This window comes from Candidatus Paceibacterota bacterium (genome assembly GCA_026195275.1).
In the GTDB taxonomy this organism is placed as follows: Bacteria; Patescibacteriota; Minisyncoccia; order Phycocordibacterales; family JABMNX01; genus JABMNX01.
The window spans coordinates 1-57671 of record JAPHQU010000004.1 but is presented as its reverse complement, the minus strand read 5'-3'; the positions used below and the strand labels follow the sequence as shown (position 1 = coordinate 57671).

Genomic DNA, 57671 nt, shown 5'->3' with positions numbered 1-57671 from the left:
CCGGGTTCCCCCATTCGGAAATCTCCGGGTCAAAGGTTGCTAGTCACCTTACCGAAGCTTATCGCAGACATGCCACGTCCTTCATCGCCTTTTTCAGTCTAGGTATCCACCACACGCTCTTAGATCTCCTATCAGGAAATCTAAAAACCGCTACACGAGTATAACCATAGCCACACTCGTGTGTGCCGCTTGCTTACAGCGGCACGTAAACATTTAGTTTTAGTCTTGGTTTGTTTTTACCTGCGGATCCGCCTAGTCTCTCCGACCAGATGGATCCTATGACGTTGTCAAAGTTCTCGTGATGTCAGTTATGAGTGAAGGCAAGAAAAAAACCGCGAGATCGCGGCTGCGTTAGTCATGAGTCGATGCCCCGGCTAGCGCCCCCGCTTGTTGGTGTTCTTCAAATCAATACTCATAATCACGTAGACAGCAGTATACACGAGGCGGGTTTTTGAGTCAACAACCCAGCTGACACCGTGCTATTCCTGAGTATTCGGACCCTTAGAATATACCGTGCACCAGCTTCATGGCATTCAAGGGAGGCGCAGTCTACATAACACTCTCTAAAGAAAGACACTTCCGTCTTGTGAGATGGTGGGGTTCTTTCAGGAGGACTCACAACACTAAAGCAAGCGAAAGAAATTCTTAGAGAATCACAAGAAGCCACCTGAAGCGAAGCAAACTGGTGCCGCGTCCTACAAACAGGGTGCGGTTCCCTCTTTATGGACCCTATGCAAAACACCCCGTGCCGAAGGCACGGGGTGTTTCAAAAAATCATCGTGATGCGCGCGAATTACTCGCGAACCTCTCCGCGAAGTCGCTCGAGGTATGACGCAGCTGCCTGCTGTCCACCAAGACCGAACGCAAGTCCGAATCCAAGTGAGAGTGCAACAATCACTCCAGTAAAGAGTGTCTGTACGAAAGCAGTTGCCACGCCGAGCTGGTTGAGCGCGGCAAGGACAGCAAAGACCCAAATAGACCACTTCGCAACACTTCCAAGAAGGTTTGCTGAGATCATGTTTGCGGCCTTCGCAGCTCCAGCAACAACATTACGTGCGAGTTCTGCAATAACTGCAGCAACCAAGAGAATGAGTACCGCCACAATCACTTGTGGAAGGTAGAGGAGAACAACCTCCTGCAAGAACACATTCACCTGGCTAAGTCCGAGCACGTCGAGTGCTGCCACCAAGAAGACAATGATAACGAACCACTTGACCAATCCTCCGAGGAAACCTCCAGAGTTCATGGTAAAGCCAGCGCGGTTGAAGACCTCTTCAAATCCTGCACTGCGAAGCGCGTTATCTACTTTAAGGGATCCAACGATCTGTGCAACAACTCGTCCAAGTACTGCGCCGACGATCCATCCAATAACAAAGATGATCAATGCGACAACAAGACTCGGTACGAAAGCAACAACGCCAAGCCAGAGATCCTGGAATGACTGCTGGAGTACCTCAGTCCATGTTTGTAATAACATATGGTATATATCCATGTCGATATTCTAAATATCTCGACACAGATGCCTAGGCTAATCCGAACCTTAGAAAAGTACGGATATTCTATCAATGAATCATCCCATTTCGGGACAATCGACCGTTATGCACACAGGGTGTGTGCATCTATATAATATCATTTGTTTTAGCGGGTATTTCTACCCTCCTGTGGAAAAGACGTCCCCACCCACAACAGAGCCATGTAATTAAGATCAGAAAGAGAACCAGTCACCCTCGTACCGCCCTCCAAGCCTGTTTAGGACGGTCTGGTGCGGATAGTCAAATATATCCCGAATGGTCTTATCGTAGATATTCGTGCGATACATAAAATCGTCAGTCGCAAAGGCTGTGTACCTAAGCTCACGACTCATCTTGGTCTCGATATCACGAACCGCGCGCTCAAGCTTTGTCTCGTCAAGACGATCACCAACAACTAATAGATCAATCTCTCCATCAGGATTCTGGATAAAGGCCCCGGCAACAACAACCAGCTTACACCTACCGGCCGTTGAGAGCTTTTGTATCAACTCGTTCTCCTTTATCGGCGCAACGATAAGAAGAAAATTACGCAACGCTGAGAGATATTCAAACTTCGGGTTAAGCGTCCATCCATGAACCTTCTTCTTGGTGGTCTTCTTGTTCTTTCCACTTCCCCGTATAACCTCAGTCGAAAATGTACAGCGCTTGATCAAATCAATCTTCTCCATCATCGCCACCTCCTTACGCGCTGTCGCCGCCGCTACCCGAGTACGTTTTGTAATATCAGCATTCTCAAAACTATCCCCCTCATTAAAGAGAAAGAGTCGCAGGATCCGAACTCGCGCGGTGCTGCCAAATAATTTATCAAGTACGTCCATATGCGAACCATTGTACGCTTCCCGAAGCGGAACGCAACCACCAAAAATAAACGCCCCACATACGCGGGGCGTTTATTTTGGCTTAGATAAGCCACCAATCAAAGGCTCAACGTAGTCAGACTACGTTGTGGAAAATTGAAACTTACTTCAATTCTACCTTTCCACCAGCTTCTTCCACCTTTGTTTTAATCTCCTCTGCCTCTTCCTTCTTTACACCCTCCTTAAGTACGGCTGGGGCGCTCTCAACGAGATCTTTTGCCTCCTTGAGTCCGAGTCCGAGAATTTCTTTAACTGCCTTAATGACCGCAATCTTCTGGTCTCCAATTGCCGAAAGCTCAACAGTAAACTCGCTCTGCTCCTCACCAGCTCCTTCGCCACCTGCTGCCGGTCCGGCTACCGCGACTGCTGCCGCTGAAACACCAAACTTCTTTTCAAGTGTCTTTACGAGCTCGTGAAGCTCAAGAACGGTCATGTTCTCAACCTCTTCGATAAGCTTCTTGAATTTCTCAGGAACTTCTACCTCCTCCCCTGCGTCTTCTGCAGGAGCCTCAACAGATACCTCCTCCTTTTTTTCTTCCGTAGCAGGAGCTTCTTCTTTCTGCTCCTCAGCAGGTGCTTCCGCTTCCTGCTCGTCTACCTTCTTTTCTTCGTCTGACATGATTTCTATGAATTACGAATGATGAATAATGGGTTATGCTTCCTTCTTCTCCGCGATCGCGTTAAGCGCAAATACAAATCCCTGGATTGGGGAATTGATGACATTTGCAAACTGTCCGTAAAGCGTCTGAAGGGACGGGATTGAAGCGATAGTGATCATCTCCTCTTTCCCTACAAGTCGGTGTTCAAAGATACCACCGAGGATCGAGAGGCTGTCCTTATGCTTCTTGGCAAATTCTTGCACACCACGCGCCGGTGCGATCTGATCGTCACCCCACGCAAGTGCGAGCTCGCCCTCAAGCTCCGGCACCTCACCCTCAACCCCAGCATCCGCGATTGCACGCTTCGTGAGTGTCTTCTTTGCCACAAGATACGTCACACCCTCGTCTTTGAGTGCGCTACGCATCTCGTTGGTTTCTGAGACACCAAGTCCGTGAAAGTTCACGAATACTACTGAACCGGCGTTCTTTGCCGCGTCAGTGAGCTGCTCAAGTGTTTCTGTTTTCTGTTGTTTTGTTTTTGCCATTCTTAGATTTCGTTACGAGTGTAACGAATTACGAAATCTTAGACCCCGTGAAATGCGACGCCTTGGCGACGCACCCGCGCCCTACGGCGCAGGATTTCACTGGGGTTTGGATTTAAATTCACTACCCTGATGAAATCTTCCGCCTTGGTGCGGAAGCGTGTCGCTGTGCGACACATTTCATAGGGTTAAGAACCAGTAACGCTCGCTATCGCTCGCGAACAGGTTCTCTATCGACCAAAATGGTCTGAAGGGAGCACCCCAAGTTGGGGCACCTTGCCTCGGCAGGATATTGAGCCGTTTTCTCCCGGCACCTGCTGTCTTCAGTCCAGTGCATAGCATAGTACCCGAGCCGGTTCTGAGAGTCAACCCGCGCGCCTGCGGGCGCGCAAAGAAAAAACCGAGCATGATTGCTCGGTGTAAGGGGTGCCCCGCACCCAGGAGTCCTCCCGGGTGCGTGAGCGGTTGGAGGATGCTTTCAGCGTCAGATGTTAGACGCCCTTCTCGGTGTGAGTGACTGCGGCGCGCGCAGACACGTGCGGCGAGAAATTCTGCATGGCCTTCATAGCGAAAACCTCCTCTTCCTTTCGGAGTGTGATGCCTCCCTCGCGGACGCATCTCCACCCTCTATACTACCAAAAGCACTTCGTCACACAACACCAGCTCGTGGATATAATTCCGCGTATACAAGACCCAGTACAAAGACCGCTCTTGTACTTACAAGGGAGGTCTTTGTACGACAGTTTGCACATCTAGAAAGGGCCACCAGGTCCTCCCGGCCCGCCAGGTGGGCCACTCGGCGGTCCTCCTGGTCCTCCCGGTGGCGTAGAAGAATCTCCACCTGATGATTCTGGATCAGATTCATCATCAGAGTCCGTGTCGTCATCATTTGATTCACCACCCGACGATTCCTCTGCTGGTACCAAATATACCCACGGAACAATTCCATACCAGAGATGCGGCGGCGGATTAGAACCCATCTGGAAGAAACTCCTGAAGTTCGCGACGTCGCTATTATCATGAATCTCATACATTGCCGCAAACATATTCTCGCCGTCGACCGGGTCAGCAACACTGTCATTATTCTGGGTACTCGAAGGGTTTGTTCCAAGCGAGTGTCCGTTCACGATTGTCGCGCTCCCAACCACTCCGCGGTACAAATCGCCATACCGGTTCCCCGAAAGATTCTCCGAGAGATATGTGCACGTGCCACTCACCGGCGTATACGCTTGCCCAGCAACATAACTCTCAGTCTCATTCGGACAATAGTAACCAACTGTGAGAATGGAGATACTATTCTGTGACTTTGGTGTGCAGTACATCACTCCACCGGCTTCATCGGTATCATTCACCGTATACGTATTATTTGAATTCCAGTTCGACGGATCGTCTCCCGCAACATCGACATCCTTGCGCTCCATCGACGTCTTGCTGCTCGCATCGCCGCCACACCACCCACCGCCGCACGAAGCAAGGTCGGGCGTCCGGTCAAGTGTCGTTGTTGCAATACTGCCAAAAGCCTGCGCGAGATAGAGCACCTCGCCGCTGTTTGAGAGCCCACTACCGCTTCCCTGTCCACTAAATGCCAGCACAATATCCTCAGCGGCACTCGTTGTATTCGAGTCGCCACGCTCAATGAGATAGTAGCTCTTTGATGCAACTGGTCCCGCAAGTTCCAAGTACGGCACTAGGTCTTCTGCATAAAGTACCACATGCGAGAGGTCGAGTGTGTAGTTGGTGCGGTTGTAGAGCTCAATCCACTCATCGGCGGCACTCGCTTGAGTTCCCGCCCACGCTATCTCATTAATTACAATTGGCATTTCAAACACCTCAATGTCCTGCGTGCTCGAGGTTGCAATACTTCCTTCCACATCAAGCGCGGAAACCTCAACCGTATGTTCACCAACCCCAAGTGTAACTGAAGACGATGTCGCGCTTGTCTCCTCAACACTCGCTCCGTTAAGCGTCACGCGGTACAACTCTCCCTCATCAAAATCCCACGAAAACGACACGCTCCCCGCCCCTCCCAGAAGACATGCGTCTGTGCGCAGCGAGTGCGCACATTCCGCAACACTGAGCCCCTTCAGCGGTGTCTCAACACTCACTGATATACTCACCGTATCAACCACCTCTTCATTGTCATTTAATTCGCTAAAGATAATAGTGGTCTCCCCGTCCGGAAGATCAGTCACGGTGAGTTCCCACAATCCATTCTCATCCACCGTCGTTACCTCATCAGAAAAATCTTGTGCGATGGTATCACCCGGAGCGCCAGTACCTGAGAACGTAATCGTACTCGTTGCAGATTGTGTCGTGTCCTCTGAATACGCAACAGTAAATCCTTCTTGATTCTCTTCGTTGTCGTCTTCTTCAGTGTTCTCGTCATCACCCTCTTCTTCATCTTCATTATTGCCGTTGTCTTCATTGTCACTTTCATCGTCAGATTCTGAATCGTTATCCTCGGAACCCTCGTCAGAACCCTCTTCTTCCTCCTCATCGCCCTCGGAAGAATCACCACCATCATCTCCTTCTGAAGAATCATCATTCGAACCATCATCTTCTCCTTCGTCTGCCGCATCACCCTCACTGTCTTCATCGCCCTCATCATCACCGACCTCGTCTTCGCTTCCGACAACATTTTGCTCATCGCCTGTGTTGCTACTGTAGTCTATCTTCGGTGTGCCACCACCGTAGTCAATTCGTGGTTCGGACGGAGCTTCTACACTCTCTTCACCCTGTGTCCTCGATGTATCCGAGCTACCTGACTCACCCTCAGAAACAGACAAAGTATCAGAATCATAGAGAGCGTCGTCATCAGAATTTTGCTGTGTTGTGTCTTCGCCGGTATCATCGGTACTTGCCGCAGCAAGTTTTATTAAGACCTCATTAGGCACAGGCGGGAGAACGAGCTCAAAAATTGTTTTTGATGAATCATTGTCTGTGCCCAGGCTATCTTGTTGTGAAGCGTCGTCCCCCGCGCTAATGCCCGTTCCACCAATGATCTGAGTGATAGCAACACCAACTGCCGCAAGTGCCCTTCCCGCCGCGGCCGCAACCTCTTGTGTTATCTGTGCGGCAGGGTCTACCATGGCAAAAACTGTGTGTTGCATCTGATATGAGAAATCCTCTGCAGGCGCGTCAAAACACCCTTCACTTTCGACAGTTTCATCCTCTAAACCAAGGGAGTTGAGTGACTCAGTAATGTCGGCGATGATGGTCTTCGCCGCGCCTGCCAGATACTCCTCACTGAACGAATGTCCGCGTAAGAGCTCATCGAGCTCCGGACGCGCAAGTGGGATGAGGATATTTGCCGGAAGTGGATTTTGTATACCCACAGCAGCTGTCCACTCGCGCACGTTATTTACTAAACCATCATTTGCTGAAGTGAGATAAGACCCTTCCCCTGCAACAAACCCCGCTGGCGAGGCGAGGTTATAAACAGCTATTGATTCTTCTGGAACGCCGTGCTCAGTGAGATAACCGTAAAGTTCATTTGTATAAAAGGCACCTTGCGAGTGCCCAACCAGAAGTATCTTTCGCGTTTTCACCTCAGAGTGAATCTGCATCAAGATCGTCTTGAGGTCATAACTATTAACCGACGACCCCATCGCTTGCGAGACAACCTGTACCGCATCCCCAAGACCGGCTAAATGAGATGGGTTGTAGCCGTTTATGAAAGAAACCTTATCTTTGGGATTTCTTATACTATACAGATTACCAAAAAGACCGAGGTCATCTTTTGCTTTTCCCAATCCTGTAAAAATCCCATTAACATAAACAACCGTGGACCCGTCCTCACTACAATTTGCAAGCGATACGCCAGGATTGAGTAAGAGAAGAAGTATAAAAACTATCCAAAGGTTACGCATTTACCTTCATTAATTATCAAAAATAAGGTCACAGTTCTCTCCCTGGAGTAAACCAAATGTTGTTTGATACCTCTCTATAGAATTTTCAACCTCATTTCGCTGTTCGGTGTTAAAGATTAATCCCCTTACCTCAGACCGAGCTGAAAAATAATCCTCTAAACCAGTGTATTCGTTCACATCAACCGAATAGACACTCAGGAGACAACCTGACGCTCTTTCTTCGCTTTGTGTAACAGCAACCCACGTCTCTGAATTAAAAACCTGGGTTAATTCAAGCTGCAATCCAAGCGCGTACTGAAGCATCGCCGCGCGGATCTCGATATTCTGATCACCAGGATATCGCTCAAAAATAGCAAGCTCAACATCGTCACGGATACCGTTCTCATTCGCATCAACCCCTTCAACAGTCGCGTTGTTGAGCGCTACGTCAGGCGAAGGTGGGAGCCGCTCCCCCGTTACGTCTGCCAGGTTGAGTTTTTGCGCGTTGATGAACGCGATTGCTTCCTGTGTCTGCTCATCTTCTGCGACAAACGGAACGCGATAGATGACCAGTGCGATGTAGAGGACAAAAATGATGAGCAACGCCCACCGCCCCACTCCCCATGCCCGAAGGAGAAATTCTTTCATATTTTTCATACTACCAAAATTTTCCTCTCTCTATTCATCATTCACACGCCAGATGTTCATAACTCACAAAAAATCTTGACGTCGGACGTCAAGATTTTATTTCGTTTTATTTCGTATTAGGCATTATACCCATCACATCAAGCATCTGTGTTAATAGATAGCTCAATTATGCTGTGTATATCATGCTAGAGTTATTTATATGACGCGTTTCTTTCATGTATATAACCGCGGCGTTGATAAACGAAAGGTTTTCCTTAACGACAAGGATCGCGTGCGGTTCTTGCACGATTTATATGAATTCAACAATAAGCAAAGTTCGAACGGACTGACCAAACACCACCTTGCATCATCAGAGAATCTTGACGTCCGACGTCAAGATTCTTGGAAAAAAAGACGCGAGCCAGTGGTGCAGATTCATTGTTTCTGTTTAATGCCGAATCACTACCATCTTCTTGTCTCCCCTATTGATGATGATATGGAAAATTTGTCGCTATTCATGAAAAAACTCGGTGGCGGATACACCAAAGCATTTAATGAAAAATACGAACGTAACGGCGCACTGTGGCAAGGAAAATATAAAAAGGTCGAAATTGCCACTGATGCACACTTTCTCTATCTTCCTTTTTACATACACTTCAACCCACTTGATCTAAATATGCCAAAGTGGCGTAAAGGAAGTCTTTCAAACTGTAGAGAAGCAGAGGAGTATCTACAATCATATCGTTGGTCGAGTCATTCCGACTACTTAGGAAAAAAGAATTTTCCCTCTATCACAGATCGAAAGTTCTTTCTTGATCTCCTCGGGGGCGAGGAGGGCTATGAAAAACAAATGCGCGCATTGCTCAAGTCCAGGTCCATAATGAGCGAGTTGGAAGGAATTACTCTGGAATAAGATTAGACATATCCTACAGTTAATACCTAGCTGATATCTTCATAATAGAAAGGGAAGAAAAAATCTTGACGTCGGACGTCAAGATTTTGTGTGAAATAAGGTAATGAAGCAGAGCGGATCAACAGTCGCTGCCTTGGTCGCAGGCAGATTGAGTGGCCGGGTCGACACTGTCCCCTGCGAAGTGGGCGACAGCGCCGGTTATGATGAAGCTCAAGAAAAGCAGCGCAAGAAAGCCGAAGAGGAATTTGAAGAAGGTTGTGTTTGTAAGCGGTTTCATCTTCCTAGTAGAGACCCTCTAGCTCAGCATCAACCGATTGCACCAAGTTCTCATTGCCAGCGGCCTCTGCTTTACTCCGCACTTCGAGGTACGTCTGCTTAGCCTCCTCAGTTCGTCCGGTCTCTTTGTAGAAACGCCCAAGTGAGATGAGAAGGTCGATGCTATTCCCTACCGCACTAATCCCCTCTTTAAGAGTCTCTTCTGCAAGGTTAGTGTCGGTCTTGTACGAGTATCGGTAGAGTTCAAAGAGTGCCTGGTAGTGAATCGATTGACCGGGATTTCGCTCGATTGCCTGCTTGAAGTATGACTCTGCGGTCACGAAATCTTCCACTTCGTGGTGGTAGTAGTTGCCGAGGTTGTGGTACGAGACTGATTCTCCGGGGACCACTTGCGCGATGTACTCCCAGATCTCAACGGCACCTTCGTAGTCACCTGACGTCTTGTACATAAGTGCAAGGTCGAGCCATGCACCATAGTTCTCCGAGTCATCCTCGAGCTGACCCACAAGCTTCGCAATATTGGTCTCAAGAGCAGTACGCGCATCCTGGGGGAGAGTTGATGAAAAGGCAACGGTGCGATCGAGCGGTGGATGTGCGACCTTTTCGATAAGCGTGTCATCAAACTCAATGCGATTCTCCCCTCCTTCGATGACGGTAGTGCCGTCTTCTGGTGGAGTAGTGGTATCCCCCGCTTTCATGTACCAGTAGCCGGCAGCTGCGAGCACAAGCAACGCCACTACACCTGCGCCAATAAATAGATTCTTTTTCATAGTGTTTTCCTGATTGAACATATGAAGACATTGTATGGGAAACGCACGCGCCATGCAATGCACACAAAATCACCCTTAACCACCCTTCATGTACAAAAATCTTGACGTCCGACGTCAAGATTTTTGTGGAAGGTGTGTGAGAAGGGAGAAATGGCAACGCAAAAACCCCCTACCGAAGTAGGGGGTTTTTGCTAGCTTGGCCGATTGCTCGGTCTAGCCGACTAGGAGGATTGTGTTAGCGAACCACCTAGTTGTTAGTCATTGCTGACTATTTAGACAATGTTACGACCTCTGAACCATCCGATGGAAGTCCTGAGATGAAGTAACCGTTTGTCCAGTCAACATGACCTGCTGCTGACGTTGTTGTCGCGTTTGGCGACCACACAAAGTTGTCCGGACTTGTTCCGTCAACTGACGCCTGTGCTCCCATGAGTGTTGACAGTGATGGGTAGGTTGAGTCACCTCCAAGTCGGGTTGTAACCGATCCTGAGAAGGTTCCTGTTCCTGCCGTCAATGTAACTGTACCTGTTACTCGGAAGTAGTAGGTAGCTCCTGCTGGGATCTGGAGGATTGATGACAACTGTGCGTCATTGTCTCCAGAACCTGCGAGGCTTGCGAGTTGGGTAATAACTTTACCGCTCGTGTAGCCTGATACAGGCGTTGAGTAGCTCGCATCGGTGTACGCGTATACGTCTACCAATGTAACTGTGGTTGTACCTGATACAGCGCTTGCTGATGAGGTTGAGAGGTTGATGGTGAACTGGTGGATACCAACTCCATTTCCTCCGGCGCTCGCCGTTACGCTGAATCGGTAAAGATCCATGACTCCGTTAACCAAGGCGGTTGATGGAACAGCCTGCTTGGTAATCGTTGGGTACGATGAGAACATACGTACTCCTGAGAACGAAGTTGAACCTGATGCGTTGATGGTGGTTCCTGAGGTTCCAACACCTTGGGTGTTGGTTCCGTTGGTGTCAACATCGACTGCGATAAGCGCTCCCTGGTTACCAGACTGGCTTGCGCCAACTGATGCAAGGTCAAGCTTAACGGTAATGTCCTTGTCAGAGTCCTTCGCGACCGTTACCGGTGTTGAAAGAGTTGACGTTGCGTTGGTGTTTGCACCTACGAAGTATGCGTCACCAATCATGGTTGAACCATCCCACAAGGTTGCTCGTACGAGGTCGCTTGAGGTTGATGATGCGGTTGCATTCGTAAGGGTAAGACCAATGCGCTGGATCGTTACTGATTCGTTTGCAGCGTGGAAGTTGATGATTCCATTTGTTACTCCAGTTGATCCTGCCTTCACAATTGCGTATGAAGGACTTGATGCGTCTTCTGAAGCTACGAGGGTTCCTGCTGCTGCGGTCATAAGCTGACCGTTAGATGCGGTAACGTCCTCTGTAACTGCAACCGATGAGGTTACACCGGTAACTGAGATGTTAGCGTCAACTGCTGCAATACCCCACTGATAGGTCGAAGCCGTATCAGCTGAGCTTGAGAGGTTACACTTGAGTGCCAATGTTTTAACCGTTCCCTTTGCAACAGTAAGAGTGTTGTCGAAGGTAAAGGTGTTGGTGCTTGCAGATGATGTTGCAGCTGCTGTCGGATTAACTACGTTTGAACCGCCGTTCAACGCAGTTGAACCATCCCACAACTGACATGACGTCAAGTTGCTGTACGCACCTGCGGTAGCGTTTGTGCTGCCGTTAAGCAATCCAACCATTGATGAGAATCGTACATCCTCACCTGACTGCGTTGCGTCGAACTGGTAGTTCGCGAAGGTGTAACCCTGCGCTCCTGCCACAATGTTCTGTGCAACTGGGTTTGGTGCCACGCTCACGTTGAGGTCAGCCGCCTTAACCGTCATTGGGTTAAGCGTGAATACTCCCTGTGAAATCGTGATTGAGTCTCCCGTTACGTTTCCAACTGGAGTTGTCCAGCCAGAAGGGGTAACAGAAAGGGTGTAGACAGTACCGTTTCCGATAGCTGAAGCTACCTTACCCTTGATGGTGTAGACCATCTTTCCTGTTGGAAGGGTCATTGAGTCGGTGAAGACTAATGAAGTTCCTGCGGTGTCCGCGTCAACTGGACCTGCAACAACTGAGCCGTTCTGATCAACGATTGATACGTTGGTCAAGACTCCTGTTCCTGATCCTGATGAGGTTGCAACCGTAACGGTCAAACCTGCAATGTTGATCGCTTCACCCTTGATGTCGGTCTCAAATCCGCCAAGTGGCTGATTTGGAACGTTGACAGCAATGTTCTGTGACGCAACTGAGATCGCTTTCTGGATCGTTGAAGCTGATCCAGCTGAGATCGTCATTGTTGCGTTGTCGAAGAACGGAGTCCCTGCAGTGAAGACTGATGAAGTCGTTGCTGCAGTACCACTTCCTGCTGGAGGTGTGATTCCGTATCCGTAGGTTTCTCCGGTGATGTAGAGATCAGTCGTCTTGTAGATGTCGAAGATGACTGTTCGGTTTGAACCACCGATGATGTCACCCTTTACGTAGATATCGATGTTGTTACCCTTTCCGATAACAATACCGTTTCCAAATGAAGTTGTGTAGTACTTACCATCAGATGAAACTGTGGTTGGGTACGCTACTCCGTTTGCAACAGTAACTACGTTTGCGATATCATCCTTTCCTGCTGAACCTGACTGGTTCCATCGGATGTTCTTGATTCGAACGTCCTCTGCTGAACCTGCAGTGATCTGGATTCCAGCGAATCGTACGCCGGTTGATCCGATCTCCTTGGTCTGTGCTGAGTTCGGGTCGAATGAAGACACTGCCATCGTTACTGACCCAAGTGAAAGGGTTGCGTTGATGGTGTGCATTGCTCCAGTGATTGGAAGTGAACCTGAAACCGCAGCTGAGGTGTTAACCGCAACTACATTGATTCCAACAACCTGTCCCGCTCGGGTAGAGTTGTCTGAAGCCATGTTACCTGCAACGGTGAAGGTGCGGGTTGACCCTGCTGGGACTACTACATCCTCACCAATTGTTGCCTGGTGGTTTGAGTTGAATGTCTTCGCGGTTCCGAGCTGTGTACCATCCTGATCAAGAAGAACTACTCCTGAGAATGATGCGTCTGCTCCGAGACCTGTTCGCTCAACAGTAACGCTGTTCATCGTAACCGCTCCGTCAGTTCCGGCGGTAACCGTGAACTTTGTGAATGGTACGCGTGCCGCGCTATTTGGCGCGAGTGATGCTGCTGGCTGTGCTGCTGCTGCAACTGAGAGTCCTGTTCCTGTTGGTGCGGGAGTAGTGGTGCCACCTGTGGTGCCACCAGTTGTTCCTGCTACTGCTGTGTACTTCGCCTGTGAAATTGGGCCGAAGTATCCAACTGCTGGTGAGACTCCGTTTGCTGCCTGCCATGCGGCTACAGCTGACTGGGTAATAGTACCGAAGTAACCCTTGGCACCTGTCCACGTGAAGTGTCCAGTACCTTCAAGGTATGTCTGAAGACATGTCACGTCAGCACCTGTTGCACCGATCGTAAGTGATCGTGTGAACGAACATGCTGTCGTTCCTCCTGTTGATCCGGTTCCTGATGTTGGCTGTCCACGGAGGGAAGCGTCAACATTGTCGATAGTTGCCTGCTCAGCTCCAAATGATGAGAGGAGCGAGAGGATCGACTGAATCTGAGCCTCGGTGAGCGCCTGCGCCTTCACGGTAGTGAATGCGAAGAGTGCACCGAAGATCATTGCAACAACGATAAGCGCTGTTACAACTTTTCGTGTTTCTAATGTGTTAATCATAGTGACCTTTAATTTCCTATAAATGCCTTTGTGTGCCTGTGTGTCGACAGACACACAAACGTCATTTAGGTACGGACCTATTTTCTTTCGACCAAAAATATGTCCGTCCTTTTCTGTGTTCAACTCCGTGCTCTGTTTTGCGACCGAGCAGTGAAGCTGTTCACATGCGATATTTTTCCTTCACTAATCTCGCCTCTGAATATCGACAAGGGACGAGTTTAGCAGGCAAGAGTGTTTAGTCTGTCATGCGGACTTCAAAGCTTCCGTGGTGGTACTGGTGTATCTGTAACGTATGCACCCACAAAACGACAAAGTCGCTCGGCGAGAGCATGCTGCTTCTGAACTGTATGAAATTGTCAACGATCTGCCCGATACTGTTGCGTGCAATTCGTAACTGATGGTTCGCCCAATTCACATCTCGCACCTGCGAGACTGCTTAAGCAAATTATATCCGTCTTGAATGTACTCACAAAACAGTATGTGTGGATAAAAGGACAACGTCCTTTTGTGGAGATCCACTCCACGGAAACAAACACAACAACAAAGAGGACCGTATTCGGCCCGCTTATCCCCTATTTCAGGGTTGGGTGTTCGCTAACATCCATTGCTGTACATACTACGCTTTTCACTCAAAAAGTCAACGCGTCGTGAGGGATTAGAGGTCATGTATTGGGTATTGGGTATATACGGCTAGAAACAAAGATATTTCATACAACACGCCTACAGCACGCTTATCGGATTTTAACAACAACAAAACCGCCGCAAACCCTGCGGCGGTTTTCACCTTAATTCCTCATTATTCTTAACTCTTAAGCGAATATGTGCTCCACCTCCGCTCTCCTTCTTTCTTAAGGACACCACTCTCAACAAGTGCAATGAGTTCACGTTGAATCGTCTTGCTGCTACAGTCGGTAATGGTTTCAATTATGTCCTTTATCGTCACCTGTTTTTTGTCCTTTACGACACCAAGTATCTGATCCCGCCTATCGCTACGCTCCTGTGCTTTTTTTGCTCCCCCCTGCGTCTGCCGCACTGTACGTTTTTTTGATCCTGAAGAAATATGTTTGTCCTTTGTAGAATAAAAGGACATAACGGTGTCCTTTTTATGTCCTTTATAATCAGTGTCAAAATCACCCGCATCGAAAGTGACCTTTTCAGCATCGCCGCTCTTACTCACGCCGCGCAAAAAGATTACAAGGTTGTTGAGCTCACGCTTGAGGATCTCTGCGTTCATCTCTGAAACGAACCCCGCAATGCGTACCACATCAAGAAGAGAGACTATCTCGCAAATCGATGCGACGATCCGCTCAACCCCTTCTGACCCGGCAGAGCCAAAACCTGAGCGAAGCTCAAGGACATCAGAGAGAATGTGGATTGACTTGTCTCTTATCACACGTCGTGCCGGCTCGCTCTCAGGGACAAAATTTGTCACGAGATATAGAGCGGCGACAATCTTTTCTGTCCTTTTGTACACATGGACACCAGCGGTGTTGTTTCCAAAAGGTCCTACGGCTTCAATATCAATGCCGTGCGTGTTCTGCAAGAGTGCTTGGTTTTTCTTTTGTGGGCTCATAGACTCTTTTGACCTTTATTGTGTCCTTTATACTGTCTTTTATATGTCCTTTATATAAAGACATCTACATATGTCCATTATATATAGGACAAGCTTGAACACAACCCCTCTGAGACATTACGAAATACGAATGAAGAGTTAGGAAGATGCACCCAAAAAATAGAGAGCATTGGGCATGCGGCTCGTCGCCCTTTCCTTACACACCCCTCAACTTCTTACTCTTTATTCATTCCACCGTTGTACACCTGAAAACTGCGTGTACATCGTGGTATAATCGATGAAAATCTGTATAAAACATGAACCAACCCCCAGTGAAATCCTCCGCCTTTGGGCGGAGGTGCGCCGGCGAGCCGGCGCATTTCACGGGGTCTAAGATTTTTTAATTCGCTTCACTCATAATAAAATCTAAGAGATGGCACCAAAAAAAAAGAAAAAGGAATCCGAATATTCAAATATTTTTGCTGAACTAAAAGAAGAGACTGTCCGCGGCATCTGGGGCATCGTCTTCCTCTCGGTCACGCTCTTCTTTATTCTTGCCGCATTCAACCTTGCCGGGATCGCAGGGGAGATGACCTACAGCGGACTCTCATTCCTTCTCGGTGTTGGCTACTTCCTGCTGCCAGCAGTGCTCCTCTTCTTTGCGACATCGTTCTTTCGTGACTTAGAGCATGCATACGGACCACTTAAGATCATCAGCGCTGTCTTGTTTCTTTTTTCCGGACTTGGGCTTATCGATATCGCACTCCCCGGCCGCGGCGGTATTTTGGGGCATTTTATTGGACTGCCACTTATCGCACTCTTTGATACCTATGCGAGCGTCTTGGTGCTCGTAGTGGTCACTCTTCTCTCGCTCGTTATTATGTTCGACTTCCTCCCAACTCCGTCTTCCCTTCCACTCCTCTCACGCCTCCTCTCACGTAAGGATGAAGCCACAGAAGAAGATGAGGAGTACGATGTCGAGACCTACGCAGACGAAGATGAGGAGTACGAAGATGAGCCTGAAGAGGAGTACGAAGATGAGGAAGAATACGAAGAAGAAGATGAAGAGGTTGAAGACGAGCCGAAGCGAGGTATGTTTGGCTTCAGTAAGAAAAAGGGTGAGATATCAGTCTACCCGGTCTACGGCGACTACGAGACTCCCCCACTCTCACTCCTCGAGAAAGACAAAGGCAAGCCTGATGTTGGTGATGTGAAAGCAAACGCAAACATCATCAAGCGTACGCTACAGAACTTTGGCATTAACGTAGAGATGGATGAAATATCTGTCGGGCCGACAGTCACCCGCTACGCGCTTAAGCCCGCCGAAGGTGTACGCCTCTCAAAGATCCTCACACTCCAAAATAATCTCGAACTCGCCCTCGCTGCGCACCCGGTGCGTATTGAGGCACCAATCCCCGGCAAGTCGCTCGTGGGTATCGAGGTGCCAAATCATTCAAAATCAACCGTTGGGCTCGCTTCCCTTCTGTCGGCAAGTGACTTCAAAGATACCGACAAACCGCTCCTCGTCGCACTTGGTCGCGACATCACCGGAGAATCGCACTTTGCTGATCTAGGAAAGATGCCGCACGTCTTGATTGCCGGCACCACCGGCTCTGGTAAGTCGGTGATGATCCACAACCTCATCATGTCGTTACTGTACCGCAAGTCACCACAGGATCTCCGCCTCATAATGGTCGATCCAAAGCGTGTTGAACTTACCCTCTACAAAAACATCCCACACCTCCTTACTCCGGTCATTACTGATGCAAAGAAGACTATTCTTGCGCTCAAGTGGCTCGCAAACGAGATGGATCGACGCTACGACATCCTTGAGTCAGAGTCGGTGCGCGATATTGCCTCATACCACAAGAACGTGGTCGCACCTGCAGTGAAGAAAAACCTTTCTGAAGAAGAGATGCCTGAGCCAATGCCCTATATCGTCGTTGTTGTTGATGAGCTCGCGGACATTATGCAGACCTACCCACGAGAGCTCGAGGCTGGTATTGTGCGCCTTGCTCAAATGAGCCGTGCGGTCGGCATCCACCTTGTCCTCTCGACACAACGTCCGTCAGTCCAGGTTATTACCGGGCTTATCAAAGCAAACGTACCGACCCGTATCGCGCTTCAGGTCGCGAGCCAGATCGACTCACGCACCATCCTTGATACCGGCGGCGCCGAGAAGCTTCTCGGCGCCGGTGACATGCTCTACCTCTCCGGCGAGATGTCGAAGCCGCGCCGCATCCAGTCACCATTCCTCTCAGAGAATGAAGTGAAGAAGGTTGCAAATTTCCTCGCTAAAAACTATGAAGACGAACTCCCAAGCGAAATCGATCTCACCGAAGCAAAGGGTGACAACTCGATCTTCGCGACGACGATTGACGGTAGCGACGACGAAGACGACCTCTACGAAGACGCGTACCATGTCGTTGTTGAAGCGGGCAAAGCATCAACCTCATACCTCCAGCGAAAACTTCGAGTTGGCTATGCGCGTGCCGCGCGCCTTATGGACATGCTTGAAGAGCGCGGTGTGATCGGCTCAGCAGACGGTTCAAAACCGCGCGATATTCTTGTCGGCACAGACGATACTGAAGAGTCCTACGAAGCGCCAGAAGAAGACTATGACACCGAAGAGGAAGAAGATTATGAGAACGTTGATGAGAATGAATCAGGCGAAAGAGGACGAGGGTAGCACTAACACCACAGCAGCACCATGTCATATTTCCGTCGAGCAAACATAAAAACCTTGGCGTTTATCGTGCTGTTGTGTGTTGTTGTCAGCTATACACTCTTTCAGATGCAAAACGTGATCACCGGGCCGGTAGTCACTGTAGATACCCCACAAAATGGCGCTACCTTACTAAACGCAATCACGAACATATCAGGGAGTGCACAGAACATCGCAAAGATCAGTATCAATAACCGTCCGATTACTATTGACGAGGAAAACACTTTTAGCGAGAAATTGCTCCTCTCCCCCGGCTATAATATAATTACTCTATACGCAGAGGATAAATTCGGCCGAACAACCGAAAAAACACTCGAACTCATTTATACACCTAGCGATATACATAATGGCGACCAAGAAAACAGTGAAGAAAGATCTTAACTCGGTAGACGACGCAATCAACGAGATCAAGACGAAGTTCGGCGACGAAGCAATCATGAAACTCGGCGACCGCCCCAAGGTCGGCGTTGATGCTATTCCGACTGGCTCTATTGGTGTTGACTGGGCGCTCGGCATCGGCGGACTCCCCCGCGGTCGTATTATTGAGATATTTGGCCCGGAATCATCCGGAAAAACCACTCTCTCACTCCACGCGATTGCCGAGGCACAGAAAGCAGGTGGTATCTGTGCGTTCATTGACGCGGAGCACGCGCTCGACCCCGAGTATGCAAAGAAGATCGGCGTGAAGATTGAAGACCTACTTATTTCCCAACCAGACACCGGTGAGCAGGCGCTTGAGATTACTGAGAGTCTGGTGCGCTCAGGCAAGATCGACGTTATTGTTATCGATTCAGTCGCCGCACTCACCCCCAAAGACGAAATCGAGGGAGACATGGGCGCGCACCATGTTGGTAAGCAAGCACGCCTCATGAGCCAAGCGCTCCGCAAGCTCACCGCGATCACCGCAAAATCAAAGACGGTGGTTATCTTCATCAACCAGATTCGCATGCAGATCGGTGTCATGTTCGGCAACCCCGAGACCACCCCGGGCGGCAAGGCGCTTAAGTTCTACACCTCGGTGCGCCTCGACATCCGCCGCATCGCACAGATCAAGAAGAACGACGAAGTCATGGGTGGCCGACACCGTGTGAAGGTGGTCAAGAACAAAGTCGCCGCACCATTTAAAACAAGCGAATTCGATCTCATGTACAATGAGGGTATCTCGAAAGAAGGTGAGATACTCGCCCTCGGCGAGAAACTCGGTATCATTAAGAAATCCGGCGCGTCATACTCCTACCTCCCCGACGGCGATGAAGAGAAGGAGGAGAAGCTCGGCCGCGGATATGACGCAGTGCGCACCAAACTCAAAGAAGAAAAGAAGTTGGCTAATGCGATTCTCAAAGACATTAAGAAGCGTCTTGTGTAGAGATTGGATCTTAAGAAAAGACTTGATTCTAGCGAATCAAGTCTTTTTTAGAACCCTGTCTGATGTGGCGTCTAGATCCAATTTGGCGATTGAATCACAAGATTTGATTTACCTACTCTACCGCAAGATGCCGTGCTCCGTGTGAGAAATTCCTTGCCGCGTCGCGGACAATAAGTACTGCGAGTACAATGAGAGTGCCAAAAACAAACTGTACGGTGACCTCAGTGTGCATCAGTGCGGTTGTGGTGAAGTTATACATGCTCCCAACGTCTGTGAGTGCCGGCATATTCATGAACACGTTCCTTACTGAGACGAGTGACACAACACCAATTGAGAGCACCCCTACTCCGTAGAGCTTGAGCATGAGTGGGTTCACTACTTTCTTGAGGTAGTAGATTCTTCGGACACGGGCCATGATTTTTTGTTCAAATGTTTTCATATTTTGTATAACTCCCTAAAATTGATAAAGGTTCACATGCTTGCGAAAGGCTTCCTTGGCGCGATGCACCCGTGTTTTTACCGCGCCGACACTGATCCCCTCTTCTTCAGCGATCTCTTTATGTGGTCGCCCGTCGATGAAGTGGCGCGTGAGAATACGCGCAAGGTGCTCCGGCATCTGCTCGAGCACTGAGACAATATAGTCTGAGAGCTCAAGCTTCTCAAACTGGAGTGCCGCAGTGTCCGGTAAGCGCTCGTACACCTCCGGGTCGAGCTTCTGCGTGCGCGCCCACTCTTTCTTGAGCTTCTGGTAGCGAGTGAATGCGGTGTTCATGAGGATACGGTACCCCCACGAAGAGAATGACGCCCCTGCTTGGACCTCAAAGCGATCAGCGTAGAGGTAGATCTTACTGAAGGCTTCTTGCACCACCTCCTCGGCATCTTCCTTGTTACGCAGAATCGAGAGCGCCTTTCTGAGGAATGGCGCTTGGTAACGCTCAAGGAGCACCTTGAATGCCTCCGGTCTGCGAACTGAGAGCGCGAGAACCTCTTCATCGCTCTTCTCGTGTATGTCCGCGATATTCAGCGCTTTATCTTTATCGAGTAATCCCATATTTATGGCAGGCCACAGGAACGGCACATGAGTCCGCCCCTCGCTATTTCCTTTACTATATCGGCCTCCGTATGTATTGCAACCCCTTGAATATAGGCGAAGTTACGACACTCTCGTGTGACAATGTTAAAGCAGTATGCTATACAGTACTCGGAAACAAGCGTCGCTAGACGTCCTGTACCTAACCAACCGAAGACGAAAGGAACAGCTCATGACACGTGAGACAGTCCAACATCCGTCACAAGGGCAACTACTCGACATTATCGCGACCCTCACCGGTGCGATCCCCGACCTTACTCGCGAAGGTGCACAGAGGATCATCGAGAACAAGAAGATGATCACCCCAAGGATTCGGGATATTCTCAGTGAAGTCGGCCAATTAAGCTGGCGGTCGCTTGTCATCGAGATTGGTGGCATGCCGAAGAAAGAAATGCTCCATAAGCTCAAGAAAGCGCGCACCAAGGCTTGGGCAAGAGACATGTTCGAAGGGTGTCCAGAGATCGGCAGTTTATCTGAGAGTGTGCCAGTGAGACTTGTGGGGCACACGATCGCCGAGCTCGGCTTTAAGGAAAAACCGACATACCCCGAGGTGTGTCAACGAGGAATCGAGCGCGGCTGCCGCCTCTGCCACCCGGAAGTCGGGCCTCGTCTCTGGATACAAGGAGGACTGGAAGACGGAGGTTACCATATCGCCATGGATCCACTGCCCGACAAAAATGGTACCAAAGAGCCTTTCTTCCTAGCTTTCGCAAATGGTGCAGACGAAAAGAACAGAGAGATGTACCACTGGCTTCACGCCGGTCCCGGCTTGAAAGCGAATCTGGAACTCGACTCGAGATTCATCTTTGCGGTTGAGTAGCTCACTACATCATCTCGCAATATAAGCCGTCCCCGTAGGGACGGCTTTTTCTTTTCCTTGAACTCTTTATAAGTTACGCGTACAATAGCCACACTATGCTGCACTATAACGAGATTACCCCGAAGAAATACATTGTGTTTGAAGGTGAACCCTACGAGGTGCTCGCCTCAAATACTGCCAAGAAGAACCGTCAGAAGCCGGTCAATCAGACCAAGCTCAAGAACCTTATCTCAGGTCGGGTCGTTGACCAAGCCTTCCACCAGTCTGACAAGGTTGAAGAAGCCGACCTTAAGAAACGCACGATTAGGTATATCTACACCAACAAAGGAGAGTTTTGGTTTTGTGACCCAGAGAATCCAAAAGATCGCTTTATGCTCCCCGAGGAGCTCATTGGAGAGAAAGTAAAGTTCATGAAAGAGAATGGAGAAGTCGAGGGTCTTTCTTTTGAAGACGAGATCATCGGCATCACAACTCCGATCAAGATGGATTTTAAGGTGACTGAAGCGGCACCAGCGGTGCGTGGCAACACCGCTCAAGGCGCGACCAAGACCGTCGTCATTGAGACAGGTACCCAGATCACTACTCCTCTTTTCGTCAACGAGGGTGATATCATCCGTGTCAATACCGAAACTGGCGAATATGCCGAGCGAGTGGAGAAGGCATAAATAGCCTTTAGTTATTAAATTTCAGACTCTTGGATAAGAAATAAACGCCAACCTGAGGTTGGCGTTTTTGTACAAGGGTCGCCCTTGTACTGATTATTTCGCTACGAATGGGAGAAGTCCCATAAAGCGCGCGCGCTTTACTGCCTCCTCCATCTGACGCTGGTGTTTTGCATTTAAGCCGGTCTTCTTTCGCGAGAGGATGCGCCCGTGCGGGTTGAGGAACTGCTTAAGAATATCCGTGTCACGATAATCAACATACTTGATGTTGTGCGCTGAGTAGAAGTCTACGTTATGAGTGTTTTGCATGATAATTCTCTAATTAAAATGGGATGTCGTCCGGGTTAATGTCTTCATCCGGGTAGTTGATCGCATCTCCCGATGGCGCTTGCTGCCCTCCGGTGTCCTCGTTGGAAGTCGTGCTTCCTGCACCTGCACCTCGCGGACCAAACTGTACGCGATCAGCTATAATCTCGGTGCGGTACTTCTTCTGTCCGTCCTGCTCCCAACTACGTGTCTGAAGTCGTCCTTCGATGAAGACGCCGTTCCCTTTTTTAAGGTACTGTGCTGAGGTCTCTGCCTGGCGCCCGAAGACAACGACGTTATGGAACTCAGAACTCTCCTGCTTCTGACCATCTTTATCTTTCCAGACACGATTGGTCGCAACACTGAAGTTTGCCACCTGAATACCTGATGGGAGTGAGCGCAACTCAGGGTCGCGTGTAAGGTTTCCGTAGATGAATGCCTTGTTGATATACATACGTTTATTCTACCACAAGCTCGTTGATGCTCTTATCGAGCGCCTCTTCTGAAACCGGCTCATTCTCTTCTTGCGGCTTCTCTGAGGCTTTCTCTTCTGCTACCGGCTTCTGCTCGGCCTTGCGGTCAGTCTTCTGTGGGAAGCGGTATTCTGAGCGTGTATTCTCGCGAACCGTCTTATAGATAATGTAACGAAGCACGTTCTTGTTCTCATCAAGCCCCTCTTGGATCGTGGTGATTTGTGCCGGGTCGATCTCAAACTTAACACTACAGAAGTGAGCTGTATCAAATTTCGTCTTCTTTCCACTCTCGGTGCGGAACATTGTGTACGCAAGCGAGATATGTTGCGGTGCCTCATCCTCGATGACTGTACCGCCCGCTTTGGTGACAAGTTCTTTGAGAGCGGCTGCCTCAACTGGTGCCTCGTCTTCAGAAAGCGCAGGGACGAGATGATAGCCAAGCTCGTAGATACGCGACTCCGCATCTTGTGCGAGATCGTCGTCGAACGTGGTTTCTTCCATTGTTTTCGCCGTATCTACAGCGTTTTGTGTATCTTCCATATGTTGCGCTAGCTTACCATACCCGGCTATTTGCCGCAAGAATACCTAGCTGTGTAGCGGCACGAAGCGTCGTGCGTTCTCGATGAGCTGCTTTTTCAGCACTTCGACATCCTCTCCACGAAGCTCTGCCATCTTTTTCACCACCTCAACCACGAACGCCGGCTCATTGCGCTTCCCCCGATATGGGATGGGGGCTGCGTATGGTGAGTCGGTCTCTGCGTGGATCATATCCGCCGGAGCATAGCGCACCGTATCGTCATAATCACGCGTGAAAGTGATAACTCCGGGGAACGACGTTGTGAAATCGATTTCGTAGTAACGTTTTGCGACCTCGGCGCCTTCGGTGAAGAAGTGTGCGTTTCCTTGAAGCCGGTCACCATATTCGCGCTTCTTTGAGGTGAGAATATCAAGCCCGTCATCGTGCGCATTGCGGATATGGAGCATCAGTGGCTTCTTGTGCAAAACCGCAAAATCAATCTGCCTTTCAAACTCCGCTCGTTGACGCTTCTGCTCGTCCGGATCTTTTACATGGAAATAATCGAGCCCGCACTCCCCAACCATCACCACCTTAGGGTCAGCGACCAACTCATTGTAGTCTGCGGGATCAAAAGACTCTTTCGTGTTGTCTGCCGGGTGGAGCCCAACAGTTGCGAACACACCGTCGTGCGCTCGCGCAAACTCAACCGCTCGTTTTGATTGTTCAAGATCCGTCCCAACAACCGTCGTCCACACCCCGAACTCTTGCATACGCGCAAAAACCTCGTCGAGATCTTGAGCGAACTTTGGAAAATGAATATGTGAATGAAAGTCGAAATATTCTGGCATTGCCTAGGTGTTAGGTTTTAGGTGATTAGATGTTAGGGAAATTATTTCTCCAAGCGCGGAAAAAGATTTTCCGGTTTTTTGTTTTCCTTGATTGCTGCAAGAATCTTTTCTGAGGTCTTCGGCATAATTGCGCTTATGAGAAGGCCGATGTTGCGTAAAGATTTTACCTGTTCCTCGATGATCCTTTGACCCATTTCCGTGTCACTCTTTATCACCTTGAACGGTTCTCGAACAGTAATGTCATCGTCGAGGTCAGCAATGTCTTTCCAGATTTCATCAATTGCGTGATTGAATTGATATGAAGATAGTGCTTCATTAAGACGCATTCTAACAATTTGTTTATCGGCAATATCCTCTACCTGCACAGCCTCAGCAAGATGTGTCTCAGCAAGCTTCATCACCCGTGCAACCACGTTCCCCAGACCATTAACGAGATGCGCTTCATAGAGCTCATCCATCTTCTCCCCGGTGAGGTCGGAGTCATCAGTCGGATGCACATGCCGAAGGAGGATGTAGCGCGCAGCATCCGTGCCATACCGCTCGACCATCTCATACGGTGAGATAACGTTGCCGAGCGACTTGCTCATCTTCTGCCCGCCACTGTTGATGAAGCCGTGATAAAAGACAGTATCAGTTGCTTTAATTCCGGCGCTCTTAAGCATCGCCTGCCAGATGATTGATTGGAAACGAAGCTGGTCTTTGCCGGCTACTTGGAGGGTCTTGCCATCCTCCCAGAACTTTTTGAAATTCCCCCCAACATCTTCCGGCCAACCAAGTGTCGAGATGTAGTTGGTGAGTGCATCGAACCACACATACATGACATGCTCAGCGTCTCCGGGCACGGGAATCCCCCAGTCCATACGCGACTTCTCACGCGAGATAGAGAGGTCCTCAAGCCCATCTTCGATGAATTTCAAGAGCTCCTTGCGGCGGAAGTCCGGTACTACAGAATCCTCACGCGTGAGATACTCAGTGAGATACTCCTGATACGCTGAGAGTTTAAAGAAATAATTCTCTTCTTCGATCTCTTGCGGCTCGACCCGGTGATCAGGACACTTGCCATCAACAAGGTCAGACTCGGTCTTAAACGACTCACAACCAACGCAGTAAAGTCCTTTGTATTTTTTCTTATAGATATCGCCACTTTCATCACACAGATTCCAGATATGCTGCGCCGCTTTAGTGTGGTGCTCGTCGGTGGTGCGGATAAAGTTATCGTACGAAAGATCAAGCGCTTCTTTGAGTTTACTGAACTCGCCGGCGTAATGGTCGACATACGCTTGTCGGTCCTGCCCCACTTCGTCGGCCTTCTGCGCAATCTTCTGCCCATGCTCGTCAGTGCCGGTATTGAAAAAGACCTCATCGTCCATGTGGCGCCAGAAACGCGCAAGTGTGTCCGCTTGTACGATTTCAAGCGCAAACCCAATGTGTGGGTCTGCGTTCACATACGGAAGCGTGGTGGTGATGTAGCGATTCGTCGACATTTTCAGAGGTTTATACGCTTCCGGTCATGTGTTCAAATTGCCGTGCGCGCCTCTTCTCAAGGTCACTAACAAGCTCTTGGATGACTGCCGCGACAGGAACCGAGAGAATGATACCAAGAAAGCCGGCAAGTTGCGCACCAATAAGAAGCGCGATAATAACGAGAAGTGGCGGAACACCGACCACTTTGGTCACGACAAGTGGGTAGATGAGGTGGTTCTCAAACTGCTGAATAATGATGTAAAGACCGATAACCAAGAGACCAATAGTCACTCCTCCGTCGACGAACCCAATCGCAACTGCGGGTATCGCCGAGAGAATCGGCCCAAAAACCGGGATGAGCTCAAAGATCGCTGCAACCACAGCAAGAAGAAGTGCGTACTTCACACCAAGGATCGTGAGTCCGAGGTAGACCAACATACCGACAATAACCGCAAGCAACACTTGTCCCTGCATCCAGAGCCCTATCTTCACTTGAGATCGACGCCAGAGACTGATGACATTTTTCTGGTACTTTACCGGCGTGATCACGCGGAGGAAATCATCGATTCCCGTTTCCTGCATCGCAAAATAAAATGAGAAGACCACGATGAGTACAAAACTCATGACACCACCGAAGATGAGCGCGACAGCGGCTAGGAAGTTTTCAGAGACATCTGAGAAAAGCTCGCGCAGATAACGCACGAAATCAGCAATCGAATATGTGCTGGGGGGGCTCTGTGAGTTAAGGGAGACGCCTTCTTGTACCTGAAGCGCAGGCGTCGTGGCGTTGAATTCTTGGAGGTAATCCGGAAGCACCGTCAGAAAGTTGGTAAGCTCAGAGAGAACCGGCGGCAAGAAGAAGTAAAAGAAACCAAAGAGAAACCCAAAAAATATGAGATAAACAATAAGCACCGCCACCACACGGGGAAATTTGTATTTCACAAACCACCGTGTTGCCGGCTCAATTGCTGAGGCAATGACCACTGCGGTAAGCACCACAAGGACGAGATCTTTGAGATAAAAGAGACCCGCAACAAGCATGAGGAGCAGTAGTGCACGCACCATGGTGCCGGTTGAGATAACAATATTTGATTCCGGAGTATTCTCTGACATATATCTAAGTGTAAAGTAAAACGTTGAAAGTTAAAAGTGGACCCAAGCCACCGACCGGAAGGATGCTGTTATAAAAATCCTTGAATTAATTCAAGGATTTTATATACCATTGACTATAGACTCTGCTTTATGAGCCCAACGAGCTCATTGAGCTTCACACGCTCCTGCTTGGCGGTATCACGGTCACGGACCGTCACCGTGTCGTCCTCAAGGGTATCAAAATCGATCGTAATACAATACGGCGTTCCGATCTCGTCTTGTCTGCGATAACGCTTGCCGACGTTGCCGTTGTCATCAAACATGATCTGTGGCACCTCCTTCTTGAGTGCGGCGTACACCTCTCGCGCCTTCTCTTGTAACTCCGGCTTATTTTTGAGGAGTGGAAAGACGGCGGCTTTCACCGGCGCTACCGATGGTTTGAATGCGAGGTATGTGCGCGCCTCTCCACCGACTTCATCTTCACGGTATGCCGAGGTGAGAACTGCGAGGACAGTGCGATCAACTCCAAGTGACGGCTCAATGACATGCGGTATTATCTTCTCTTTGTTTTCCTCATCAAGATACGTGAGTCTTTCACCAGAGTGCTCTATGTGCTGCGAGAGGTCGTGGTCGGTACGATATGCAAGTCCCCACAACTCCTTTTGTCCAAATGGAAAATCGAACTCAAAGTCGATTGTTCTTTTTGAATAATGCGCACGGTCTTCATCGGATACCTCTACATCGTGTATATACTCTTTGGGAATACCCACAAGGGCGGCATACGCATGCATGATACCGTGCCACAACTCAAACGCTGACTCCCAGTTTTCTTCTTTCACGAAATACTCAACCTCCATTTGCTCAAATTCTCGCGTACGGAATATAAAATCACGCGGTGCGATCTCGTTGCGAAACGCTTTGCCGATCTGACCGATACCAAAGGAGAGTTTTGGGTTCATTGAATCAACAACGTTCTTAAAATTAACGAAGATGCCTTGCGCGGTCTCCGGGCGCAAGTACGATTTCGTCGACCCTTCTGCTCCGACTTTTGTCTCAAACATCAGATTGAACTCACGCACTTCACCCATTTCCCCTCCACACTCTGGGCAGGTATTGGCATCCTTCAAGTGGTCAGCGCGAAATCGTTTTTTGCACTTGCTACATTCTGCAAGAGGGTCAGTGAAACCAGCACCAGTGTGCCCTGAAGCTTCCCACACTTTTTCGTTCATCAAAATAGCCGCATCGAGTCCATACACATCGTCTCTGCTATCTACAAAAATATGCCACCACAACTGTTTGATGTTGTTCTTGAGCGCCACACCGTATGGCCCATAGTCCCAGGTGCCGGCGAGACCACCGTAGATCTCAGAGCCCTGAAACACAAATCCGCGGCGCTTCGCGAGCGAGACGATCTTCTCCATTAATTGTTCGTTCTGTTCTGCCATAGAATATGGGTAGTATTACTGAATTACGCGATCATGTCCACTCGGGAGACTTGATTCAGAGAATATCCGTATCGAGAGCGATGGTATCTCATTAAAGATGCGCGCGTCAGTGAATTGATCAAATCCCGAGACACCTTGGGCTTCTATAAGCACCGGAGCCTGCCCAACCTGACTCACACTCGGCGTCAGACCAACCTGAAAGGCAACTTCCTTCGGCGAAATACCAACACCAACCCCTTGAGCAACCTCACCAATGTTCCACGTCAGCGTCCGTGCGTTCTCATTGAACGTGAGTCCGCTCCCCTGCGGAGAGATGTTGCCCAACCACCTGACATACGACGGCAAGGTCGCGGTCACCTGCGCTCCTGAGACATGATTCGCCGTGTTGGTCACTGTCCAGACAATCGTGTACGTCGACTCTTGTTCAGCAACAGGGGGGATTGGACCGGTATTTACAAACGGGCCGGTCGTGCGCAAGACCTGCCCGGCAAGCGCAAGATCAGAAGAAAACCGTATATTACGAGAGACGCGCGAAGTGATCGTCTCTGTATCTCCTGTTTCGCTAACTCGAGTACCGCGAACAGTCACCTCAAGTAATATCTCCGGATTCTCAATCGCATAGGCAGCTATGTTCTTGCCTGAGAAACCGAAGCGAAGAATTCCCGCTTCTGAAGGATTCACTAATGCAAAATCCTCGAGTGTATCCCTACCCCACCTGATTGTATCGGTGACCGAATTATAAAAGCCGCGCTCCCCGAAGACAGTTGATTCGTCAACTGCTTCCCCGATAAGTCGCGCTTCTATCTGCACGTTAGACACTGTGTCGGGGAGGTTGTTCTTCCACGCAATCGATCCTACTACACGCTCTCCACCCTCAAAGACATACGCGGTATCATCTTCGTTGTTAAGCGTGATAATTGTGCCAATAAACGGTCGCTGTATTGTTACTTCACGCGCGACACTCACAAATGTAGTGGCGAGTTTCTTCACGTCAAGCTCATCACCAACTCCCACGTCGAAACGAAACGTTCTCTTGTCATTCTCTTGACCAACAATCGTCCCTGAGATGTCAATGATTCGCTCTTCTCCTGGTCGCAAGTCACCAATATCCCAGACAGAATTTGAAAATGCCGGACGTGGCTGTGCACTGGTAAGCGTGAAGCCAAACGGATATTCCGCCACAACAACAATGTCCTCAACTCCCTCCGACACGTTCGCATTAACCGCAATCGAAAAGCTGAACTCTTGCCCGGAAGTTACCTCACCGAGTGAGCGAACCGAAATACTTACCGGCGCTGAAGAAAGTGTTACTTCGTATTCTTTCTCACTATAAAATATGGCATTTGAGCCAGCGGTGCGATATTCAACAGTTACTTTAATACGCTGCTGGGTATTCTCCTCGCCAAAGAACACTGCACGCACTGTCTTCTTCACCCGATCCCCCGGTGCGATATCACCAAGTGACTCACGGTATCGAGACAGTTCCCGCTCCATATTCTCCGGCGCACGCGCACCCTCTGGGTACTCCACCAGAAGATCTGCCGCTTCAAGCGTCGTCGGGTTCTTGTTCGTAATCGTAATCTGAAGACTCAACTCTTCACCACCACCGATCGCAGTCGGCCCTTGTATCTCAATATCGACATTCTCAGACGAAATGAGATTTTTGCCGCCAAAGAAGTAGATCGCACCGAAGAGTGTCGACCCCAGAAAGAAGATAATCGAGAATATGAAAAATACTTTAAGAGGAGATTGTCTCTTTTTTGATGGTCTCATCTTTCTCTCAATCGGTGTCTCCTTCCAGGCTCGTGGCGTACGCTCTTCTCCCGGACGAAGCGAACGTCGCCCCACTTCTTTTGCTTCGGATTTTTTTCGTGAATAGAGCTGTTTCCGAAGGCTCTCGATCCTTCCTTTATCCTTCATATTCTAAAAGTATAGCACTTTATAACTGACTCTCTTGGAGTGATGTGTTGATTTGTCTGATCATCTCTCTGCGCATCGGCGAGACAAGTGAGACAATCGAGCTGTCGATTGTCGCAACATCAAGGAATGGCGCCGTGCGTTCGTCTTTCGCGAGATACCCAAGGTTATGGAGTATACGCAGGACGATCAAACACTCAAGGTCGGTAAGTTCTTTGCTGTCAGTTGCTGTGGTGCGAATACTCTCAATACCACTCATAACCACACGAAAGAGCGCCGGGTTACTCTCTTCACCGGCAAGTAGTTTGCGCAACAACCGTACCATGCGCAGTATGAGTTCCCGCTTCCCCTCATCATCCGCGAGTGCTGTGTAGAGATTCTCTCTCGATTCCGCGCCTACAATACGCCACGTCTCCTTTCCGCGCACAAGTGATATGCGCGCGACTGAAAGATTCTGAAGTGAGAAGCGAAGCTTCGAGTGCTCCTCGCGTATACTGCGCGCAACAGCACGAACACGACCAAGGTCTTCGGTAAAGATATCTATGAGACTATCGGCTTCCCCGACAGGATAGTGTCCGAGCACCAATCCGTCTGTTTGATAGCGATGGTGTGCCATACAAATCTACTTACTAAGTGAGAACGCAAACGGATGCCCGTCAACGGTCTCCTTCTCTCCTTCTACAAAACCAAAAGTGAGGTCTGAGAGAAGCGTCGCATTCATAATCTCAGTCTTCGCGCCCACAAACGCTTCCTTAAGGTGCTCATCAGTATCGATGATAATTGCCACCTTCTCTTGCGGTGTAAGGTCGTTCTCTTTTCTAAACTGCTGGATACGCCTGATAAGATCGCGTACGAGTCCTTCTTGTCTCAACTCATCGGTGAGCTCGGTGTCGAGCTCAACCTCTTCTGATAGCGAGGTATCAAACGAGATCTTCTTCACATTCACTTCGTCCTCGATTAGTTCGAGAAGTTTCATCTTTCCTTTTAACTTTTCACTTCTAACTTTGAGCTCCGCAAGCGGCTGACGCACCTTCGTGCCCGCTTTAGCGCGAGCTTCGAGGCCGAGCGATACGAGCCGGCGCACCACTGCCATATCTTCAAGCGCCTCCTTGTTACTCTTCCCTGCCTCAGGCCACTCGCAGAGGTGTACACTCTCCAGATCGTCCTCTTTTTTGAGCTCCTGGTAGAGTGCTTCCGCATAAAATGGCATGAATGGCGCCATGACCTTACTGAGCCCCATGAGAACAGTGCGCGTTGTCTCAAGAGCATGCGCACGATCCTCCACATCATTGCTCTTAAAGCGCTCACGTGAGCGGCGTATATACCACGTCGAAAGATCATCAATAAAGAGTCCGATCGGACGCGTCGCGCGGTCGAGCTCATAGCGTTCCATCGCACCGGTTATCTCAAGAGTGAGTTCATTGAGTCGTGAGAGAATCCACTGGTCCAGAATATTCTTGCTGGCCACGCTTTGTGGCACTGTTCCATCCTCGACGTAGAGTGCATAAAACGAATATACGTTTTCAAGACGCACCAAGAGTTTCTTCATCACTTCATCAACACCCTTTTCAGAGAAATTGAGGTCTTCCCCGCGAACAATCGGTGATGAGAGAAGGTAGTAGCGAAGCGCATCAGCTCCATAGGTGTTTAAAATATATGCCGGATCAGGATAGTTCTTGAGTCGCTTGCTCATCTTGCGACCATCTTCCGCAAGCACGAGACCGTTCACAATCACATTCTTGTATGGGGAGTGACCAAAGAGCCCGACGCCAAGGACAATGAGCGAGTAGAACCAGCCTCTCGTTTGGTCCATTCCTTCCGCGATAAAGTCCGCCGGGTAGCCTTTCGCTCGTTTGAACCATCCGCTCTTTGGCTCGAAGACATCAGTATTCTCAAATGGATAGTGCTGCTGCCCGTACGGCATGGAGCCAGATTCAAACCAGCAGTCAAACACATCAGGAATCCGTTTCAACTCGCTGCCGTCTGTATCAATAAGAGTGATCTCATCAATGTATGGACGGTGTAGGTCAAGCTCAAACAGAGTATTATGCGGAAGCGGTATGAACGGAAGTTTACGCACCTCGCCGACCGACATGTCAAAACGATTATCTTTGATCGCTTCCCCGCATTGATCAACATCATACCCGAGCGCACCCGCTTGAATCATCTCAAGTGGTCCGTTGTGCGAGATGATCAATATCTTTTTATCTTTATATTCTCGCTCGAGCTCGTAGAGCACCTCACTCACACGTCGTTTGACCTCACCCCAATTCTCTCCTCCTTCGGGTCGCTTACTCATACGCTCTCGCGAGTCAGCAAAGAACGCGTGGTACTCATCAATTGTCTTCCCTTCAAACAACCCGACATTTACTTCCGTGAGGCGGGCATCTTCGCGAAGTTGTGATCCAGGGAGCTTGAGTTCAGACGCAAGAAGCTCAGCTGTCTCGCGCGTCCGCTGTAATGGAGAGTGTATGATTAGGTCAATGCTCTTTCCGTTAAAGAGCTTGGCCGCTTCATACACTTGTTTCCTTCCTTCTTCCGTCACCGGATTCTCCACTGAGTCCTTTGCGTTCAGTGTGTTCTTAGTGTTATGTACCGCCTCGCCGTGACGCATCATAAAGTAGGTATTACCTGAAGATGCAATATATTTCTTCAGGTCCTCGACTGATCCCATGACCCGCACTTTTTCCTCTTTCTCGTTTAGCCATACCGGTAGTGGTGCGCCCCAATAGCGCGAGCGTGAGATCGCCCAATCGCGTGCATTCTCAAGCCAGTTGCCGAATCGATGTGTGCCGACATCTTTTGGAATCCACCCAACTTTTTTGTTCTCTGAAACAAGCTTGTCTTTAAAATCAGTTACGCGTACAAACCACGACGATGTCGCATAGTTAAGAAGCGGCGTATCACAACGCCAACAAAACGGATAGCTGTGTGTTACCTTCTGTTTTTTAAAGAGCGCGCCGCGCGCGGAGAGCGCCTTAATGATCTCGATATCAGTTGCAAGCGGGTCATCTTTTGGCTTTGCAAACATACCAGCAAAGTCAGACACTTCTTGTGCAAATACACCCTCCGGTGTTACGTGGTGTACGACCGGGATGTCCTCTTGTTGAGCAAGCACTAGGTCCTCTTCACCGAAAGCGGGAGCAAGGTGCACCACACCGGTTCCATCCTCAACTGAAACATAGTCTGCGTGGTAAACCTTCCACGCGTTCTCTTTATGCTCGATGTTCTTATCTTTGTAGTAATCAAACGGCGGGATATACGATTTGCCGATAAGTTCCTCACCTTTGTATGTATCGACGATGGTATATTCATCATCACCGAAAACATCTTTGAGTTTATCTTTTGCGACAATAAAGCGAGTGAGTCCACCTTCATCCTTTTTCTCGACTGTGACGTACTCGACATCCTTGTTCACTGCCGCTGCCATGTTGCCGGGTAGCGTCCATGGTGTTGTAGTCCACACAATAAGAGACGTATCCTGCTCATCTTTAAGTTTAAGCCCGACGTATACAGAGATGTCGGTTGTATCTTTATATCCTTGATTCACTTCAAAGTTCGAGAGTGTGGTGCCACAACGTGGGCAAAGGTGCATTGATTTGAACCCTTGGTAAATACTTTTTTTGTCGTAGAGCGTTTTGAATACCCACCACACCGATTCGGTGTACGAGGTATCCATGGTCTTGTAGTCGCTCTCCATGTCGACCCACCGCCCCATCCGCGGTATGATCTTCTTCCAATCGTCAGCATAGCGAAGCACCGCATCGCGCGCCGCTTCATTGAACTTCGCAATACCCAGACTCTCGATGTCTCGCTTGGTCGTAAGACCCAATTCCTTTTCTATCTCGTTCTCAAGAGGAAGCCCGTGGCAGTCCCACCCCCACTTACGCACGACCCGATGACCACGCATACTCTGGTAGCGTGGTATCGCGTCTTTAATAGTACTCGCAAGCAAGTGACCGTAGTGCGGAAGCCCGGTCGCAAACGGTGGCCCATCGTAAAAGACATATTCTCCTTTTGGTGCCGGTTTTTCTTCGGATTTCTTGAAGACATTATTTGTATGCCAAAATGCGAGGACCCCCTCCTCACGCTTTGCAACACCACTCTTCTCCTCGGGAGCCTTTCCAGGGTCGTTTTTCATAATCATTATAGTAGCAAATTTGTATCCCCCACAAAAGAAAAGGCTGCAGCGATATTCACTGCAGCCTTACCTGATTCTCGAGATCAGGTTCACGAAATGTATTCCAATGATCCCCACTCCAGCCGGCGCGCGACACCATGATCGCGGTGTCGTCATATGACTCACGAAGCACGTCTGAAAACACATTCCTGAGCTCGCACATATTCGTCACGAGCCACTCCAAGCACGTGTCATCTCCAAGACCTGCAGGTACCAGCAATAGTGGGAAACGAAGAGACCCCTGTCCCAATGCCGCCTCCACGGCAGAGATATCTCCACTTTTCATGTCCACCTCCATATCAATCTGCGTGAACCCTATCACAGACACCTTAAAACATGCAAACAATCACATTCGCTCCGGCGCTTTGATACCAAGAAGCCAAAGTCCGTTTTGGAGAGTTGTCGAAACCGCGTGCGCGATAGCAAGACGATACGACACCTCGGGTGTACCGTCGAGTATCTTTTCTTGCCCGTACCAACTGTTGAATACTCCGGCGAGCTCGGTGAGATAGTTGGTAATATAGTGTGGCTCATAATTCTCAGTGGCACGGCGCACCACCTCAGGAAAACGATACAGTAAACGTTCAACATCGGTTGCCTGAGGAAGTGGTGTCGAGATGCCAACTTCAACTCCGCTCTCTCTCGCCTTCTCCAGGAGCGAGCCGATGCGTGCGTTTGTGTACTGCAGATATGGTCCGGAGTCTCCTTCAAAGGAGAGTGCTTGCTCAGGGTTAAAAATAATATCTCGTCCAGTCGACTGTTTGAGGATTGAGTATTTAATCGCCGCAACCGCGACTGATTCTGCAGTCTCTCGTACCCCCTCAACATTGAATGCGCCCATGCGTTTCTCGACTTCGACTTCCACGTCATTGACGAGCGACTCACCACTGATCACGTCCCCGGTACGCGACGACATCTTGCCGCTCGTAAGCCGCAGCGTGCCGTGGGTGAGGTGCGCCACCTTCTCTGCAAGCTCACCAAATATCTGTTTCATCGCTTCTTTAACTACTCTAAAGTACTCTCGTTGCTCTTCCGCGGTAATGGTGATTGAAATATCAAATGGATATGTTTCATTCTTTTTCTTGAGAAGACCAAGCTCCTTAGCTTCGTAGGTTGGTAATCCTTCTGAGTTGAGGAACACACGTGTGTGGAGGGATGGGTCGTGGGTTTCGGCATCAAAAATAACAGCACCATCACTCTCTCTGAAAACAGAATCTTTTGCGCTGGCGTCACTCGATAAATACTCTTCAACGATCTCTTTACCAAGAGGACCCGTTTCGCTCTCGAAGAAATAGTGATCAAATTTTGTGCCAAGCTTTTTGTATATCTCTTCAAAATGCTCGAGCGAGAGTGTGCGCCCAGTGTCATAAAGAACATTCACTTCCTCATTACTTCGCTCGTATACTTCGCGATTGATCTCGTTAATCTCTTTTTCTGCTACAGGATTACTTTCGTATGCTACAGCTCCTGCTGCGTATGCTTTGCCAAGCATCTCAACACTCTCAATTGGTGCATCTATTTCTTTCAGCCCCCAGATCGCCTTTGCAACATGGAGTCCGACGTCACCTTGGTAGTTCGCCCGCTTCACTTCCGCGCCAGAAAACTCAATGAGACGCGAGACCGACTCACCAATGGCGTTACTCATTAAGTGCCCTATATGGAAAACTTTGAATGGATTCGGGTCAGTGTACTCGACCATTACTTTCTTGCCTTTGAGTGCATCATTTCTCCCCCACACCGAAGCTGCCTCGAGCACATCACGAACGTTCTGTATGAAAAATTCTCGTGAGAGATCGAAGTTTATGAAACCAGGACCTGCAACCGCAACCTTCTCAACCTCACTTGGCTTATTTTCTTCGATATATCGTACGATCTCTTCCGCGAGCTCGCGTGGGCTCTTCCTTGCTTCTTTCGCGAGCACCATCGCCGCATTACAAGAAAAATCCCCATGAAAGAGGTCCGCTGGGTGTTCCAGTTTAATGTCTTCTGCTTCAATGCCGAGCTCAGTGAGCGCGCTCCGCACTAAGTTAATGAGTTTCTCCTCGATCATGCCATCAACTATATCTGAAATCTTTCTTTAGCGCGACTCGACAACGAGCGGGTACTTATCTTCTGAATATTCAACATTGACCGCCGCTCGACCGAGAAGGGCTCCGCGATTGGTTTCGACCGAACAGCGCCACTTCCCCACCTCGACTCGTTTGATACTGTATCCACGATATCCTTCCTCACGCCCACCGGCGACCGGGAAGTCAAACACTTCGCGCACCTCCCACTCCCTTGCTCGCGGATTATATTCATCCCAGACATGCTGTATAGGAATTGTAATATCAGCCGGTGCAAAAACTGAGCTAAAACATCCAACCGCTACTGGTGTTTTCGCATGTATCGTCGAGTCAGAGTTCTTCCAAAATTCATACCAATGCTTTTCATACATTACCTCGTAGCCAAGCTCGGTACGCGTGACCGAATGATAGATCCCCACCTCGCGCGCCGAGAGTGGCACGGGCGGAATGAGGTTCGCATAATAGAGAAAACTAAAAGTAACCACAATCGCGAGAACGCTCCGTACAAGCAGTCGTCGATCTTCATCGTAGACTCTTCGCGCGATCTTGCGAATGATGGCGAGGTAGCCTACTACAACCACCAGACTCGCAAACGCACTCACCAAAAACGTCCACGATGCCACGGTACGCGTGAGCACGGGAATGAGCACAATGAGATACGCGAGAATGAGCAGGTAGTACACCGCGACAGAAAAACGAATGCGCTGATGCCGGTTCTTCACAAACTCGTTCCCGATAAGGAGTGCAAGAAGAATAAGAAGGAACGGCCAGTTCCCAATTAAAGTGGCACTACCCATGTAGAGCACCAGAAGACCACTCGCGAGGTTGCCAAACGAGAACTGTGTGAGCGTCTGCGCCCAAAGCGACTGCGGAGCTCCAGTCTCCTCGCGCTGCGCCATAAAGATGATGCATGAACCCGCGATAAAGAGATACGCAAGCATGACTAAGTTGCTGTAGAGCTGGTCCGGCCGGCCGAGCGTAAGTGAGTCCCAGATAAAACCTGAGAAGATCGCCACTGTTGGCAGGTGCTGTCGATGTTTTCTTATGAAAGTGATTGTCCTTTTGAACATATATATATTGAGTATATACAAACGAAGCCAATTCGACCATTTCTTGACTTGCCTGATGTAAGAACGTACTCTGACACCAGATTCAGTCCTTACACATTCATAGAAACAGGAGATGGCGATGTTTTATCGTACCCTTGAAGAACGTACGCCCGATACACAGTATCAGGATCGTTTGTGGCACATCCTCGATGACGGACGTCTCGAGAAGGAAACCCCTCAGGATGTCGGGGCATTGACCTGCTTTGGGGAACTCGCACCGATGGTGTTCCCCGTTCAAAACGGAGCACCCGTCATTACCGAACGTAAAATCCCCTGGAAAGCCGGCGTCGGCGAAATCCTGGCGTTCATCAACGGCGCCCGCGACCTCGACACCCTCAAAGAATTTGGGGTGACTTGGTGGGGAAAGTGGGCAAGTGAACGGAAGTGCACCAAGATTGGTGTCCCGGTTGGTGACCTCGGTCCCGGCTCCTATGGCGCAGCGTTCCACGATTTCCCCATGCCTGACGGACAAGGGTTCAATCAGCTCGCTCACGCTGTCGAGCAGTTGCAAAACCCGGAAAACTACAAGCGGCGCACCATCTTTGTGCATCCTTGGATTCCGTTTTACAACGGCTGGGGTAGTGAACTGCAGAAGGCAGTCGTCTCACCGTGCCATGGATGGATGCACTTCCGGGTTCTCAACGGGAAACTGTATCTGCACATGTTTCAAAGGAGCGCTGACATGCCGATCGGGGTACCGTTCAACATGGTTCAGTACTTCGCGCTTCTGCTTGCGGTTGCGCAGGTGACCGGACTTGAGCCGGCGCAGTACAGTCATTCGTTCTCGGACGCACACATCTACGCGGACCAAGTTGAAGAAGTCCGGACGGTCTTGAGCCGTGTACCGCGTCCGTTTCCGATTCTCAAAGTCGATCCGGGTGTGAAAAACCTCTTCGACTTCCGGCCGCATCATTTCGAGCTTGAAGAGTACGATCCTCACCCGGGGCTTGAAATACCGGTTGCGATTTAAGGAGGTGGTGATGCATACAGAAAAACCATCTCTCATTGTCGCGATAAACGAAAAACGAGTTATCGGTGGTAATGGAAGGTTGCTGTGGCGCTTGCCGAGTGATCTTCGTCACTTCCGAGAGCTCACCATCGGCTCCGTGGTTGTTATGGGCCGAAAGACTTTTGAGTCCATTGGAAAGCCATTGCCAAAACGCGTGAATGTTATCCTCACGCGCCAAAGTGGTTTGGAGGTTGAAGGGTGCGAAGTGGTATCGACACTTGAGGATGCACTGGCTGTCGGCGCTCGAGAGAGTAAAGCGGTCTTTGTCATCGGAGGCGGAGAAATATACCGACTCGCCCTCCCATCTACGGAGTATATCTACCTGACCGTAGTCCACGATGATGGTGTCGAAGGAGATGCAACCTTCCCAAAATTGGATTCGAGAGAATGGAAGCTTGTGGTACACAAAGAAGGTACCCGGCAGCCAGAAGATAAATTTCCTTTCGACTTCTTCGAATATAAACGAAGGAGATAAGCTCGCACAGAATGTGTCGGGCTTTTTCTTTTTAGAGCCATGGTGATACTATTTTAGATACACACAAATCTATGCGTGAGAAAAAAACTACATTTTTGAATTTCAAACACACACGTGGGGACGCGCAACAAAAGCAAATGGAACAAATTGCACAAGACGGCGTCTGTCCCTTCTGCAGAGAACACTTTGAAAAATACCACAATTCCCCCATTGAAGAAGAGGGTGAGTGGTGGGTAGTTACCAAAAATGACTATCCATACGATGGCACCTCTGCCCACTACCTCCTTGTCTACAAACTGCACGCGACAAACGTCACGGAAGTAGACCAAGAGGCTTGGGTTGAATTCGGCCGTTTTGTGAGCATGCTGAATGAAAAACATGCGCCGAATGGTGGGGCTGTGTTCATGCGTTTTGGGGACATGGATTACACTGGATCGTCGGTGGCGCATCTGCACGCTCAATTCTTAGTTGGCGGGCCTCATTCTGAGGACGCTGAAAAGCTTCGCGTCAAGCTTGGATACAAGAAGAGATAAGAAAACACCCCCGAGGCAATGACCTCGGGGGTTTTAGGTTTCCAAAAGAACAAGTTCGACACCGGCATCTTTCAATGTCGATTCGCCGTCAAGCTTTGCGTATCCGCCGCTAAAGTAGCATCGGGATATTCCTGCCCGTGCAATATGCATCGCACAACTCGGACACGGAAACGCTGTGACATACAGCCACGCACCCTCAGTGGAGATTCCACGGCGTGCAGCTTCCACAATCAAGATCGCTTCGGCATGCTCTGCTGTTGTGAGGTCGAGTCGGATTCCTCGCTTGAAGATACTGCGCGGATCACCGAACACATTCGAACCTTGTTCATCTGGCACATGCGTGTTGCGAGCGTACAAGATAGGAGTATTGTCTTTAACCAACACCCCGCCAACTTGCCGCCACCAATCGAAGCTCTTGTCAGCTTCTTTTTGCGCACGCTCCATCATTTCATAATGAAGCGATTCAACGTTCACTGAACGATGTGCGCTGACAGCATTCTGCTCATCAACATTGTCGCGATGCCATCTCAAGAAGATGGAGTGGAATTCCACCTCTGCGCCCGAGAAGTATTTTTCTACAACCGCTCGGGTGATGTCCTCGTTCGGACATACGATCAAGAGATCTTCTTTCTCCAAAAGGTGTACAGCCGGCACATTCAATGAGTGGACATCCTTGAGCCGCAAGAGACTGAGCCCCTGCACAGCTTTAACCATCTCAGAGGATGAGAGCGCACGAAGCGCGTCTTTTCTTTTGAGGTAGTCAAATTCACCACCAAAAGAAGCGATGAGGTCTTCGGAGATGATGAAGAGCGGTACGTCACTCGGGATTGTTCTGAAAAACTCCAGATACCCGCTGTGAAGCACCGGAATGTAGGCGATAGCAATTTTCTTCATACACCTACCCTCCTTTCATCCCCCTGAGCCGCGTAAGCCCAGCAGCAAGTACTTCTACAGCTCCTTCCATTGATTCAATTGCTGGACCAAGGACGCCTATCTGCATCTCACGCAGACGAGCACTGGTGCTTGTCTCCGCTTGGGAGGGAAGATTCACCACCTCACCGCAGAACTCTCTGAGCCTCTCGACCTTTTCGCCGGAATACCCAGTTCGTTCTGAGATAACGAGGACATCAGGACGAACAGTCTTGATCAACATCCACGACTCATCACCCTTATGTTTCAGGGTGACCATGTCGACGTACCGGAGGTGAGTGAGTGCTTCAATGCGTTCATGTTGAGGGACGATCGGGCGATTTGGTCCTTTACGTATTTGGATGCGCTCGTCGCTTTCGACACCGACAACAAGGAAGTCACCACGCAGACGGGCTTCGCGGAGATATCGAGCGTGACCGATGTGGGCAAGGTCAAACGAACCGCTTGTCAAAACGATCTTACCGCCAAGCTTGCGGATTGCTTCAACAATATCCTTCAACTTGGTGTAATCCTCAACAAAACGCTCCTCAGGAGCGCAGTCCGAGGACAGAATACCTGAGCGTTCCATGAGTCTATCCTTTCTGTGTCTAGGAACAATTTATTTCTGATGGAACGGTACCATACGGGAATGTAAAAACACAACTCGCGTGAAAGCGCGAGTTGTGTTTTTATGTTTCCTCTTTATTTAACCCTTATTCTTTCACCTCGATTCCCATACTTCGCGCGGTACCCTCGATAATCTTTGTTGCCTGTTCAATATCGTTGGTGTTGAGGTCAGGCATTTTCTCTTCCGCTACCTCGCGCACCTGCGCTTTAGTAAGAGTTCCTGCCTTGCTGACGAGGTTCTTTCCTGAACCCTTTGGCTTGCCAAGTTTCTTCAAAAGGAGTCGTGAGGCAGGTGAGGTCTTAAGGATGAAATCAAATGTTCGATCATCATATACCGAAAGCTCCACCGGGATGATATCGCCACCAAGCTCGCGGGTCTGCTCGTTGAACTGGTTTACGAATTCGCCAATGTTGATACCAACAGGACCGAGTGCGGTACCGACTGGTGGCGCCGGAGTAGCCTTCCCTGCGGGAATCTGGAGCTTTATCTTTCGTGTTATTTTCTTTGCCATGATTAGATGTTCTTAACGAATGAAGTGAGTTTAGAAATCTTACACCCCTCACTTGGTTTGTTATCTTAAGCCACTCATATATAACATACTTGATTATGATATACAACGCGCCAAGTGAGGGGTTGAGAAATCCTAATTCGCTACACTTATAATAATTTCTATATCTTCTTAACCTGCAAGAAGTCGAGCTCTACCGGCGTCTCGCGACCAAACATTGGCACAAGTACCTTCACCTTGCCGCGATCTTCATCAACCTCGCCAACCTTACCCTCAAGCTCCTTAAATGGACCATCAACGATAGTCACCACATCGTCAACATTGAGGTCAATTTTGTGCTTGACCGTATCTGAGTGCATACGTGAGAAGAGCTCATCGATCTCAACTTGAGTGAGCGGTACCGGTTTGGTACCTGAACCAACGAATCCGGTCACGCGCGGTGTGTTGCGCACTACATACCAAGAATCATCGGTCACGATCATGTCAACAAGTACGTAGCCGGGGTAGATTTTCTCCGCCTCCTCGACACGCTTGCCACCTTTGATCTTCACCTTCTTCTCGGTCGGCACCACCACATCAAAAATACGATCTTCCATACCAAGAGACTCGATACGTTGTTTAAGATTACGCAAAACCGCATTCTCATATCCCGCGTAGGTGTGAATAGCATACCAGTGGCGCCCGATGTTGTTGTCTTGTTTTGCCATAGTGTTTAGAGAAAGAGCCTATCAAGTACGTTAGTAAACACGAAGTCGAAGAATCCAAGAAGTACTGCGACCACGAGCGAGATCACAACAACAAGAATAGTAAAGATGGTCGTCTGTTTTGTTGTTGGCCACGAGACGTGCTTGAGCTCACCTCGAGTATCCCGGATGTATTGAATGAATCGTTTCATAAAATGATAAAATTAGCACCCTATTTAAAAACCCCCGCTGGGGGTGTTTTTTGAAGAATAGCATGACAACAACGGAAAGTCAAAAATAAACCGGCGCCCAATATTTCTCTGGACGCCGGTGTGGCGATAGTTAGTCACCTTTTGTGTTTGGTCTCCTTCTGCGTCGAGTATATGCACGCTCTGCATGAGTGGCGCAATACGACTCATCCCTCTCTGTGGGCGCTCCGCAGAAGGAAAAGGGAGTCGTCTTCTCCTCGCCGCCTGCGACAGGCCAGAGACACTGATTGTTGCCGACCTCCAGCAACGTGAGACCTCCGGTCTTTTTTTCTCGTGTTGTGCGTTCTCTCATTATATCCCCCTCGGATTTCAGATAGAGAAGAAGAATGTCTGGAAGGAGAATACCACGCATCATACCTAAGTCAATATCATTAAAAAACACCCTGCTAGATACGGGTGTTTTTCATGAGATACTGATGGTTATTGTATCTCGTAGGTGATGCTCACCTGAGAGGTGATGCGGTTCTCGCCTACCGGAAGATCAGGAACAGTCTTACTGCTCACGTCTCCACCAACCCCATATGCCACTGATTCAAAGCGTGGATACGCGACCGGCGAACCATACTCATTGAAACTTACAATGCGCACAAGTCGCACACCAAGATCATCTGCGAGTGCATCCGCTTTCTCCTTTGCGTCAGCGACCGCTTCCCGTCGGGCTTCGCGCGAAAGTGCATCTTCGTCGTCTATAGTGAACTGGAGTCCGCTGATATTCTCAACGCCAAAGCTGCCAACCCCAGAAAGGAGCTCGCCCGCCTTCTTGGTATCGCGCACTTTCACCTGGACGCTCTGATTGATCTCAAAGCCGACAAGTTCTCGCTTCCCTTCTGGGCATGGGTAGGTAATACACTGGATCTTGCGCCACTCGTATCGCGGGTAGACATTGTATGAGATGGTCTTAATGTCACGGTCTTCCACCCCGTTCTCTTTGAGGTAGGCAATCGCTTCGTTCGTCACCTGCGCTGCTTCTTCTTGGACTGCCTCCGCACTTTCCCCTTCTTTGATTACTGAGAAGCTAAAGAGCGCAGTGTCGGGCACCGCAAAGACCTCACCTTCACCTTGAATCGTGATTGTATTGGTTGGAATGACTCCAGAGCCAATGAAGCGCCACTCGCGGACCTCGGTGACCACGAGGGTGAGCAAGAAAAGCGAAAGAAGCGTGAGTGTGAGCGCACTCAACGTACGGACAACACCTGATGTGTACGCTTTATTGAGTATTCGCTCATGAGTATTCATATTATTTTCCATAGTACTCGTTCTCGTTTATTTGTAATGTACCTATTATAATACCACCCACAGTTAAAAAATCATCGCTCCGCCTTCTTGTTGGAGTATCCCCAAGACTGTATAGTATGCACATGTCAATAACGCTCTACGCACTCATAAGTGTCTTTATTGTTAGCCTCATCTCTCTTGTTGGGGCTATTACTATTTCAATCAACAAAGAAGTCCTTAGGCGCTCAATATTCTTTCTGGTGAGTCTCGCGGTGGGAGCTCTTTTTGGTGACGCAATCATTCACCTCATTCCAGAGGCATTCGAGCTCTTTGAGGACACCACGCACGCAGCTTTCTATATCATTGTCGGTATCTTTACCTTCTTCGTCCTTGAAAAATTCTTCCACTGGCACCACCATCACGGCAACAATGAAGAGCATCGGGCGTGTGCGATCCATCCGGTTGGTCGCATCATCCTTTTCTCAGACGGTATTCACAACCTCCTCGACGGCGCAATCATCGGCGCTGCGTATCTGGTAAGTATTGAAGTAGGTATCGCGACAACACTTGCGGTCATCCTCCACGAGATCCCGCAAGAGATTGGTGATTTTGGTGTACTCATCCACGCCGGCTACAGCCGTGCGCGAGCGCTTCTCGTGAACTTCCTCTCTGGACTCAGTGCTGTTCTTGGTGCTCTTGCTGCACTCTTCTTAGGTTCGTTTATCGAGCACGCAACACCCGCGCTTATTGCAATTGCCGCCGGGTCCTTCCTCTATATCGCCGGCTCAGACTTAGTACCCGAACTCCATAAAACAACCACTGCGCGTAAATCACTCCTTCAGCTCATGGGCATTATGATTGGTATCGGACTTATGTTCGCGCTCACTCTTGTTGAATAACAACAGCGCACCGTATAGAGGGGCGATACTCAGCAATAATCCTGCTACAATATACGCATGGGAGAATTCTACCCTCTTTTCTTAATACTCTTTGCCGGAGTTGTCTTTTCAATGATATTCCGACGTGTGCACGTGCCGTGGGTGGTGGGACTCATCCTTGGTGGCATACTCGTGGGACCGCATGTGTTTAACCTTATTGAGGTCACCCCCACACTCGATTTTATTGCGCAAATCGGACTCATATTCCTAATGTTCATGGCAGGGCTCGAGACAAATCTCTCGAGCTTTAAGAACTTTCGAGGACAATTACTCTTCCTTTCTCTTATTAACGGTGCTATACCGTTTATTGTTGGTTTTGGACTTGCACTCACGCTCGGTCACAGTCTGACGATTGCCATCCTCATTGGGATCATCTTTGTTTCTTCCTCAATTGCTGTGGTTATACCCTCTCTTGAGAGACTTGGACTCCTTCACACCCGCCTCGGACAGTCAGTGATTATGACGACGGTGATACAGGACATTGCAAGTTTAATACTTCTCTCCATCGTCCTTCAGAGCATCGATCCAGTTACCCAAATCCCGCTTTATTTATTCTATCCACTCCTCATCGTCATCCTGGTGATGTTCCGCCTACTACTCCCTAAAATCCGCTGGCTCTTTACTGCGGGAGTGCGTGGAACAAAAGATCTCTTCCAGCAAGAGTTCCGTTCAACTTTTCTGATACTCGTTGGGACAGTAATTGTCTTCGAACTGCTCGGGCTTCACCATATTATTGCAGGGTTCTTTGTTGGTCTTGTTCTTTCAGACTCAATAGTAAACCCAAAAATAAGAGAAAATATTCACACTATTAGCTACGGTTTTTTTGTACCGGTGTTTTTTATACTCATCGGTGTACAAACCGACATCAGAGTTTTCGCAAACGTCAGTGGTGCGGCACTGCTCACTATAGGCGTCATCCTTGCTTCAATGTCATCAAAACTGATTAGCGGCTGGCTTGGTGGTAGGTTGGTCGGGTTCAGCAACGATCAATCGCTTCTTTTTGGTATCTCGTCAATTCCACAACTCTCAACAACGCTCGCAGTCGCATTCTCTGCGTTCTCTCTTAACCTCATTGGAGAGGGTTTGCTCACCGCCATGGTTGCTCTGAGTGTGGTGACTGTTGTTATAAGCCCTGCGCTGATGAATATATTTAGTACACGAATACAGCGCGCAGCATACAGAAACCACATCAAGTAGTACTGCTTTTGTATGCCACGCGGATGAAACCTGCCTGCAGACTGGTAAGTACAAGGATTTATTTTTTTATAATAAGGAGAAATGTATCAGTCTCTTCTACGGAAATGAATCACACCAATCGCTAAAATAGCTCCAATCGTGTTAGACACTAAGTCGAGAAGCGTGTTCGCGTAGCCACCGACCCCTGTCTCAGAGAATATGACCACTGCGATAAACTCAACGATCTCATTAAGTGACCCTGCACCCATCCCAATAAGCACAAGAAGTGCGTACACCACAGACCATCGAGTCTTGTTGTTAAGATATGGGCGAAGCAAATGAAATGCCACAAGTGTTGTCACAAAGAAACCAAAGACGTGCACGAGCTGATCAAACTTAATAAGAACAAAGTCTCCAGTGCCGTTAAAGAGCGGGAGTACCTGGTATGCATAGAGCACACTGTCGCCCACCGGGATGCCACCACCCGCCATGTGGAGCAGTCCCCAGATCGAGAGACACCAGAGAATAAATTGATTGAAGTTGCTTTTTGAGAGTGTGGTAAGGATGAGTGTAAAGAAAAAGACGAGCACTGCCACATACCAGAGGAACTCATAGTTTTTGATACTCACATAGTAGAGCCCGAACGCTGCAATATACAGAGTATTAAACAGAACGAGGAGCCACTCACCAAATCCGAATTTCATACTCCTTAGTATATCAAAAAACACCCATTTACATTCCAATGTAGATGGGTGTGTCTTGGGTGCCTACCGAGAATCGGGGTCAAGTTTCTAAGCTCGCAGGCTCGCTAAGAACTTCCTCCCCGGACTCGCCGACAAGCCCTCGCTCCGCTCGTCTTGTGTACTGGCTCCGTCTTTCGATTCTAGTATGTACCGACATACAGTAAGACCCCAACACTATCGTGTCAGGGCCTAACTGTATGTTGGGTGCCTACCGAGAATCGAACTCGAATTTGGGGTTCCACAAACCCCCGTGTTAACCGTTACACCATAGGCACCATATATATCCCTTGAGTCTTTAAACGCCTCATGGGTATGAGGCGTTTATTCATAACTCGGAGACCTCTCGACTATACCAGATTTATGGTTCAAAAGTCGAGCAATCGCGTAGAGAAGTGACGAAAGTCGATTGAGGTACACGAACGTCCACTTCCCAATGCACTACACGACGCGCGAGCAACCTGCTTTGTTTACTGTGTGGGGTCGAGTTTCTAAATTCGCTACGCTCATTAAGAACTCCCTCCCCGGGCTCGCCTGTTTTCATTTTTTACCTGGGCGTCAGGTTTCTAGAGCTTTGTGGGGTCAAGTTGCTAAGCTCACTGTTCGTGCTTCGCACTCCATCTCGCTAAGCACTTCCTCCCCGGGCTCGGCTTCCCTCTCACAGCTCGGGACATGCCTCCGCCTGGCACAATGGCACGAACGCAATGCAAATTGCGTTCTAAACAAAAACGACAAGTTGCAACTTGTCGTTTTTGTTTACCATTGTGCCCAGGACTGGAGTCGAACCAGCACGTCCATACGGACACACCCCCCTCAAGGGTGCATGTCTACCAATTTCATCACCTGGGCATATATGTAACTCGTCCATTCTAAAGAACTTTGAGGGTTTTGTAAACGCCAAAAGAAAGGCCGAGGCGCGAACCTCGGCTTTCTCTGTATAAAATAAATTGAGTCTTACTCTGATTTCTTATCTTCCTCTGTAGGTGTTTCTGCCGGAGCGGGCTCTTCTGCCGGAGCTTCCTCTTTCTTCTCTTCTTCTGCCGGAGCTTCTTCTGTCTCGGCAACCACTTCGGCTGCTTTTGCTTCTTCAGCAGCTTTTGCTGCCGCTTCTGCCTCCGCGACCTTTGCTGCTTCAGCCTCTTCCGCTGCCTTCACTGCAGCCTCAGCAGCTGCCGCTTCCTCAGTCTCAGACTTTGAAGTGATATCAACGAGCTGCATCTTACGCATCTGACGCTTGATCTCACGCGCAACCTTCTCACGAATATGATAGAGCTTCGCACGGCGTACCTTTGATCGCTTCACAATCTCGATCTTATCAATCATAGGAGAGTAGAGCGGGAAGATCTTCTCAACCCCGACGCCGCTTGAAACGCGGCGTACAGTGAATGTTGCTCCTGGCTCGTCGCCATGCTTGCGGGCAAGCACCAAACCTTCAAACGCCTGAAGTCGCGTCTTTCCTTTCTCTTCGATCTTCTGCCACACACGAACACTATCACCGACACGGATTCCGATTTCCTTGCGGTTGTCCATATTGACTGGAGAGATCTTGACTCCTTCTTGGCCTGCTGCTTGATTCATAGTGGTAGGAACTTTAGCACAACCGTTATTCTTCTGCAATATTACGTAGGTTTTTGAGTACTCGCTCAAAATCCTCCGGCAGTGGTGCCTCAATGGTCTTGCGCTCACCATTAAGGAGATTGAAGCTGATTGAGCGCGCGTGGAGCGCTGGACGCTCCAGCCCGCCAATACACACCTTTTTAGGTGCGTAGATATGATCGCAGACAATAGGGTGGTGGATTGCTTTGAGGTGGACACGAATCTGATGTGTACGTCCGGTCTTTGGGCTTGCGGTGAGGTAGGTGACGGGCTCTCCTGTTTCAGAATCCAAGAGACGATCGATCACGCGCCACTCAGTGATTGCCGAGCGAAGCGTGCCACTCTTTCCCGGTTGTGCACTCCATTTTCGTGGCTTCTTTTTTGTGCGACCAATCTCCATATCGATCACACCACGGTCGGCCTTTGGGTGTCCGTAGACCAGCGCCGCGTACCGCTTGTCCATAGTGCGCTCTTGAAACTGCTTTTTGATGAACGTGTGTGCCTCTTGGGTCTTTACAACAATCATCACACCTGAGGTGGTGCGATCAAGTCGATGCACGATACCCGACCGCGGAATATGCACACCCTGAGGGCTCACACCGTCCTCCCCCACTCCTGCTGCTTCCGGATAGCGCTCAAGCAGCCAATCAACAATTGAGGGCTCTTCGTTGCGACCGTCAAAATGCACAATAAGACCCGCGGGCTTATTTATCGCCACAAGATCATTATCTTCGTATAATATTGGTATTTCCATCTGCAGACTTTATAACTTCCAACTTCAAACTCACTTACTTTCCTCTTCGCCGCTCGCGCTGCGCAAACTCTGCAATAAGTCCGTCGAACTCTTCCTTGGTGAACGCCGGCCAATAAGTTTCTGGGAAAAAGAGTTCACTGTAGACTGATTGCCACGGCAAGAAACCGGAAAGACGCCACTCACCGCCGGTACGTATAATCATGTCCGGGTCGGGGACATCCTTCGTCCAAAGATGTCGCGCAAATTCTTCTTCAGTGACCACGTGCTTGTCTCCCGAGTCAGCGTTCATGACGATCTCATTGACCGCACGCAAGATTTCAGCCCTCCCGCCGTACGAGAGTGCAACAACAAGGGTGAACGGGGTCTTGTCTTTAGTCTTCTTGTGAACCTCAGCAATGCTTGTTTGGATATCCTCCGGGAAACGCGATATGTCTCCGGCGAAGATAATGCGTGCGTCTTCCTTCATCAGTTCTTCAAGCTCTTCGGTCAACATCTTACGGAACAGATCCAACAGGTAAGAAACCTCCTCCTCTGAACGATTCCAGTTCTCTGTGGAGAACGCGTAGGTGATCATGTTTTCAATACCCACATCCTTAGCCCACCCAAGAACTTCTTTAAGCTTCTCGTACCCACGTTGGTGCCCCTCAAGCGACGTGAGCCCCTGCTCTTTTGCCCACCGACGGTTGCCGTCCATGATGATGCCAATACATTTTGGAATATTCTTCTTGTTCTCCATATCCTTTTCTATCTAATATAAAATACTAAAACTATCAAACTCTCCACTTGGTTCCCGCCATCGTGTGTCCACCCGAAGCACTCGTGCGAGAAACGGCCCTTTATGGAGGTGCTCTATAAGCTTTTTGAGCTTGTCCTCGCTCCCCTGTGCGACCACCTCAACCGAGCCATCGTCCAGATTTTCTACCGTACCACGAATCCCGAGCGAACGCGCGTGGCGCTGCACAAAATCACGAAACATAACCATTTGGACTTTCCCCGTTATCTTACAGGTAATCTCTTGATTTTCCATTATACGCATTGTAGTGCAAAGTAGGTGAAATACCAGAAGAAGTTGAAAAAGTAGAAAAATGGGGTACTATAATGCGTACCCACAAAGAGGGCGCTTAGCTCAGTTGGCTAGAGCAACCCGTTTACACCGGGTAGGTCGGGGGTTCGAATCCCTCAGCGCCCACCAGAAAAAGATCCAGTCTTATCAGACTGGATTCTTTTGTTTTTACTGTGCTTCTGCCTGGACTCGAACCAGGATCAACGCCTTAGAAGAGCGCTGCTCTATCCTTTGAGCTACAGAAGCAATTGTAGTGCTGGAGACCATTGAATCCCGACGCTTTGGTCGAAACCCCGACTTTACATTGGGACTACGAGTGCACCCACACTATACACGGGAACAGACTTTTTTGAAACTGTCTATATTACTGAGACGGATCAGCAATACGCACCCCCGCACTCTTTCTTTGTTCAAAGAGTGCACTTCTTCCCTCAAGTGAAGTGAGAACCTCCTGCATTTCACTGCGGTCAACACTCTCTACCCGGACTTGTCCCGATTGCTCGACTAAAAAGATCGTGCCGCTGTTTACTTGAAGGAATAAATATCCACTAAAAAAGAGCATGAAGATATTGAATACTACAAATACCATAAGGATAATCTCCCAATGAAGATAGACGCGTGGTCGTGAACTTATACTCGCGAGTGTCATGAATGATGCGTATCTCTTTATCTCTTTTTGTATCGTTTCTATATTCATAAACTTACTTAAGCTTTAACACTGTGAAAATGATGTGTGCCTGCCAAAGGGTTGAATTTGGTACACGCTCAATCTGGGAACGTTCAATGCGTACTCCGTATGGCATCGTCTCCAAAAGAGAGACAATGTGTATCAGGTCTACCCACCGATCCTGCGTGTGAAATTCTACACGCAGGTGTTCGTATGGAATAGCCTCTCCACCTTCTGACACGCTTACTGAATTTACCTCCACTGAAGCATCAGCAATATTTCCGAGCAACTCGAGTTCCTCAAGAAAATCGACCACCTCGTCAGCACCTACAAAATATCTATCGACCGTATCAACCTCGACATGGAGTTCACTCAAGAGCTGTTTGATTGACCTGAGTCGTTGATCCTTCCTGATCTCAATATCGAGTTGATTCTGGAGGATTGAGGCCTGGTTATTCTTATTTTTTATCTCAAAAAATAAGAAGCCGTATACTCCAAGAGCAATTACCGCTCCGAGGATTGCTCCGATCAGCATACTTTGAACTTTTGATATCTTTAGTTTCATATAATCTAAAATTCTCCAGTGAGCGTCATTGAGAAGACAATGTTCGAGTCTTTTGCGAGATTAGAAACGGGCAGATCGACCGAGGTGAAGAGATGCTCTTGATTAAGGTTGTCCGCGAACGTAATAAGCATGGTCCGTGAACGCGCGCGCCCAGAGACCTTAACTTGGGAAGTAGCATCACTTCCCTTTGTATAATAAAGCGCGTCAACAACCACCGAATCGTTTGTGTTTCGCGCGATTGTCTCAATAACATCTGTTTGGAGCACCTGCTCTTGTATCTCTTTGAGAGCATTAAGCTTCTGCCGAAATATGAGGAGCGAAGCTGTCGACGCATCCTTCTCACGAATAGCGATTGCCTTATTAATAAGTTCAGATTGTCGAGCAATGGATTCCTCTTTAAGGATCGACATAAAAAATGAGGGGACAAGAAGAATGCTGCAGAACACTGCAGAGATTATTACCAACACGAGGACAACAACCCCAAGACGGAGCGCGTACTCTCGCTGAAACCTCTTTCGTTCTTTTTGTGGTAATACGTTTGCCATGTTGTTGTTCCTACTACGTAAGCGCCAAACCAATCACTGTCGCATACGAAAGTGCGGTCTCTCGACTCATCTGCGGTATGTATTCCTCATATGAAAACGCGTTCTGCCACACATCAGCTCGCGTCACCGGCACTTTTACCGTAGAAGAAAGAAATTCGGGCAACCCCGCAAGCGACGCATTCCCTCCGCAGAGGATAATTTCCCCCACTTGATAATCCTTTCCGTGGTCACGTTCCCGATTATTCCAATAGAGGAAGTGCCTATGAACTTCGTCCCTGAGTGAGGTTACTGATTGAATAAGTGCATCGTGGAGTTCTTTGTTTCCTTCATCAAGACCAAGAAGACCTTCTTTGTTTTTGAACTTCAATGACTTAGACTCATTCACCCCAAGATACTCAATGATATGCTCGGTTAATTCATCACCACCAACATCGACAGTTGAAGTAAAGGTTACGATGCCATTCTTCACTATTGAGATCCCACTACGCTTACGACCAAAATCAACGATCATGTATGTCTTAACATCTCCACGTGGAATGATTGCGTTCGCCATGGCTTGCCCCTCAATCTCGAAAGCAACCGGTGTCATGCCTGCCTCACGAAACGCCTGCTGATAGTTAGTGATAACCGGTTTTGGAAAGACTGTCACACTCACCTCAATACCTTCCGGTCGCACCTCAATAATGTCATAGTCAAATATTGACTGCTCCGGAGAAATAGGCACATGTTCCTCGAGTTGAAATTCAATATTGTTTCTCAGCTGTTTCCGATCTTCAATATGTGGAACGGTTGTTTGAAAGAGATATGCTTTCTCCTCTGGGAGCGACGCGCGCACGAACGATATATTATGCTTCCTTCGAAGCGCAGTAAGCACCTTGACCAGTGATTCTGTATCCTTTATCTCGCCACCATGCACGATCCCCGGTGTCATCCTGCGCTCCTCAAAGAAGTCGGGGATGTGACCAGCTTTCGTCTGCTTAAGATGCATAACCTTGACCGAAGTATCCGATATATCTACGCCAGTTGCGGCAATATTGAGAAACTTTGGCGGAGGAAAAGAGTCTAGGATTTTTTCGTGTATTGAGGAACGTCGTTCGTGCTCTGGTAACACTTGCATATATGATTAAGTATACGGTCAACCCCCAAAGAGTGTCCAGTTGTTAGCTCAACGAAACCAAAATACACAACCAAGTGAACTGCCCTTACCAACAAAAAATGATCAGATGATCTGCTTAACGATAAAGACAGTAACAATAACAACCACTGCGATCGTAAGCGCGATTGAGTAACGAGACAACAACTTTACTGCGCGCTCCCCAAGGAGATGCACCACATACGCAATGATGATATATCGAAGACTGCGACCAATAATCGATGCAACAAGAAACACAAAAAAATTCACCTTAAGAAATCCAGCGGCAAGAACAAATACCTTATATGGGATCGGTGTAAAGGCGGCGGTGAATATGACCCAAAACGCATTGTTGTTAAAAAGCGTCTGCGCTAAGACGACTTCTTCTTTAAGGTGATAAAAATCAACAATGTGAATACCGAGAGTGTCGTAGAAGAACAATGCAACAACATATCCAAACACCGCACCAAGTATTGAGGCGACCGATGTAAGCAATCCATAATACATCCACTGTCGAGACCCAGCGAGCAAGATGGCAATCAATAGTATATCGGGTGGTATAAAGAGGAACGACGATTCAGTGAATGAAAGAAAGAAGAGCCAAGCTTTGGCGTATGCCCCATGCGCACGCTGTTTAAACCAGTCAATACTACGCGTATGAAGGAGTGTGAGACGTTGATACATAATTATCCAATACGTGTTCCTGGAGCGATCGCAGAGGACGGCTCAAGAAATGAGAACCCTGCGTCATTTGAGGCTGCAAGGATCATACCGTTACTCTCAAGTCCTTTGATTATTCTCGGCTCGAGGTTGGTCACAAAGGGGAATGTGCGACCAACAAGATCCTCGGGAGTAGTATACTCCGCGATACCTGAGACAATCTGTCGCTTTTCATCACCAAGATCAACCTCAAGCCGGATTAGTTTATCAGTCTCCGGCACACGCTCGGCTGAAATAACTTTGCCAAGACGTATCTCCACTTTTTTGAAATCGTCAAAAGAGATCATTGTTTCGTATTATACACTACTCTTCTTTCTCCTTACGCTTATCAAGATAGCGTTGCAAAATGAGCGCTGCTGCCGAGGCATCCACAAGCGCTTCTGGCACTCCCCCTCTCCGCGCTTCAGCAGAGGTAAGAAACTCCGGCTCAAGGTTGACCGGAAGCTTAACCTCCTTTTCAAGTCGTTCAACAAACCGCCGGATGTCATCCATAAGCAAATTGTCTTCACCGGAGAGCTTGAGCGATTGCCCGACCACCACTTCTCCTACGTCATTTGCAGCAACCATACCCCTGATCTCTCCCATGAGTGAAGGAGCATTCTTTAACACCGCCTTCGGGAACGCAAGAGAGAGCGTGTCGTCTGAGAGTGCAACGCCCACTTTTTTTGTACCGTAATCTATTCCGAGTATTCTCATACGACTCAGTATAAGGGTGAAGGATGAAAGATGAAAGGAGTGCGCCAATATAGTTTAGTTAACGGAACTATATTGGCGCTTTGGCATTTTCTCTTCTAATCTGGTAGTATAGCTTCACTACATATTGGAGGAGTGCCCGGAATTGGTAACGGACCTGTCTTGAAAACAGGCGCGGGAAACCGCTTGTGGGTTCGAGTCCCACCTCCTCCGCAGTGATAAAAACAGGTGGCTTTGTGCCATCTGTTTTTTATTTGAGATTTATCCCTATGTTGCTACAATAATGATATGAATCAATTATTCTTTGGTATGCACACAGAAAGCTCACTATTCTTTTTTCTGTTTCTCGTCCTTATGGTGTGGACCATCACCTGGAAGGGGCTTGCGTTGTGGAAAGCTGCACGTGGGTCTGATAAATGGTGGTTCATTGCACTCCTTGTCATCAACACTGCCGGAATCTTGGATATTCTCTACTATTACTTCTTCTCAAAGAGAAGCCGAGGAGAGAAGCCGGTTGAGCAGAAAACCGAAGACGGAGAAAGTGTGACGTAACTCACACACCTGTGGTGCTCTCTTTAGCGCTCTCGTGATACTATAAGCGTATAAAACGCGCCCAGCGCTCCTTCTACCTACTCATATGAATTCAATTAGTTGGCAAGATTTCGAGCACGACCACACTGAGAAAAGCGGTGATTGGTTTTGGGCACTCGGCATCATCGCACTCTCCGGCGCGATCACCGCAATACTCTTTGAGAATATCCTCTTTGCGCTCCTCATATTTGTCGGGGCCTTTACCATTGCGCTTCTTGCCGCAAAAAAACCTGATCTGATGCGATTTGAGATTGGTCGTCGTGGTATTGTGATTGACGATACCCTCTACCCATTCACTACCCTGGAGTCGTTCTGGGTAGAGGAGGATGAAGAAGACGACTCACCGGCACTTATTGTAAAATCTCAGCGATTCCTAATGTCGTACCTTGTTATTCCACTTCGCAACACCTCACCGGAGCAAGTCCGCCAAATGCTTCTAGAAAAACTCGACGAAGAAGAGTTGCATGAACCCATTGCTCACCGCATCCTTGAATTCTTCGGATTCTAAACATAATGTTATATTCTTAATGTGTCATCTTAACCATAAATTACCACCTCAACGACGCAGACACTTTCAAATGCCACCTAGGAAATATGAACAAAAGAGACGTTGTGGAAGATAATACGAACCCAAATGCAAAAATAGGGTTTGTCATCTTTTACCCATTTCAATACTACGTATACAAGAACGTGTATGTGCATCTTAAGGATGAAGCTGAATTCATTGTAGATGCTGGTGTTTTCTTTCCCATTGAACAACATCATGATCTTGTCGATGACCTGGTCGTACTTTTAAAGAAAGAGCGTGTAAACTTCAGGATACTAAACTACAGTGACTATCATTTTGAGAACTACCTGGAAGATTTTTTCTCAAAATACGAGACGTTGGTATCCGTCTGGCACCGCGGCTGCATGCGTTTACAGTGCAATATAGACAAGAAAAAAGTGCACCTTACCTATGGAGTTGGAAAGGAACTTACCACCTATGGCCTCTACAAACGCCTCTTTGATCTGATACTCGCATATGGGGAATATGACCATTCATTCTTCTCCCTTTACACACAATCAGTAATAGTCGGTAACCCAAAATTTGACGATTGGTTCAACAAAACGCTCGACAACAATGTCACTAAAATAATCAGAGACAGACTTGATCCGGACAAACAGACGGTGCTCTACCTCCCCACCCACAGCGACCTCTGCTCTATTGATGAGCTCGCCGAGGAGCTTAAAGAGCTCGCTTCCGACTATAACGTTATTGTAAAACTTCACTACTACACCATTCGCGAGGAACCTGAACGTGTCAAAAAACTTACTGATGAGCGAATTATTCTCTACAAAGATGACACGGATCTGCTTCAGCTCTTCAAGGTAGCCAATGTGGTATTAAGTGATAACTCAAGCGCTATATTTGATGCCATACTTGCGGATAAACCCATTATCACAACAGACTTCCACTCAAATGATTTCCTCGACGTTGAACACAAGAAAATAAAGGATCGCCGGCGCGGCAAGACAATGGCACTCACCTACTCGAACAGTATAGAGCAACGCATTAAACAAGACGGAACCACTATAACCATACACAAACCAGAGGAGCTCTCTACTCAAGTCAATAAGACCCTCAAGAATGATATACCTCAAAAAAAGAAGCGGCGGCAACTTCGGGAACGCCTCTTTTCTTATAACGATGGATCGTCGGGGGCTCGAGCCGCAACAGCAATAAAGGAACTTTCGGGTAAAAAACCATCAGAAAAACCAATCTTTTACCATCTTGCTGAAGCACTCGAGCAGAATGTCCTAGAATCAGTAGGGTTGCGATACATGAATGAAAGGGAGGATTACAAGAGACTATGTGCGTACCGAAGCTTCTCAAGAGGACTGATGGAAAAAGATGTCCCCGAAAACGAACCGGTCTTTAGCATTGTGGTACTCCCCATATCAAATGATATATCTGCTACGAAAGAGGCAAACAGGTCTTTGCATTTACAAGAATTCCCGCATGAGAATTATGAGATTATAACCAATGATTTACAGTTGCCAATCGTGTCTTTTTTGAAAGAATCGATTATTAAAGCACGAGGGGGTTATGTGTGCTTTATCGGAAACACCTGCGTCGCGCCAATCGACTGGCTTACGCGCATGTATATGACCCACAAGAAACATCCCGATGCGGTAGCTGTCGGGGGTAATATAGTTCGACACAGCCCACTTTATAATCTGTATGATGAATTCGATTATTTTGAACTTGGAAAGAAGTTTGGAATTCAGAAGGAGCCTAAATTCATTGGATTGCTTTACGAGATAAGAAATGGTCTATTCTGGCAAAATCCCGCGGGTAAACTATCAAACATCTCTTATCGCAAAGATGTTCTAAAGAAGATACAATTACCTCAAGAAATGCAAACTATTCAACTACTCGAAATGTGGATTAAAAAGCAAGCGCTCGACCTAGGTGGTGACATGGTCTTCACTCCTCTTTCAGTAACAGACCTTGAGTGCCAAACTTCGAAATCTTTTTTCAAGGATCGACTACGAGAAGGTGTTGCATACACTCTAACGGGGATACGTCACCCCAATCTCAAGAAATACTACACGGTTTCAATAATCTCAATTGTGAGTAATTCTCTCCCCTTACTAAGACCAAACCGCAGGGACATGCTTCTCTTCCTTGTTGCTCTTTGGGGGAACTCTATTAGACTACTCGGTAAATACTTAACCTTACTTATGAAAAACCAGAGCATCAAAAAGTCTTGAGTCTAACTTTTTTCATGGTACAACATAGTAGATATTGACTTTCTATATATAGATGCTATAATGTAGCTAGAAATTATCATCTAGGCTGTCTAGGTGGTGAATAGATACATATGGAGGTTTGTTATGTTGTATGCCATGTTGAAAAACAG

At 48.6% G+C, this 57671-nt stretch carries 56 protein-coding genes, 5 tRNA genes and 1 rRNA gene (1 of these 62 running past the window's edge); 16 read left to right on the top strand and 46 right to left on the bottom strand.

Annotated features, from left to right (window positions below; genetic code table 11):
• From OQJ98_02745 to OQJ98_02715, 7 genes are all read right to left on the bottom strand, one after another.
• Positions 1-134, bottom strand: a 23S ribosomal RNA gene (locus OQJ98_02745); it reaches 3261 nt to the left of the window's first position.
• 659 nt (positions 135-793) lie between these two features.
• Positions 794-1477 (bottom strand): hypothetical protein, encoded by a 684-nt coding sequence (locus OQJ98_02740; GenBank protein ID MCW9054872.1) that lies wholly within the window; start codon positions 1475-1477, stop codon positions 794-796.
• A gap of 228 nt (positions 1478-1705) precedes the next feature.
• Complete coding sequence (locus OQJ98_02735; GenBank protein MCW9054871.1) at positions 1706-2350, bottom strand: hypothetical protein; 645 nt, start codon at positions 2348-2350, stop codon at positions 1706-1708.
• 142 nt (positions 2351-2492) lie between these two features.
• The gene (gene rplL / locus OQJ98_02730) at positions 2493-2840 is read right to left on the bottom strand and encodes a 50S ribosomal protein L7/L12 (protein MCW9054870.1); all 348 of its coding nucleotides are present in this window, start codon (positions 2838-2840) and stop codon (positions 2493-2495) included.
• 201 nt (positions 2841-3041) lie between these two features.
• Entirely contained in the window at positions 3042-3533 is a 492-nt protein-coding gene (gene rplJ / locus OQJ98_02725) for a 50S ribosomal protein L10 (protein ID MCW9054869.1), read from the bottom strand.
• 749 nt (positions 3534-4282) lie between these two features.
• The gene (locus OQJ98_02720) at positions 4283-7282 is read right to left on the bottom strand and encodes a hypothetical protein (GenBank protein MCW9054868.1); all 3000 of its coding nucleotides are present in this window, start codon (positions 7280-7282) and stop codon (positions 4283-4285) included.
• A 126-nt stretch (positions 7283-7408) separates the two neighbouring features.
• On the bottom strand, positions 7409-8026 hold the full coding sequence (locus tag OQJ98_02715) for a hypothetical protein (protein MCW9054867.1): 618 nt from the start codon (positions 8024-8026) through the stop codon (positions 7409-7411).
• Positions 8027-8225: 199 nt separating this feature from the next.
• On the opposite strand from OQJ98_02715, the gene OQJ98_02710 reads away from it, so the two are divergent.
• The gene (locus OQJ98_02710) at positions 8226-8918 is read left to right on the top strand and encodes a transposase (protein ID MCW9054866.1); all 693 of its coding nucleotides are present in this window, start codon (positions 8226-8228) and stop codon (positions 8916-8918) included.
• A 281-nt stretch (positions 8919-9199) separates the two neighbouring features.
• Here OQJ98_02710 and OQJ98_02705 read toward each other — a convergent pair whose 3' ends face one another.
• The 3 genes from OQJ98_02705 to OQJ98_02695 form a co-directional block, all read right to left on the bottom strand.
• Positions 9200-9964, bottom strand: coding sequence for a hypothetical protein (locus OQJ98_02705; GenBank protein ID MCW9054865.1), 765 nt, complete (start codon positions 9962-9964; stop codon positions 9200-9202).
• Positions 9965-10232: 268 nt separating this feature from the next.
• The gene (locus tag OQJ98_02700; GenBank protein ID MCW9054864.1) at positions 10233-13724 is read right to left on the bottom strand and encodes a peptidoglycan-binding protein; all 3492 of its coding nucleotides are present in this window, start codon (positions 13722-13724) and stop codon (positions 10233-10235) included.
• Positions 13725-14526: 802 nt separating this feature from the next.
• Positions 14527-15297: a DeoR family transcriptional regulator gene (locus OQJ98_02695; protein ID MCW9054863.1), complete on the bottom strand. Its 771-nt coding sequence runs from the start codon at positions 15295-15297 to the stop codon at positions 14527-14529.
• Between the two features lie 412 nt (positions 15298-15709).
• Here OQJ98_02695 and OQJ98_02690 point away from each other — a divergent pair, with 412 nt between their 5' ends.
• The 3 genes from OQJ98_02690 to recA all read left to right on the top strand — a co-directional run bounded on the left by OQJ98_02690 (position 15710) and on the right by recA (position 19367).
• Entirely contained in the window at positions 15710-17965 is a 2256-nt protein-coding gene (locus OQJ98_02690; GenBank protein MCW9054862.1) for a DNA translocase FtsK, read from the top strand.
• Between the two features lie 105 nt (positions 17966-18070).
• Positions 18071-18382, top strand: coding sequence for a hypothetical protein (locus OQJ98_02685; GenBank protein MCW9054861.1), 312 nt, complete (start codon positions 18071-18073; stop codon positions 18380-18382).
• Positions 18348-19367 carry a recombinase RecA gene (gene recA / locus OQJ98_02680; protein MCW9054860.1) on the top strand — a complete coding sequence of 340 codons (1020 nt, stop codon included), beginning with the start codon at positions 18348-18350 and terminating at the stop codon, positions 19365-19367. The genes OQJ98_02685 and recA overlap by 35 nt, the downstream gene beginning before the upstream one ends.
• 112 nt (positions 19368-19479) lie before the next feature.
• Here recA and OQJ98_02675 read toward each other — a convergent pair whose 3' ends face one another.
• Together OQJ98_02675 and OQJ98_02670 are read right to left on the bottom strand one after the other, a co-directional pair.
• Positions 19480-19806, bottom strand: coding sequence for a hypothetical protein (locus OQJ98_02675; GenBank protein MCW9054859.1), 327 nt, complete (start codon positions 19804-19806; stop codon positions 19480-19482).
• A gap of 15 nt (positions 19807-19821) precedes the next feature.
• A complete protein-coding gene (locus tag OQJ98_02670) occupies positions 19822-20418 on the bottom strand; it encodes an RNA polymerase sigma factor (protein MCW9054858.1) in 597 nt (198 codons plus the stop codon).
• Positions 20419-20554: 136 nt separating this feature from the next.
• Between OQJ98_02670 and OQJ98_02665 the strand changes: the two genes are divergently transcribed.
• Both OQJ98_02665 and OQJ98_02660 read left to right on the top strand, forming a co-directional pair.
• Positions 20555-21277, top strand: coding sequence for a hypothetical protein (locus OQJ98_02665; protein ID MCW9054857.1), 723 nt, complete (start codon positions 20555-20557; stop codon positions 21275-21277).
• A 95-nt stretch (positions 21278-21372) separates the two neighbouring features.
• Positions 21373-21942: an elongation factor P gene (locus OQJ98_02660; GenBank protein ID MCW9054856.1), complete on the top strand. Its 570-nt coding sequence runs from the start codon at positions 21373-21375 to the stop codon at positions 21940-21942.
• Positions 21943-22035: 93 nt separating this feature from the next.
• Here the strand turns inward: OQJ98_02660 and rpsR are convergent, their stop codons facing one another.
• The 13 genes from rpsR to OQJ98_02595 form a co-directional block, all read right to left on the bottom strand.
• Entirely contained in the window at positions 22036-22248 is a 213-nt protein-coding gene (gene rpsR, locus OQJ98_02655) for a 30S ribosomal protein S18 (protein ID MCW9054855.1), read from the bottom strand.
• A 13-nt stretch (positions 22249-22261) separates the two neighbouring features.
• Complete coding sequence (locus OQJ98_02650) at positions 22262-22699, bottom strand: single-stranded DNA-binding protein (protein MCW9054854.1); 438 nt, start codon at positions 22697-22699, stop codon at positions 22262-22264.
• Positions 22700-22703: 4 nt separating this feature from the next.
• Positions 22704-23258, bottom strand: coding sequence for a 30S ribosomal protein S6 (locus OQJ98_02645; GenBank protein MCW9054853.1), 555 nt, complete (start codon positions 23256-23258; stop codon positions 22704-22706).
• Between the two features lie 45 nt (positions 23259-23303).
• Positions 23304-24083: a TatD family hydrolase gene (locus tag OQJ98_02640; GenBank protein MCW9054852.1), complete on the bottom strand. Its 780-nt coding sequence runs from the start codon at positions 24081-24083 to the stop codon at positions 23304-23306.
• 41 nt (positions 24084-24124) lie between these two features.
• Positions 24125-25567, bottom strand: coding sequence for a methionine--tRNA ligase (gene metG / locus OQJ98_02635; GenBank protein ID MCW9054851.1), 1443 nt, complete (start codon positions 25565-25567; stop codon positions 24125-24127).
• A gap of 10 nt (positions 25568-25577) precedes the next feature.
• Positions 25578-26660, bottom strand: a complete 1083-nt coding sequence (locus tag OQJ98_02630; protein ID MCW9054850.1) for an AI-2E family transporter — start codon at positions 26658-26660, stop codon at positions 25578-25580.
• A 113-nt stretch (positions 26661-26773) separates the two neighbouring features.
• Positions 26774-28084 carry a glycine--tRNA ligase gene (locus tag OQJ98_02625; protein ID MCW9054849.1) on the bottom strand — a complete coding sequence of 437 codons (1311 nt, stop codon included), beginning with the start codon at positions 28082-28084 and terminating at the stop codon, positions 26774-26776.
• A 15-nt stretch (positions 28085-28099) separates the two neighbouring features.
• Positions 28100-30004 (bottom strand): hypothetical protein, encoded by a 1905-nt coding sequence (locus tag OQJ98_02620; protein MCW9054848.1) that lies wholly within the window; start codon positions 30002-30004, stop codon positions 28100-28102.
• A gap of 19 nt (positions 30005-30023) precedes the next feature.
• A complete protein-coding gene (recO, locus tag OQJ98_02615; protein ID MCW9054847.1) occupies positions 30024-30617 on the bottom strand; it encodes a DNA repair protein RecO in 594 nt (197 codons plus the stop codon).
• Positions 30618-30623: 6 nt separating this feature from the next.
• The gene (locus OQJ98_02610; protein MCW9054846.1) at positions 30624-34142 is read right to left on the bottom strand and encodes a class I tRNA ligase family protein; all 3519 of its coding nucleotides are present in this window, start codon (positions 34140-34142) and stop codon (positions 30624-30626) included.
• Positions 34143-34197: 55 nt separating this feature from the next.
• Positions 34198-34467 carry a hypothetical protein gene (locus OQJ98_02605; GenBank protein MCW9054845.1) on the bottom strand — a complete coding sequence of 90 codons (270 nt, stop codon included), beginning with the start codon at positions 34465-34467 and terminating at the stop codon, positions 34198-34200.
• A 60-nt stretch (positions 34468-34527) separates the two neighbouring features.
• Positions 34528-36231 carry an arginine--tRNA ligase gene (gene argS, locus OQJ98_02600; protein ID MCW9054844.1) on the bottom strand — a complete coding sequence of 568 codons (1704 nt, stop codon included), beginning with the start codon at positions 36229-36231 and terminating at the stop codon, positions 34528-34530.
• Positions 36232-36258: 27 nt separating this feature from the next.
• Positions 36259-37317 carry a DUF2914 domain-containing protein gene (locus tag OQJ98_02595; protein MCW9054843.1) on the bottom strand — a complete coding sequence of 353 codons (1059 nt, stop codon included), beginning with the start codon at positions 37315-37317 and terminating at the stop codon, positions 36259-36261.
• Positions 37318-37429: 112 nt separating this feature from the next.
• On the opposite strand from OQJ98_02595, the gene thyA reads away from it, so the two are divergent.
• From thyA to OQJ98_02580, 3 genes are all read left to right on the top strand, one after another.
• A complete protein-coding gene (gene thyA, locus OQJ98_02590) occupies positions 37430-38326 on the top strand; it encodes a thymidylate synthase (protein MCW9054842.1) in 897 nt (298 codons plus the stop codon).
• Between the two features lie 10 nt (positions 38327-38336).
• Positions 38337-38840, top strand: coding sequence for a dihydrofolate reductase (locus OQJ98_02585; GenBank protein MCW9054841.1), 504 nt, complete (start codon positions 38337-38339; stop codon positions 38838-38840).
• Between the two features lie 71 nt (positions 38841-38911).
• On the top strand, positions 38912-39373 hold the full coding sequence (locus OQJ98_02580; GenBank protein ID MCW9054840.1) for a hypothetical protein: 462 nt from the start codon (positions 38912-38914) through the stop codon (positions 39371-39373).
• A gap of 33 nt (positions 39374-39406) precedes the next feature.
• Here OQJ98_02580 and OQJ98_02575 read toward each other — a convergent pair whose 3' ends face one another.
• From OQJ98_02575 to OQJ98_02550, 6 genes are all read right to left on the bottom strand, one after another.
• Positions 39407-40267, bottom strand: a complete 861-nt coding sequence (locus OQJ98_02575; protein ID MCW9054839.1) for a deaminase — start codon at positions 40265-40267, stop codon at positions 39407-39409.
• A 4-nt stretch (positions 40268-40271) separates the two neighbouring features.
• Positions 40272-40871: an adenylyltransferase/cytidyltransferase family protein gene (locus OQJ98_02570; GenBank protein MCW9054838.1), complete on the bottom strand. Its 600-nt coding sequence runs from the start codon at positions 40869-40871 to the stop codon at positions 40272-40274.
• Between the two features lie 124 nt (positions 40872-40995).
• A complete protein-coding gene (rplK, locus tag OQJ98_02565) occupies positions 40996-41421 on the bottom strand; it encodes a 50S ribosomal protein L11 (protein ID MCW9054837.1) in 426 nt (141 codons plus the stop codon).
• A gap of 158 nt (positions 41422-41579) precedes the next feature.
• Positions 41580-42125: a transcription termination/antitermination protein NusG gene (gene nusG / locus OQJ98_02560; protein MCW9054836.1), complete on the bottom strand. Its 546-nt coding sequence runs from the start codon at positions 42123-42125 to the stop codon at positions 41580-41582.
• 5 nt (positions 42126-42130) lie between these two features.
• A complete protein-coding gene (gene secE / locus OQJ98_02555; protein MCW9054835.1) occupies positions 42131-42313 on the bottom strand; it encodes a preprotein translocase subunit SecE in 183 nt (60 codons plus the stop codon).
• A gap of 477 nt (positions 42314-42790) precedes the next feature.
• Positions 42791-43606 carry an SIMPL domain-containing protein gene (locus OQJ98_02550; protein MCW9054834.1) on the bottom strand — a complete coding sequence of 272 codons (816 nt, stop codon included), beginning with the start codon at positions 43604-43606 and terminating at the stop codon, positions 42791-42793.
• Between the two features lie 116 nt (positions 43607-43722).
• Between OQJ98_02550 and OQJ98_02545 the strand changes: the two genes are divergently transcribed.
• Together OQJ98_02545 and OQJ98_02540 are read left to right on the top strand one after the other, a co-directional pair.
• Positions 43723-44484 (top strand): ZIP family metal transporter, encoded by a 762-nt coding sequence (locus OQJ98_02545; GenBank protein ID MCW9054833.1) that lies wholly within the window; start codon positions 43723-43725, stop codon positions 44482-44484.
• 57 nt (positions 44485-44541) lie between these two features.
• Complete coding sequence (locus OQJ98_02540) at positions 44542-45720, top strand: cation:proton antiporter (protein ID MCW9054832.1); 1179 nt, start codon at positions 44542-44544, stop codon at positions 45718-45720.
• Positions 45721-45806: 86 nt separating this feature from the next.
• Here OQJ98_02540 and OQJ98_02535 read toward each other — a convergent pair whose 3' ends face one another.
• The 7 genes from OQJ98_02535 to OQJ98_02505 all read right to left on the bottom strand — a co-directional run bounded on the left by OQJ98_02535 (position 45807) and on the right by OQJ98_02505 (position 49816).
• Positions 45807-46403 (bottom strand): DUF2238 domain-containing protein, encoded by a 597-nt coding sequence (locus OQJ98_02535; GenBank protein MCW9054831.1) that lies wholly within the window; start codon positions 46401-46403, stop codon positions 45807-45809.
• Between the two features lie 242 nt (positions 46404-46645).
• Positions 46646-46717: transfer RNA gene (locus OQJ98_02530), tRNA-His, on the bottom strand.
• Positions 46718-47204: 487 nt separating this feature from the next.
• Positions 47205-47288, bottom strand: a tRNA-Leu gene (locus OQJ98_02525).
• 105 nt (positions 47289-47393) lie between these two features.
• Positions 47394-48017 (bottom strand): 50S ribosomal protein L19, encoded by a 624-nt coding sequence (rplS, locus tag OQJ98_02520; GenBank protein MCW9054830.1) that lies wholly within the window; start codon positions 48015-48017, stop codon positions 47394-47396.
• 25 nt (positions 48018-48042) lie between these two features.
• A complete protein-coding gene (locus tag OQJ98_02515; GenBank protein MCW9054829.1) occupies positions 48043-48789 on the bottom strand; it encodes an RluA family pseudouridine synthase in 747 nt (248 codons plus the stop codon).
• 34 nt (positions 48790-48823) lie between these two features.
• The gene (uppS, locus tag OQJ98_02510) at positions 48824-49525 is read right to left on the bottom strand and encodes a polyprenyl diphosphate synthase (GenBank protein MCW9054828.1); all 702 of its coding nucleotides are present in this window, start codon (positions 49523-49525) and stop codon (positions 48824-48826) included.
• A gap of 12 nt (positions 49526-49537) precedes the next feature.
• Positions 49538-49816: an acylphosphatase gene (locus OQJ98_02505; protein MCW9054827.1), complete on the bottom strand. Its 279-nt coding sequence runs from the start codon at positions 49814-49816 to the stop codon at positions 49538-49540.
• An 88-nt stretch (positions 49817-49904) separates the two neighbouring features.
• Between OQJ98_02505 and OQJ98_02500 the strand changes: the two genes are divergently transcribed.
• Positions 49905-49981, top strand: a tRNA-Val gene (locus OQJ98_02500).
• 45 nt (positions 49982-50026) lie between these two features.
• Here OQJ98_02500 and OQJ98_02495 read toward each other — a convergent pair.
• The 8 genes from OQJ98_02495 to ruvX form a co-directional block, all read right to left on the bottom strand.
• Positions 50027-50098, bottom strand: a tRNA-Arg gene (locus tag OQJ98_02495).
• Positions 50099-50216: 118 nt separating this feature from the next.
• Positions 50217-50549 (bottom strand): hypothetical protein, encoded by a 333-nt coding sequence (locus OQJ98_02490; protein MCW9054826.1) that lies wholly within the window; start codon positions 50547-50549, stop codon positions 50217-50219.
• 4 nt (positions 50550-50553) lie between these two features.
• Positions 50554-51084 (bottom strand): hypothetical protein, encoded by a 531-nt coding sequence (locus OQJ98_02485; protein ID MCW9054825.1) that lies wholly within the window; start codon positions 51082-51084, stop codon positions 50554-50556.
• 5 nt (positions 51085-51089) lie between these two features.
• Positions 51090-51629, bottom strand: a complete 540-nt coding sequence (locus OQJ98_02480; GenBank protein ID MCW9054824.1) for a PilN domain-containing protein — start codon at positions 51627-51629, stop codon at positions 51090-51092.
• Positions 51630-51642: 13 nt separating this feature from the next.
• Positions 51643-52746: a pilus assembly protein PilM gene (gene pilM / locus OQJ98_02475; GenBank protein MCW9054823.1), complete on the bottom strand. Its 1104-nt coding sequence runs from the start codon at positions 52744-52746 to the stop codon at positions 51643-51645.
• Between the two features lie 102 nt (positions 52747-52848).
• Positions 52849-53445, bottom strand: a complete 597-nt coding sequence (locus OQJ98_02470) for a VTT domain-containing protein (GenBank protein ID MCW9054822.1) — start codon at positions 53443-53445, stop codon at positions 52849-52851.
• A gap of 2 nt (positions 53446-53447) precedes the next feature.
• Positions 53448-53768, bottom strand: a complete 321-nt coding sequence (gene metG / locus OQJ98_02465) for a methionine--tRNA ligase subunit beta (protein ID MCW9054821.1) — start codon at positions 53766-53768, stop codon at positions 53448-53450.
• 16 nt (positions 53769-53784) lie between these two features.
• A complete protein-coding gene (ruvX, locus tag OQJ98_02460) occupies positions 53785-54177 on the bottom strand; it encodes a Holliday junction resolvase RuvX (GenBank protein ID MCW9054820.1) in 393 nt (130 codons plus the stop codon).
• Positions 54178-54303: 126 nt separating this feature from the next.
• Between ruvX and OQJ98_02455 the strand changes: the two genes are divergently transcribed.
• The 4 genes from OQJ98_02455 (at position 54304) to OQJ98_02440 (ending at position 57522) form a co-directional block, all read left to right on the top strand.
• Positions 54304-54387: transfer RNA gene (locus OQJ98_02455), tRNA-Ser, on the top strand.
• Positions 54388-54462: 75 nt separating this feature from the next.
• A complete protein-coding gene (locus OQJ98_02450) occupies positions 54463-54726 on the top strand; it encodes a DUF5652 family protein (GenBank protein MCW9054819.1) in 264 nt (87 codons plus the stop codon).
• Positions 54727-54811: 85 nt separating this feature from the next.
• The gene (locus tag OQJ98_02445; GenBank protein MCW9054818.1) at positions 54812-55273 is read left to right on the top strand and encodes a hypothetical protein; all 462 of its coding nucleotides are present in this window, start codon (positions 54812-54814) and stop codon (positions 55271-55273) included.
• Between the two features lie 86 nt (positions 55274-55359).
• On the top strand, positions 55360-57522 hold the full coding sequence (locus OQJ98_02440; GenBank protein MCW9054817.1) for a CDP-glycerol glycerophosphotransferase family protein: 2163 nt from the start codon (positions 55360-55362) through the stop codon (positions 57520-57522).
• Positions 57523-57671: the final 149 nt, after the last annotated feature.

Excerpts from the sequence above, each read along its gene's own strand:
- OQJ98_02610 (MCW9054846.1), bottom strand. The coding sequence starts at position 34,142 with ATGAAAAACGACCCTGGAAAGGCTCCCGAGGAGAAGAGTGGTGTTGCA.
- OQJ98_02695 (MCW9054863.1), bottom strand. The coding sequence starts at position 15,297 with ATGAGCCCACAAAAGAAAAACCAAGCACTCTTGCAGAACACGCACGGC.
- OQJ98_02700 (MCW9054864.1), bottom strand. The coding sequence starts at position 13,724 with ATGATTAACACATTAGAAACACGAAAAGTTGTAACAGCGCTTATCGTT.
- thyA (MCW9054842.1), top strand. The coding sequence starts at position 37,430 with ATGGCGATGTTTTATCGTACCCTTGAAGAACGTACGCCCGATACACAG.
- metG (MCW9054851.1), bottom strand. The coding sequence starts at position 25,567 with ATGTCGACGAATCGCTACATCACCACCACGCTTCCGTATGTGAACGCA.
- OQJ98_02650 (MCW9054854.1), bottom strand. The coding sequence starts at position 22,699 with ATGTATATCAACAAGGCATTCATCTACGGAAACCTTACACGCGACCCT.
- OQJ98_02490 (MCW9054826.1), bottom strand. The coding sequence starts at position 50,549 with ATGAATATAGAAACGATACAAAAAGAGATAAAGAGATACGCATCATTC.
- ruvX (MCW9054820.1), bottom strand. The coding sequence starts at position 54,177 with ATGAGAATACTCGGAATAGATTACGGTACAAAAAAAGTGGGCGTTGCA.
- rplK (MCW9054837.1), bottom strand. The coding sequence starts at position 41,421 with ATGGCAAAGAAAATAACACGAAAGATAAAGCTCCAGATTCCCGCAGGG.
- OQJ98_02660 (MCW9054856.1), top strand. The coding sequence starts at position 21,373 with ATGCTGCACTATAACGAGATTACCCCGAAGAAATACATTGTGTTTGAA.
- OQJ98_02665 (MCW9054857.1), top strand. The coding sequence starts at position 20,555 with ATGCTATACAGTACTCGGAAACAAGCGTCGCTAGACGTCCTGTACCTA.
- OQJ98_02535 (MCW9054831.1), bottom strand. The coding sequence starts at position 46,403 with ATGAAATTCGGATTTGGTGAGTGGCTCCTCGTTCTGTTTAATACTCTG.
- metG (MCW9054821.1), bottom strand. The coding sequence starts at position 53,768 with ATGATCTCTTTTGACGATTTCAAAAAAGTGGAGATACGTCTTGGCAAA.
- pilM (MCW9054823.1), bottom strand. The coding sequence starts at position 52,746 with ATGCAAGTGTTACCAGAGCACGAACGACGTTCCTCAATACACGAAAAA.
- nusG (MCW9054836.1), bottom strand. The coding sequence starts at position 42,125 with ATGGCAAAACAAGACAACAACATCGGGCGCCACTGGTATGCTATTCAC.
- OQJ98_02575 (MCW9054839.1), bottom strand. The coding sequence starts at position 40,267 with ATGAAGAAAATTGCTATCGCCTACATTCCGGTGCTTCACAGCGGGTAT.
- OQJ98_02715 (MCW9054867.1), bottom strand. The coding sequence starts at position 8,026 with ATGAAAGAATTTCTCCTTCGGGCATGGGGAGTGGGGCGGTGGGCGTTG.
- OQJ98_02645 (MCW9054853.1), bottom strand. The coding sequence starts at position 23,258 with ATGGAAGATACACAAAACGCTGTAGATACGGCGAAAACAATGGAAGAA.
- OQJ98_02710 (MCW9054866.1), top strand. The coding sequence starts at position 8,226 with ATGACGCGTTTCTTTCATGTATATAACCGCGGCGTTGATAAACGAAAG.
- OQJ98_02470 (MCW9054822.1), bottom strand. The coding sequence starts at position 53,445 with ATGTATCAACGTCTCACACTCCTTCATACGCGTAGTATTGACTGGTTT.
- recO (MCW9054847.1), bottom strand. The coding sequence starts at position 30,617 with ATGGCACACCATCGCTATCAAACAGACGGATTGGTGCTCGGACACTAT.
- OQJ98_02570 (MCW9054838.1), bottom strand. The coding sequence starts at position 40,871 with ATGGAACGCTCAGGTATTCTGTCCTCGGACTGCGCTCCTGAGGAGCGT.
- uppS (MCW9054828.1), bottom strand. The coding sequence starts at position 49,525 with ATGGAGAACAAGAAGAATATTCCAAAATGTATTGGCATCATCATGGAC.
- OQJ98_02480 (MCW9054824.1), bottom strand. The coding sequence starts at position 51,629 with ATGGCAAACGTATTACCACAAAAAGAACGAAAGAGGTTTCAGCGAGAG.
- OQJ98_02595 (MCW9054843.1), bottom strand. The coding sequence starts at position 37,317 with ATGTTCAAAAGGACAATCACTTTCATAAGAAAACATCGACAGCACCTG.
- OQJ98_02585 (MCW9054841.1), top strand. The coding sequence starts at position 38,337 with ATGCATACAGAAAAACCATCTCTCATTGTCGCGATAAACGAAAAACGA.
- OQJ98_02540 (MCW9054832.1), top strand. The coding sequence starts at position 44,542 with ATGGGAGAATTCTACCCTCTTTTCTTAATACTCTTTGCCGGAGTTGTC.
- OQJ98_02485 (MCW9054825.1), bottom strand. The coding sequence starts at position 51,084 with ATGAAACTAAAGATATCAAAAGTTCAAAGTATGCTGATCGGAGCAATC.
- OQJ98_02515 (MCW9054829.1), bottom strand. The coding sequence starts at position 48,789 with ATGGAAATACCAATATTATACGAAGATAATGATCTTGTGGCGATAAAT.
- OQJ98_02675 (MCW9054859.1), bottom strand. The coding sequence starts at position 19,806 with ATGAAAACATTTGAACAAAAAATCATGGCCCGTGTCCGAAGAATCTAC.
- OQJ98_02735 (MCW9054871.1), bottom strand. The coding sequence starts at position 2,350 with ATGGACGTACTTGATAAATTATTTGGCAGCACCGCGCGAGTTCGGATC.
- OQJ98_02440 (MCW9054817.1), top strand. The coding sequence starts at position 55,360 with ATGAACAAAAGAGACGTTGTGGAAGATAATACGAACCCAAATGCAAAA.
- argS (MCW9054844.1), bottom strand. The coding sequence starts at position 36,231 with ATGATCGAGGAGAAACTCATTAACTTAGTGCGGAGCGCGCTCACTGAG.
- OQJ98_02690 (MCW9054862.1), top strand. The coding sequence starts at position 15,710 with ATGGCACCAAAAAAAAAGAAAAAGGAATCCGAATATTCAAATATTTTT.
- rplJ (MCW9054869.1), bottom strand. The coding sequence starts at position 3,533 with ATGGCAAAAACAAAACAACAGAAAACAGAAACACTTGAGCAGCTCACT.
- OQJ98_02620 (MCW9054848.1), bottom strand. The coding sequence starts at position 30,004 with ATGAAGGATAAAGGAAGGATCGAGAGCCTTCGGAAACAGCTCTATTCA.
- OQJ98_02640 (MCW9054852.1), bottom strand. The coding sequence starts at position 24,083 with ATGCCAGAATATTTCGACTTTCATTCACATATTCATTTTCCAAAGTTC.
- OQJ98_02740 (MCW9054872.1), bottom strand. The coding sequence starts at position 1,477 with ATGTTATTACAAACATGGACTGAGGTACTCCAGCAGTCATTCCAGGAT.
- secE (MCW9054835.1), bottom strand. The coding sequence starts at position 42,313 with ATGAAACGATTCATTCAATACATCCGGGATACTCGAGGTGAGCTCAAG.
- recA (MCW9054860.1), top strand. The coding sequence starts at position 18,348 with ATGGCGACCAAGAAAACAGTGAAGAAAGATCTTAACTCGGTAGACGAC.
- OQJ98_02685 (MCW9054861.1), top strand. The coding sequence starts at position 18,071 with ATGCAAAACGTGATCACCGGGCCGGTAGTCACTGTAGATACCCCACAA.
- rpsR (MCW9054855.1), bottom strand. The coding sequence starts at position 22,248 with ATGCAAAACACTCATAACGTAGACTTCTACTCAGCGCACAACATCAAG.
- rplS (MCW9054830.1), bottom strand. The coding sequence starts at position 48,017 with ATGAATCAAGCAGCAGGCCAAGAAGGAGTCAAGATCTCTCCAGTCAAT.
- OQJ98_02505 (MCW9054827.1), bottom strand. The coding sequence starts at position 49,816 with ATGGAAAATCAAGAGATTACCTGTAAGATAACGGGGAAAGTCCAAATG.
- OQJ98_02545 (MCW9054833.1), top strand. The coding sequence starts at position 43,723 with ATGCACATGTCAATAACGCTCTACGCACTCATAAGTGTCTTTATTGTT.
- OQJ98_02580 (MCW9054840.1), top strand. The coding sequence starts at position 38,912 with ATGCGTGAGAAAAAAACTACATTTTTGAATTTCAAACACACACGTGGG.
- OQJ98_02625 (MCW9054849.1), bottom strand. The coding sequence starts at position 28,084 with ATGGCAGAACAGAACGAACAATTAATGGAGAAGATCGTCTCGCTCGCG.
- OQJ98_02450 (MCW9054819.1), top strand. The coding sequence starts at position 54,463 with ATGAATCAATTATTCTTTGGTATGCACACAGAAAGCTCACTATTCTTT.
- OQJ98_02705 (MCW9054865.1), bottom strand. The coding sequence starts at position 9,964 with ATGAAAAAGAATCTATTTATTGGCGCAGGTGTAGTGGCGTTGCTTGTG.
- OQJ98_02670 (MCW9054858.1), bottom strand. The coding sequence starts at position 20,418 with ATGGGATTACTCGATAAAGATAAAGCGCTGAATATCGCGGACATACAC.
- OQJ98_02445 (MCW9054818.1), top strand. The coding sequence starts at position 54,812 with ATGAATTCAATTAGTTGGCAAGATTTCGAGCACGACCACACTGAGAAA.
- OQJ98_02630 (MCW9054850.1), bottom strand. The coding sequence starts at position 26,660 with ATGTCAGAGAATACTCCGGAATCAAATATTGTTATCTCAACCGGCACC.
- OQJ98_02550 (MCW9054834.1), bottom strand. The coding sequence starts at position 43,606 with ATGAATACTCATGAGCGAATACTCAATAAAGCGTACACATCAGGTGTT.
- OQJ98_02605 (MCW9054845.1), bottom strand. The coding sequence starts at position 34,467 with ATGAAAAGTGGAGATATCTCTGCCGTGGAGGCGGCATTGGGACAGGGG.